The organism is Vitiosangium sp. GDMCC 1.1324 (genome assembly GCF_003044305.1).
In the GTDB taxonomy this organism is placed as follows: Bacteria; Myxococcota; Myxococcia; order Myxococcales; family Myxococcaceae; genus Archangium.
In genome coordinates, this window is sequence record NZ_PZOX01000007.1 from 287,937 (window position 1) to 344,644 (window position 56,708).

50 protein-coding genes (2 of these 50 cut by a window edge) are annotated in these 56,708 nt (G+C 69.3%); 29 read left to right on the plus strand and 21 right to left on the minus strand.

The window, feature by feature from the left end; translation table 11 throughout:
* The 3 genes from DAT35_RS22290 to DAT35_RS22300 all read right to left on the minus strand — a co-directional run.
* Nucleotides 1-598: the 5' portion of an Hsp70 family protein gene (locus DAT35_RS22290; protein WP_108069117.1), read on the minus strand. The gene continues 653 nt to the left of window position 1, outside the view; 598 of the gene's 1,251 nt are visible here — the first part of the coding sequence; its start codon is at nt 596-598; its stop codon lies beyond the left edge, outside the window.
* 95 nt (nt 599-693) lie between these two features.
* Nucleotides 694-1,584 carry a CHAD domain-containing protein gene (locus tag DAT35_RS22295; protein WP_108069118.1) on the minus strand — a complete coding sequence of 297 codons (891 nt, stop codon included), beginning with the start codon at nt 1,582-1,584 and terminating at the stop codon, nt 694-696.
* A 17-nt stretch (nt 1,585-1,601) separates the two neighbouring features.
* The gene (locus tag DAT35_RS22300) at nt 1,602-2,150 is read right to left on the minus strand and encodes an inorganic diphosphatase (protein WP_108069119.1); all 549 of its coding nucleotides are present in this window, start codon (nt 2,148-2,150) and stop codon (nt 1,602-1,604) included.
* A 284-nt stretch (nt 2,151-2,434) separates the two neighbouring features.
* Here DAT35_RS22300 and DAT35_RS22305 point away from each other — a divergent pair, with 284 nt between their 5' ends.
* Entirely contained in the window at nt 2,435-2,746 is a 312-nt protein-coding gene (locus tag DAT35_RS22305) for a hypothetical protein (protein ID WP_108069120.1), read from the plus strand.
* Between the two features lie 94 nt (nt 2,747-2,840).
* Nucleotides 2,841-4,145 carry a phytochrome sensor protein gene (locus tag DAT35_RS22310; RefSeq protein ID WP_108069121.1) on the plus strand — a complete coding sequence of 435 codons (1,305 nt, stop codon included), beginning with the start codon at nt 2,841-2,843 and terminating at the stop codon, nt 4,143-4,145.
* Here the strand turns inward: DAT35_RS22310 and DAT35_RS22315 are convergent.
* The gene (locus DAT35_RS22315) at nt 4,131-7,040 is read right to left on the minus strand and encodes an ATP-binding protein (protein ID WP_108069122.1); all 2,910 of its coding nucleotides are present in this window, start codon (nt 7,038-7,040) and stop codon (nt 4,131-4,133) included. The two genes, DAT35_RS22310 and DAT35_RS22315, sit on opposite strands and share 15 nt — an antisense overlap.
* 379 nt (nt 7,041-7,419) lie before the next feature.
* Here DAT35_RS22315 and DAT35_RS22320 point away from each other — a divergent pair, with 379 nt between their 5' ends.
* Genes DAT35_RS22320 through DAT35_RS22330 form a run of 3 tightly spaced genes read left to right on the plus strand, consistent with a single transcriptional unit; the run spans nt 7,420 to nt 11,326 of the window.
* Nucleotides 7,420-8,706, plus strand: coding sequence for a phytochrome sensor protein (locus tag DAT35_RS22320; protein ID WP_108069123.1), 1,287 nt, complete (start codon nt 7,420-7,422; stop codon nt 8,704-8,706).
* 56 nt (nt 8,707-8,762) lie between these two features.
* On the plus strand, nt 8,763-10,046 hold the full coding sequence (locus DAT35_RS22325; RefSeq protein WP_108069124.1) for a phytochrome sensor protein: 1,284 nt from the start codon (nt 8,763-8,765) through the stop codon (nt 10,044-10,046).
* A complete protein-coding gene (locus tag DAT35_RS22330) occupies nt 10,043-11,326 on the plus strand; it encodes a phytochrome sensor protein (protein ID WP_108069125.1) in 1,284 nt (427 codons plus the stop codon). The genes DAT35_RS22325 and DAT35_RS22330 overlap by 4 nt, the downstream gene beginning before the upstream one ends.
* 74 nt (nt 11,327-11,400) lie before the next feature.
* Here the strand turns inward: DAT35_RS22330 and DAT35_RS22335 are convergent, their stop codons facing one another.
* From DAT35_RS22335 to DAT35_RS22345, 3 genes are read right to left on the minus strand one after another with little or no spacing between them, the layout of a single operon-like run.
* A complete protein-coding gene (locus DAT35_RS22335; protein ID WP_108069126.1) occupies nt 11,401-12,867 on the minus strand; it encodes a YdiU family protein in 1,467 nt (488 codons plus the stop codon).
* Nucleotides 12,868-12,919: 52 nt separating this feature from the next.
* Entirely contained in the window at nt 12,920-13,546 is a 627-nt protein-coding gene (locus tag DAT35_RS22340; RefSeq protein ID WP_108069127.1) for a glutathione S-transferase N-terminal domain-containing protein, read from the minus strand.
* Entirely contained in the window at nt 13,543-14,403 is an 861-nt protein-coding gene (locus DAT35_RS22345; RefSeq protein WP_233261637.1) for an SDR family oxidoreductase, read from the minus strand. The genes DAT35_RS22340 and DAT35_RS22345 overlap by 4 nt, the downstream gene beginning before the upstream one ends.
* 188 nt (nt 14,404-14,591) lie before the next feature.
* Between DAT35_RS22345 and DAT35_RS22350 the strand changes: the two genes are divergently transcribed.
* Both DAT35_RS22350 and DAT35_RS22355 read left to right on the plus strand, forming a co-directional pair.
* Nucleotides 14,592-16,271, plus strand: a complete 1,680-nt coding sequence (locus DAT35_RS22350; RefSeq protein ID WP_108069128.1) for a hypothetical protein — start codon at nt 14,592-14,594, stop codon at nt 16,269-16,271.
* A 183-nt stretch (nt 16,272-16,454) separates the two neighbouring features.
* Entirely contained in the window at nt 16,455-17,000 is a 546-nt protein-coding gene (locus DAT35_RS22355) for a hypothetical protein (RefSeq protein WP_108069129.1), read from the plus strand.
* Nucleotides 17,001-17,012: 12 nt separating this feature from the next.
* Here the strand turns inward: DAT35_RS22355 and DAT35_RS22360 are convergent, their stop codons facing one another.
* From DAT35_RS22360 to DAT35_RS22375, 4 genes are all read right to left on the minus strand, one after another.
* Entirely contained in the window at nt 17,013-17,741 is a 729-nt protein-coding gene (locus tag DAT35_RS22360) for a triacylglycerol lipase (RefSeq protein ID WP_108069130.1), read from the minus strand.
* A gap of 36 nt (nt 17,742-17,777) precedes the next feature.
* A complete protein-coding gene (locus tag DAT35_RS22365) occupies nt 17,778-18,911 on the minus strand; it encodes a triacylglycerol lipase (RefSeq protein WP_108069131.1) in 1,134 nt (377 codons plus the stop codon).
* A 125-nt stretch (nt 18,912-19,036) separates the two neighbouring features.
* Nucleotides 19,037-19,576, minus strand: coding sequence for an OsmC family protein (locus tag DAT35_RS22370; protein ID WP_158501828.1), 540 nt, complete (start codon nt 19,574-19,576; stop codon nt 19,037-19,039).
* 109 nt (nt 19,577-19,685) lie between these two features.
* A complete protein-coding gene (locus tag DAT35_RS22375; RefSeq protein ID WP_108069133.1) occupies nt 19,686-20,081 on the minus strand; it encodes a hypothetical protein in 396 nt (131 codons plus the stop codon).
* Nucleotides 20,082-20,374: 293 nt separating this feature from the next.
* On the opposite strand from DAT35_RS22375, the gene DAT35_RS22380 reads away from it, so the two are divergent.
* On the plus strand, nt 20,375-20,983 hold the full coding sequence (locus tag DAT35_RS22380; RefSeq protein ID WP_108069134.1) for an adenylate/guanylate cyclase domain-containing protein: 609 nt from the start codon (nt 20,375-20,377) through the stop codon (nt 20,981-20,983).
* 36 nt (nt 20,984-21,019) lie between these two features.
* On the plus strand, nt 21,020-21,673 hold the full coding sequence (locus DAT35_RS22385; protein WP_108069135.1) for a glutathione S-transferase family protein: 654 nt from the start codon (nt 21,020-21,022) through the stop codon (nt 21,671-21,673).
* Nucleotides 21,674-21,679: 6 nt separating this feature from the next.
* Here DAT35_RS22385 and DAT35_RS22390 read toward each other — a convergent pair whose 3' ends face one another.
* From DAT35_RS22390 to DAT35_RS22400, 3 genes are all read right to left on the minus strand, one after another.
* Entirely contained in the window at nt 21,680-22,282 is a 603-nt protein-coding gene (locus DAT35_RS22390) for an HAD family phosphatase (RefSeq protein ID WP_108069136.1), read from the minus strand.
* An 8-nt stretch (nt 22,283-22,290) separates the two neighbouring features.
* Complete coding sequence (locus tag DAT35_RS22395; RefSeq protein WP_108069137.1) at nt 22,291-24,186, minus strand: methyl-accepting chemotaxis protein; 1,896 nt, start codon at nt 24,184-24,186, stop codon at nt 22,291-22,293.
* Between the two features lie 203 nt (nt 24,187-24,389).
* Complete coding sequence (locus DAT35_RS22400) at nt 24,390-24,824, minus strand: host attachment protein (RefSeq protein WP_108069138.1); 435 nt, start codon at nt 24,822-24,824, stop codon at nt 24,390-24,392.
* Between the two features lie 195 nt (nt 24,825-25,019).
* Between DAT35_RS22400 and DAT35_RS22405 the strand changes: the two genes are divergently transcribed.
* The 5 genes from DAT35_RS22405 (at nt 25,020) to DAT35_RS22425 (ending at nt 31,278) form a co-directional block, all read left to right on the plus strand.
* Nucleotides 25,020-26,183: a M20 family metallopeptidase gene (locus tag DAT35_RS22405; protein ID WP_108069139.1), complete on the plus strand. Its 1,164-nt coding sequence runs from the start codon at nt 25,020-25,022 to the stop codon at nt 26,181-26,183.
* Between the two features lie 48 nt (nt 26,184-26,231).
* Nucleotides 26,232-27,482, plus strand: a complete 1,251-nt coding sequence (locus DAT35_RS22410) for a PEGA domain-containing protein (protein ID WP_108069140.1) — start codon at nt 26,232-26,234, stop codon at nt 27,480-27,482.
* A 2-nt stretch (nt 27,483-27,484) separates the two neighbouring features.
* A complete protein-coding gene (locus tag DAT35_RS22415) occupies nt 27,485-28,993 on the plus strand; it encodes a MopE-related protein (protein ID WP_108069141.1) in 1,509 nt (502 codons plus the stop codon).
* A 175-nt stretch (nt 28,994-29,168) separates the two neighbouring features.
* On the plus strand, nt 29,169-30,620 hold the full coding sequence (locus DAT35_RS22420; RefSeq protein ID WP_108069142.1) for a serine/threonine-protein kinase: 1,452 nt from the start codon (nt 29,169-29,171) through the stop codon (nt 30,618-30,620).
* Complete coding sequence (locus DAT35_RS22425; RefSeq protein ID WP_233261638.1) at nt 30,592-31,278, plus strand: lipopolysaccharide assembly protein LapB; 687 nt, start codon at nt 30,592-30,594, stop codon at nt 31,276-31,278. Before DAT35_RS22420 ends, DAT35_RS22425 begins: the two co-directional genes overlap by 29 nt.
* A gap of 22 nt (nt 31,279-31,300) precedes the next feature.
* Here DAT35_RS22425 and DAT35_RS22430 read toward each other — a convergent pair whose 3' ends face one another.
* Nucleotides 31,301-31,849 carry an FHA domain-containing protein gene (locus tag DAT35_RS22430; protein WP_108069143.1) on the minus strand — a complete coding sequence of 183 codons (549 nt, stop codon included), beginning with the start codon at nt 31,847-31,849 and terminating at the stop codon, nt 31,301-31,303.
* 242 nt (nt 31,850-32,091) lie between these two features.
* Between DAT35_RS22430 and DAT35_RS22435 the strand changes: the two genes are divergently transcribed.
* Nucleotides 32,092-36,759 carry a DUF4215 domain-containing protein gene (locus DAT35_RS22435; RefSeq protein WP_199242967.1) on the plus strand — a complete coding sequence of 1,556 codons (4,668 nt, stop codon included), beginning with the start codon at nt 32,092-32,094 and terminating at the stop codon, nt 36,757-36,759.
* Between the two features lie 136 nt (nt 36,760-36,895).
* Here the strand turns inward: DAT35_RS22435 and DAT35_RS22440 are convergent, their stop codons facing one another.
* The 4 genes from DAT35_RS22440 to DAT35_RS22455 all read right to left on the minus strand — a co-directional run bounded on the left by DAT35_RS22440 (nt 36,896) and on the right by DAT35_RS22455 (nt 40,187).
* Entirely contained in the window at nt 36,896-37,534 is a 639-nt protein-coding gene (locus DAT35_RS22440; protein WP_108069319.1) for a TetR/AcrR family transcriptional regulator, read from the minus strand.
* Between the two features lie 49 nt (nt 37,535-37,583).
* On the minus strand, nt 37,584-38,777 hold the full coding sequence (locus DAT35_RS22445; RefSeq protein ID WP_108069145.1) for a metallophosphoesterase: 1,194 nt from the start codon (nt 38,775-38,777) through the stop codon (nt 37,584-37,586).
* Nucleotides 38,778-38,850: 73 nt separating this feature from the next.
* On the minus strand, nt 38,851-39,756 hold the full coding sequence (locus tag DAT35_RS22450; RefSeq protein ID WP_108069146.1) for a TIGR01777 family oxidoreductase: 906 nt from the start codon (nt 39,754-39,756) through the stop codon (nt 38,851-38,853).
* Complete coding sequence (locus DAT35_RS22455) at nt 39,753-40,187, minus strand: hypothetical protein (RefSeq protein ID WP_233261639.1); 435 nt, start codon at nt 40,185-40,187, stop codon at nt 39,753-39,755. Before DAT35_RS22455 ends, DAT35_RS22450 begins: the two co-directional genes overlap by 4 nt.
* A 197-nt stretch (nt 40,188-40,384) precedes the next feature.
* On the opposite strand from DAT35_RS22455, the gene DAT35_RS22460 reads away from it, so the two are divergent.
* The 14 genes from DAT35_RS22460 (at nt 40,385) to DAT35_RS22525 (ending at nt 53,799) form a co-directional block, all read left to right on the plus strand.
* Entirely contained in the window at nt 40,385-41,503 is a 1,119-nt protein-coding gene (locus DAT35_RS22460; protein ID WP_369945993.1) for a polyprenyl synthetase family protein, read from the plus strand.
* A 13-nt stretch (nt 41,504-41,516) separates the two neighbouring features.
* On the plus strand, nt 41,517-43,061 hold the full coding sequence (locus DAT35_RS22465; RefSeq protein ID WP_233261640.1) for an NAD(P)/FAD-dependent oxidoreductase: 1,545 nt from the start codon (nt 41,517-41,519) through the stop codon (nt 43,059-43,061).
* The gene (locus DAT35_RS22470; protein ID WP_108069149.1) at nt 43,058-44,083 is read left to right on the plus strand and encodes a phytoene/squalene synthase family protein; all 1,026 of its coding nucleotides are present in this window, start codon (nt 43,058-43,060) and stop codon (nt 44,081-44,083) included. The genes DAT35_RS22465 and DAT35_RS22470 overlap by 4 nt, the downstream gene beginning before the upstream one ends.
* A 100-nt stretch (nt 44,084-44,183) precedes the next feature.
* On the plus strand, nt 44,184-45,641 hold the full coding sequence (locus DAT35_RS22475) for an NAD(P)/FAD-dependent oxidoreductase (RefSeq protein WP_108069150.1): 1,458 nt from the start codon (nt 44,184-44,186) through the stop codon (nt 45,639-45,641).
* On the plus strand, nt 45,638-46,615 hold the full coding sequence (locus tag DAT35_RS22480) for a carotenoid 1,2-hydratase (RefSeq protein WP_233261641.1): 978 nt from the start codon (nt 45,638-45,640) through the stop codon (nt 46,613-46,615). The genes DAT35_RS22475 and DAT35_RS22480 overlap by 4 nt, the downstream gene beginning before the upstream one ends.
* Nucleotides 46,612-47,754, plus strand: coding sequence for a glycosyltransferase family 2 protein (locus tag DAT35_RS22485; protein ID WP_108069151.1), 1,143 nt, complete (start codon nt 46,612-46,614; stop codon nt 47,752-47,754). Before DAT35_RS22480 ends, DAT35_RS22485 begins: the two co-directional genes overlap by 4 nt.
* Complete coding sequence (locus DAT35_RS22490) at nt 47,751-48,137, plus strand: lycopene cyclase domain-containing protein (RefSeq protein ID WP_108069152.1); 387 nt, start codon at nt 47,751-47,753, stop codon at nt 48,135-48,137. Before DAT35_RS22485 ends, DAT35_RS22490 begins: the two co-directional genes overlap by 4 nt.
* On the plus strand, nt 48,134-48,481 hold the full coding sequence (locus DAT35_RS22495) for a lycopene cyclase domain-containing protein (RefSeq protein ID WP_108069153.1): 348 nt from the start codon (nt 48,134-48,136) through the stop codon (nt 48,479-48,481). The genes DAT35_RS22490 and DAT35_RS22495 overlap by 4 nt, the downstream gene beginning before the upstream one ends.
* Nucleotides 48,478-49,161 (plus strand): lysophospholipid acyltransferase family protein, encoded by a 684-nt coding sequence (locus DAT35_RS22500; protein ID WP_108069154.1) that lies wholly within the window; start codon nt 48,478-48,480, stop codon nt 49,159-49,161. The genes DAT35_RS22495 and DAT35_RS22500 overlap by 4 nt, the downstream gene beginning before the upstream one ends.
* Nucleotides 49,158-50,018, plus strand: a complete 861-nt coding sequence (locus DAT35_RS22505) for a MerR family transcriptional regulator (RefSeq protein WP_108069155.1) — start codon at nt 49,158-49,160, stop codon at nt 50,016-50,018. Before DAT35_RS22500 ends, DAT35_RS22505 begins: the two co-directional genes overlap by 4 nt.
* A gap of 28 nt (nt 50,019-50,046) precedes the next feature.
* The gene (locus DAT35_RS22510; RefSeq protein WP_108069156.1) at nt 50,047-50,943 is read left to right on the plus strand and encodes a MerR family transcriptional regulator; all 897 of its coding nucleotides are present in this window, start codon (nt 50,047-50,049) and stop codon (nt 50,941-50,943) included.
* An 83-nt stretch (nt 50,944-51,026) separates the two neighbouring features.
* Nucleotides 51,027-52,388 carry an amidohydrolase family protein gene (locus tag DAT35_RS22515; RefSeq protein ID WP_158501829.1) on the plus strand — a complete coding sequence of 454 codons (1,362 nt, stop codon included), beginning with the start codon at nt 51,027-51,029 and terminating at the stop codon, nt 52,386-52,388.
* A 152-nt stretch (nt 52,389-52,540) separates the two neighbouring features.
* Nucleotides 52,541-53,038, plus strand: a complete 498-nt coding sequence (locus DAT35_RS22520) for a hypothetical protein (protein WP_158501830.1) — start codon at nt 52,541-52,543, stop codon at nt 53,036-53,038.
* The gene (locus DAT35_RS22525) at nt 53,035-53,799 is read left to right on the plus strand and encodes a hypothetical protein (protein WP_108069159.1); all 765 of its coding nucleotides are present in this window, start codon (nt 53,035-53,037) and stop codon (nt 53,797-53,799) included. The genes DAT35_RS22520 and DAT35_RS22525 overlap by 4 nt, the downstream gene beginning before the upstream one ends.
* Nucleotides 53,800-53,814: 15 nt before the next feature.
* Here DAT35_RS22525 and DAT35_RS22530 read toward each other — a convergent pair whose 3' ends face one another.
* Entirely contained in the window at nt 53,815-55,380 is a 1,566-nt protein-coding gene (locus DAT35_RS22530) for a peptide MFS transporter (protein ID WP_108069160.1), read from the minus strand.
* Nucleotides 55,381-55,425: 45 nt separating this feature from the next.
* A protein-coding gene (locus DAT35_RS22535) for a thiamine pyrophosphate-binding protein (protein ID WP_233261642.1) crosses the window boundary here: on the minus strand, nt 55,426-56,708 show its 3' portion. It continues 538 nt past the right edge of the window; 1,283 of the gene's 1,821 nt are visible here — the last part of the coding sequence; its start codon lies off the right edge, out of view; the stop codon is at nt 55,426-55,428.

The following is a 56,708-nucleotide window of genomic DNA, read 5'->3' on the forward strand; positions in this document are numbered from 1 at the left end:
CCGGGTTGCCCCGGCGCGAGGGCCCCAGCCGCATCAGCGTGAGGTCCGTGGTACCGGCGCCGAAGTCCGCCACCAGCACCAGCTCGTCGCGGGTGAGCTGCGCCTCGTAGGAGAGCGCGGCGGCGATGGGCTCGATGAGGAACTGGACGTGGGTGAAGCCGGCGATCTCCGCGGCGCGGCGCAGGCGCTGCTCGGCGAGCACATCGGCCTCGGGGTCCGAGGAGAAGAGGGCGGGGCGGCCGAGCACGACGGACTCGGGGGCACCGCCGGCATGGGGGGCGGCGGCCTCGCGCACGCGGCGCAGCAGCAGGGCGACCAGGTCCTCGATGAGCCAGGTGCGGCCGCGAATCTGGGTGGCGCGGAAGGAGGCGCTGTGGAGGAAGGACTTCACCGACTGGATGAAGCGGCCGGAGTGGTCCTCGAGGTAGCGGGTGATGGCGGGGGCGCCCGTGTACACCTCGCGCTCGTCCTCGGGGAAGAAGATGACGGAGCGGTAGAGGCGCGGGTCGCTGTAGCCGGGCGAGATGGGGAGCACCGTCCCGTCCGGGAGAGCGATGGCCGTATTGCTGGTTCCGAAGTCGAGTCCGCAGGCGGGCATGGGGGGCGGACCTCTACTACATCCCCTCCGCCTCCGGGAGGGGAACGGGAGGGTGGGTCGGGTCTCATACCCGGAGTGCGGCACCCCCTGCGCGTCTAATCCAGCAACTGGCGCAGGCCACGGGTCAGTTTCTCGGCATGCCAGCGTTGCAGCTCGCGGGCTGTCCGGGCCGCGCGCTCGGCACGTTCATCGCGCACGCGCTCCAGCAGCTTGCGCGCGGCGGTGCGCTCGGGGGCGCTGCCCTCCGAGGCGAAGCCTTCGAGCAGCCCCAGCCGAACGTCCGAGTCGTGCAGCTCGCCCAGCAACTCCTGGAGCGACACCAGCGCCTCCAGCAGGGCCTCCATCCTCCGGCGCAGGGCGGGGCGGAAGAGCTCCGCCTCGTAGCGGAGCTTCTTCACCGTCTTGCGCATCTCGTGGGCGATGAGGGCGTCCGGAGCGGCTGAGTAGTCCCGCATGATCCTCTCCAACTTGCGCAGACGGCGGCGGAGCTGTCGGCGGACACGTTGACCTCCGTAACGTCCAGGGCCGTCCATTTGCTTCGCCTCGTGCAGGATCGCGGGCACCGTCCGCTTGTCCCAGCGAGCCAGCACGCGCCGCAGCTGCTTCTCCTTCGCGCCGAGCCGGGACTCCACACTCGAGCGCAGGGCCTCGAGCCCCGCGCGCTTCGAGGGCTTTTCCTCCCGGGCCACGTCTTTGAGCCAGGCTCCCTGCACGTGGACGTCGCGCACCTCACCGAGCGCGTCCTGGAGCTGCTTCACCTGACGCTCCAGCGGTGCCAGGTTGCCCAGGGCGCGGAACACCTTCAGTGCCGCGCGCAGGCGGCGGGTGGACACGCGCATGTCGTGGACGCCGTCCTCGGTGAGCTTCTGGGTGAGCGCGTCCTCCTCGTGGCGCACGTCGGCCAGGCGGCTGTTCAGCAGGCGGCGGGCGGCCTCGGCCAGCCGGCTCTCCGGGCCGAGCCCTCGGATGGGCGTGGGGCTGGGCATGACTTCTCTCTCTTTCTCTAACGCCGCGCCTTCTTCTCGTATCGCCCGGCGGCCTCGTCGATCATCCGCTCCGCCGCGTTGGGTCCCTCCCAGCCGAGCACCTTCATGTCCTTGTCCGTGAAGGCAACGGCGGCGGTGAAGAAGTGCTCCAGCTCCTCGCGCTCCCGGCGGGACAGCTCGCGGATGTTGCTCAGGTTCTCCGCGCGCGACGCGGGGGTGGGGACGACGAGTAGCCGGTCATTGTGCTCCCGGCCACGGCCTCGCGACTTCTTCTGCTCCACCTTCAGTACACCGAGCGCCCGGCAGGGCAGCACCACCCCGGGGTAGGTGGACTCGTCCCAGTACACCAGCGCGTCGAGCGGATCCCCGTCCGGCGCCTCGGTGCTGGGGACGAAGCCCCAGTCGAAGGGGTAGCGCAGCCCGTGCACCAGGGGCCGGGAGATGGTGAAGACGCCGAGCTTCGGCTCGTACTTCAGCTTCACCGTGGAGCCACGGGGTGATTCGACGACGACATGGAAGGCGCCGCCCGTGCCTCGCAGGGGCAGAGCGGTGAGGTCCGCGTGCATGGTGTCGAAGCTCGGACGGACCCTCCGCCAGTACAAGCGCCACCGGAGGCGAGTTTCACCTCGGCAACCTTCGGGGCCACGTCATCCGGTGGCGGATGCCAGGAGTGAACGCCGGGCGGCGTGCGCGGCGCCGAGGCCTCCGAGTGTGTACCAGGCCACGGTTCGGATGCCCGCCTGCCAGGTGTTGGAGTGAGCGGCTCGCTTCCCCCTTTCCAGGTCACGCGAGCAGCCGGCTCCAGTTCGTCTCCGTGGCTGGGACGGAGGTCCTTGCCCAGCTTTGCAACATGCCCGTCCTATTGGCGATCTTCTCCCTCTTCGTCCCGCGTCTGGTGCTGCTCGTCGTGTGGTTCTTCACCACCTGGTTCCGGGGCATGTTCGACACGTTGCTCTGGCCGATTCTCGGCTTCGTCTTCCTGCCCACGACACTGCTCTGGTACTCGGTCGTACAGCACTGGTTCGGCGGGCAGTGGACGCTCTGGCCAATCGTCGGGCTGGTCATCGCGTTGCTGATCGACGTGGCGCCGAGACACCGGGGAGAGCGCGGCCCGGCTCCTCCTGCTCGCGAGAGGCGCTCTCGACGCCCCGCTCACGCGTAGCCACTCAGCGCCTCCGCGAAACACCGGAGTCACTCTGTCTTGTTGAGCCCATGCCCGGCGCGTGAATCGCGCGCGGACTGGAGGACTGAAGCGGATGCCTACCCACCCCTTCGGCGCGCGAGAGCAGGCGTCGACCTCTGAATCCACCCGGCGGGCCTGGGCCCGCTATGTCTCCACGGGAATGATCACCGACTCGCTGCTTCGCGAGCCCGTGCTCCGGGCCTGGGAGCGGGCGCATGAGTTGGGGGTGAACCCCAAGGCGATGAAGGCGGAGCAGCTCTCGGCACTGGACACCGAGCGGCTCCTCGCGCAGCAGCAGGCGCTCATCACCGTTGCCCGGCCCTACATGGATGTCCTCTCCTGGGCCGTGGGGCTCGAGTCCCATTCCATCCAACTCGCCGATGCCCACGCGGTCATGCTCGTCATCCTGGGGGACGAGGAGAGCTTGCACGGACCCGAGCGGCAGCCAACTCCAGGAGCCCTCTTGTCAGAGGAGATATGTGGCACCAATGGCACGGGGACCACGCTGGTGACGGGTGGCTATACCGAGGTGGTGGGGCCCGAGCACTTCATCGGTGGCTTTCAGATCTACACCTGTCAGGGCATTCCCATCCGGGACGCGGAGGGCAAGGTGGCCGGGAACCTCTGTGCCGCAGTCCGGAGGCCGATGCCCTCGAGCCGGCTTCGCGACATGCTGCTCTGCGCGGCCCATGGCATCGAGGCGGAGTTGCTGCTGCTCCAACTCGAGAGAGACATCCGCGAGGTGATGGCGGCTCCCGGGGACGAGCAGGCGCTGCGGGTGTTGCGCGAGGATGTGGAGCGGCTGAAGAAGTCCTCGCGCGAGGGGCTTCGGATAGGTGCCCGTCAGGCTGGGGTGAACCGTTTGGAGTATGCCCTCCGGCTGCTGAGGCTCGCCGAGGACACCGCCCAGGACATCCGTCACCGGGCGCACGTCTGGCGTAGCCTGGCCTCGTTGGAGGAGGGGCAGCGCCGCCCGGTCGTGCTCACCGAGCTGGTACGGGCACTGCTCGGATTGCTCCGGGAAGAGGCGCTCCGTCAGCGGGTCGAGCTGGTGCTGGGCGAGCAGGAGCCGGTGCACGTCGAGGCCGACGTCCTCGTGCTCTCGCGCCAGTTGTTCCATGTGGCCCTGCAGGCCCTGGCTCTGGCGGGACCTGGAGGCGCGGTCCGGATCGACGTGCGCTTGGAGAGCCACGTGTTGGAAGGGAAGGCCACGTTCCTCTCCCTCCCGGCCCCAGCGTACGCCCAGGTGGCCCCGCTGCCGCGGAGCGTGACGAGCCCGGCCCTCAGGCTCGGAGAGGAGCGGGAGCCACTTCTCTGGCGCCTGCCCACCCTGGAGACGGCACCCGGCGAGGCGCGTCCGGCATCAGGTCTCGTGTGAGCGCATCCCAGCTGGGGTCAGGGCCTCGGCCGAGGCCTTGGGGCCGCAGGGGAGCTCGCGCGGCAACTCCACCGTGAAGGTGGAGCCCTCGCCGGGGTGGCTCTCCACGTGGATACGACCACCGTGCTCCTCGATGATCTGCCGGGTGACGTAGAGCCCGAGCCCGAGCCCGGCGAACTGGCGTCCGGAGACGGCCCGCTCGAAGCGGCCGAAGATGCGCTCGAGCTTGTCGGGCGGGATGCCAATCCCATGGTCGCGCACGCTCACCATCGCCAGCTGCTCGTCCTCCCACACCCGCACCTCGACGGGCTTGCCCACTCCGTACTTCAGCGCATTCGAGAGGAGGTTCGTCACCACCTGCTCGAGCCTCATCCGGTCCCAGTGGCCGGGGGCTCCTTCCGTGAGCTCCAGGTGGAGCTCGCAGCCGGCGGCGGAGAGCGCCTCCCTCATGCGCATCACGACTTCGTGCACCAGGGAGGCGAGGTTCAGCTCCTCCGGCTCGAGCTGGAGCTGACCGACCCGGATGCGGGAGATGTCCAGCAGGGTGCCGATCATCCGGGAGAGCCGGTCGGCCTGCTGGGCGATGACCTGGATGCCCTCCACGAAACGGTTGTCCTGTTCGGTGGCGGGCTGCTTGCGCAGTGAGCGTTGGAGGACCTGGGCCTTGAGGTGCAGGGCGTTGAGCGGTGTTCTCAGCTCATGGGCCGCGATGGAGAAGAGCTCGTCCCGGGCGCGGATGGCGTCCCGGGCCTGTTGATAGAGCCGGGCATTGTCGATGGCCAGCGCCGCGCGGCGGGCCAGCTCCTCCACGGTCGCCAGCTCCAACTGGCCGAAGGGGCTGTCCCGGCGGGTGGAAACGTAGCCGATGATGCCGATGATCCGGCCCCGGGCCACCAGGGGGACGACCACATAGGAGACGAGCGGGGCCTCACGGAACTGGCGCAGGCGCTCCTCGTCCGGCGCGAGGGCTCGTAGCTGCTGCTCCCCCACCTCGGGCACCAGCACCGGCCTGCCCGTCTCGAGCACCTCGTCCACCGTGTGCCGAAGGACCGCGTGGAGCAACGTGGCCCGGGCAGGGGGGACGTCCGCCGACAGCCGCTCGGGGCTCCCATCCTCAGCCAGGAGCAGGAACCCGCACCCGTCGGTGCTCTGGTGGAAGTCCAGATGCTCCAGCCGCGTCAGCGTCTCCTCGAGCTCCAGCGACTCGCCGAGGATGCGGCTGGCCTCCGCCAGGAAGCGCTGGGACTCCTCGGCCTTCTTGCGCTCGGTGACGTCGAAGAGGGTGAGCACGGCCCAGAGCGGCTGTCCCTCCGCGTCCCGTACGGGCGCGGCATTCACGAGCAGGATGCCCCAGGTCCCATCTCCCCGCTCGATGACCGCCTCCTCGTCCTTCACCACCTCGCCCGCCAGGACCGTCCGTGCCAGGGGCAGCTCGTGCGGCTCGTAGGCCTGGTCGTCCAGGCGATGGGACCGGTAGTGTTTGAGTTCCTCGAGCGAGGAGAAGGGCTGGAAGGGCCGACGCGTTATCTCCTCCATCTGCCGGTTCCAGAGCACGGTCCGCCCGCTGGGGATCTCCGCGATCAGCACACCCGCGGGAAGCTGTGTCAGGACGGCGGCCAGGCGCTCCTCCTCCGCGAGCTGCTCCAGCAGCCGCCCCCGCTCTTCTTCCGCCTGCCGGAGCGAGGTGAGGTCCTTCATCACCAGGGAGAAGCCCCGGAGGGCTCCCCCCGGGGCGTGCAACGCGGTGAGCACCATGTCCGCCCAGAAGCGCGAGCCGTCCTTGCGGACACGGTAGCCCGTCTCCTCGAAGCGCCCGTCGGCCTCCGCCATCCGCAGTGCGCGGCCCGACTTTCCCCGGGTCGCGATCTCGGCGGGATAGAAGCGGGAGATGTCCTGGCCGAGGATCTCCCCGGCCTTCCAGCCAGTGAGCCGCTCGGCTCCGGCATTCCAGTCCGTCACGTGCCCGGTGGGACTCAGCAGGCAGAGCACGTAGTCCCGGAGCTCTCCGGCGAGCAGTTGGAGCCACTCCTCGAGCTGCCGCTGCGTCTCGAGCTGCCGCTGGAGCCGGATGGCGCGCGTGAGCACCCCGGCCACTCCCTGGACGAAATGAAGCTCCGCCTGGGTGAAACTCCGCTGCCTCCGGGTGTACGCCCCGAGGACGCCGAAGGCGGAGTCCACTCCCTCGATGATGATGCAGAGCCCACTGACGGCCTCGTGGTCGCGGAGCCGTGGAGGCACCTGGAAGCGCTCATCCTCCGGGAGCGTCTCGATGAGGACCAGCTCGCGCGTGAGCAGGGCGAAACCGGCGGGTGAGCGCTTCCCTGTCTCATGGAGCGGTTGGCGCACCCCCGCCTCCTTCCAGCCTGCTCCCGCCCGGAGAAGGAGGGATTGACGATCGCTGCTCAGCTCCAGGAGCTCGACGAGCTCCACCTCGAGGGTGTTGGCCAACAGGAAGGCCGCCTCGTGAAGGAGCGAAGGCACCTCCGGACGGGCGAACAGACTCTGGCCGAGCTGCTCGATGACGGAGTGGAAGAGGGCCTGGTCCCGCTGCGCCTTGCTCCAGTCCCGCCGGAGGGACTCCCGCTCCGTGTCCAGCCGTGAGGCGAGCCGGCGCTCCGAGGGGCTTCGCACGCGCGTGCTGAAGACAGAGAGCCCCATGGCCAACAGGACGAAGAGCCCGAACAGCACCAGCTCGGGGTGGAAGGCGAACACCAGGCACACGAGCGCGAGGGTGAGAAGCGCCGGGCCGAGCCCTCCGTACGAGGCGCTGGCCGCCACCATTGCGAACGCCAGCAGGAGGAAGGCCGGCTCGAGTGGCTTGAACAACAGGCTGGCTCCGAGTGCCAGCCCGGCGGCCAGGACGGCGGCGGCCCAGCGGGAGCTGGAGAGTTTCACGGGGGCAACGTTGGAGGAAGGGAGTTCGGGCGGGCAGGGAGCGGAGGGCGCCGCGCACGATCGAGATTCCATGTCCTGATAACCCCATGCCGGACGCGTGATTCGAGTGCGGACTGGATTCAACGTCTGCCCACACCCTCTGCGAGCGAGGGTTGACACATTGATCATGGGTGCATCGGCCCAGGGTCTGGGATGGCCGGACGAGCTCATCGAGCAGTGGGTTGCTGGCGGGCGTGACGGACGCGACGGGGGCAACGCAGGATGCGGGGCTTTCGGGCGGGCAGGGAGCGGAAGGGGCGGGGCACGAGGGAGGCACTCTGTCTTGTTGAGTCCATGGCCCAGCGCGGGATTCGCGCGCGGACTGTGAGGACTGAAGCGGATGCCTACCCACCCCCTCGGTACGCGAGAGCGAACGTCGACCTCCGAATCCACCCGACGGGCCTGGGCCCGCTACGTCTCCACGGGAAGCATCGACGACTCGCTGCTTCGCGAGCCCGTACTCCGGGCCTGGGAGCGGGCGCATGAGCTGGGGGTGAACCCCAAGGCGGCGAAGGCGGAGCAGCTCTCGGCGCTGGAGACCGAGCGGCTTTTCGACCAGCAGCAGGCGCTCATCACCGTTGCCCGGCCCTACATGGAAGTCCTCTCCTGGGCCGCGGGGCTCGAGCGCCATGCGATCGACCTGTGCGACGCCCAGGCGGTCATGCTCTCCATCCTGGGGGACGAGGAGACCTTGCACGGACGCGAGCGGATACCAGGTCCAGGGTCCCTCATGTCGGAGGAGATGTGTGGCCCCAATGGCATGGGGACCCCACTGGCGACGAGCGGCTACTTCGAGGTGGTGGGGCCCGAGCACTTCATCGGTGGGTTCCATATCTACACCTGTCAGGGCATCCCCATCCGGGACGCGGAGGGCAAGGTGGCCGGGAGCCTCGGCGTCGCGGTCCGGCGGCCGGAGGCCTCGAGCCGGCTTCGCGACATGCTGCTCTGCGCGGCCCATGGCATCGAGGCGGGGTTGCTTCTGCGCCAGCTCGAGAGCAACATCCGCGAGGTGATGGCAGCTCCTGGGGACGAGCAGGCGCTGCGGGTGTTGCGCGAGGAGGTGGACCGGCTGAGGGACTCCTCGCGCGAGGGGCTCCGGATGGGCGCCCGTCAGACCACGGTGAGCCGTTTGGAGTATGCCCTCCGCCTGCTGAGGCTCGCCGAGGAGACCGCCCATCACATCCGTCACCGGGCGCACGTCTGGCGGAGCCTGGCCTTGTTGGAGGAGGGGCAGCGCCGCCCGGTGGCGCTCACCGAGCTGGTGCGGGAATTGCTCGGGCTGCTCCAGGAAGAGGCGCTCCGCCAGCGGGTCGAGCTGGTGCTCGGCGAGCAGGAGCCGGTGCACGTCGAGGCCGATGCCCTCGTGCTCTCGCGCCGACTGCTCCATGCGGCCCTGCAGGCCCTGGCGCTGGCGGGACCTGGAGGCGCGGTCCGAATCGACGTGCGCATGGAGAGCCATCTGTTGGTAGGGAAGGCCACCTTCCTCCCCCTCCCGGCCTCGGAGCACGCCCAGGTGGCCCCGCTGCCGCAGAGCGTGACGAGCCCGGCCCTCAGTCTCGGGGAGGAGCGCGAGCCACTCCTCTGGCACCTGCCCACCCTTCCTGTTGACCCCATGCCGGGCGCGTGACTCGCGTGCGGATTGGAGCCGATGCCTTCCCAACCCTCTGCAAGCGAGGATGAGCGTTGACCAGCGAATCTACCCGGCAGGTCTGGGCCCGCTACGTCTCCACGGGAATCATCAATGGCTCACTGCTTCGCGAGCCCGTGCTCCGGGCCTGGGCGCGGGCGCATGAGCTGGGGGTGAACCCCAAGGCGGCGAAGCCGGAGCGGCTTTCCGAGCGGGACACCGAGCGGCTCCTCGCGCAGCAGCAGGCGCTCATCACCGCTGCCTGGCCCTACATGGACGTCCTCTTCAGGGCCGCGGGGCTCGAGCGTCATGCAGTCATGCTCAGTGACGCCCATGCGGTCGTGCTCTCCATCCTGGGGGACGAGGCGATCGTGCACGGACGCGAGCAGGCACCAGGTCCAGGATCCCTCATGTCGGAAGAGGTGTGTGGCCCCAATGGCCTGGGGACTGCGCTGGCGACGAGTGGCTACTTCGAGGTGGTGGGGCCCGAGCACTTCATCGGGGTCTTCCATCCCTTCACCTGTCAGGGCATCCCCATCTGGGACGCGAAGGGCAAGGTGGCCGGGAGCCTCAGCGCCGTGGTCCGGCGGCCGGAGGCCTCGAGCCGGCTTCGCGACATGCTGCTCTGCGCGGCCCATGGCATCGAGGCGGAGTTACTGCTGCTTCAGCTCAAGAGCGACATCCGCGAGGTGATGGCGGCTCCCGGGGACGAGCAGGCGCTGCGGGTGCTGCGCGAGGAGGTGGACCGGCTGAGGGAGTCCTCGCGCGAGGGGCTTCGGGTGGCCGCCCGTCAGGCCACGGTGAGCCGTTTCGAGTATGCCCTCCGCCTGCTGAGGCTCGCCGAGGAGACCGTCCATGACATCCGTCACCGGGCGCTCGTCTGGCGGAGCCTGGCCTCGTTGGAGGAGGGGCTGCATCGCCCGGTGGCGCTCACCGAGCTGGTGCGAGCACTGCTCGGGTTGCTCCGGGAAGAGGCGCTCCACCAGCGGGTCGAGCTGGTGCTGGGCGAGCAGGAGCCGGTGCACGTCGAGGCCGACGTCCTCAGACTCTCACGCCAGTTGCTCCATGCGGCCCTGCGGGCCCTGGTGCTGGCGGGACCTGGAGGCGTGGTCCGGATCGACGTGCGCTTGGAGAGCCACCTGTTGGTAGGGAAGGCCACGTTCCTCCCCCTCCCGGCCCCAGCATACGCCCAGGTGGCCCCGTTACCGCAGAGTGTGACGAGCCCGGCCCTCAGGCCCGGGGAAGAGCGGGAGCCACTCCTCTGGCGCCTGCCCACCCTGGAGGCGGTACCTGGCGAGGCGCCGGAATCAGGTCTCGAGGCTTCACGGGGAAACGTATGAGAGAACGGACGTCGACCCCCGAATCCACCCGACGGGCCTGGGCCCGCTATGTCTCCACGGGAAGCATCGACGGCTCGCTGCTTCGCGAGCCCGTGCTCCGGGCCTGGGAGCGCTCACATGAGCTGGGAGTGAACCCCAAAGCGGCGAAGACGGAGCAGCTCTCGGAGCGGGACACCGAGCGGCTCGTCGAGCAGCACCAGGCGCTCATCACCGCTGCCCGGCCCTACATGGACATCCTCTTCAGAGCCGCGGGGCTCGAGCGTCATGCGGTCACGATCAGCGACGCCCACGCGGTCGTGCTCTCCATCCTGGGGGACGAGGAGAGCGTGCACGGACGCGAGCGGGCACCAGGTCCAGGGTCCCTCTTGTCGGAGGAGGTGTGTGGCCCCAATGGCTCGGGGAGCCCGCTGGCGACGGGGGGCTACTTCGAGGTGGTGGGGCCCGAGCACTTCATCGGTGGTTTCCAGATCTTCACCTGTCAGGGCATTCCCATCCGGGACGCGGAGGGCAAGGTGGCCGGGAGCCTCGGCGCCGTGGTCCGGCGGCAGGAGGTCTCGAGCCGGCTTCGAGACATGTTGCTCTGCGCGGCTCATGGCATCGAGGCGGAGTTGCTGCTGCGCCAGCTCGAGAGAGACATCCGCGAGGTACTGGCGGCTCCCGGGGATGAGCAGGCGCTGCGGGTGTTGCGCGAGGATGTGGAGCGGCTGAGGGAGTCCTCGCGCGAGGGGCTTCGGATGGCCGCCCGTCAGACCACGGTGAGCCGTTTCGAGTATGCCCTCCGCCTGCTGAGGCTCGCCGAGGAGACCGTCCAGGACATCCGTCACCGGGCGCTCGTCTGGCGGAGCCTGGCCTCGTTGGAGGAGGGGCAGCGCCGCCCGGTCGCGCTCACCGAGCTGGTGCGGGAATTGCTCGGACTGCTCCGGGAAGAGGCGCTCCGCCAGCGGGTCGAGCTGGTGCTCGGCGAGCAGGAGCCGGTGCACGTCGAGGCCGACGTCCTCGTGCTTTCGCGCCAGTTGCTCCATGCGGCCCTGCAGGCTCTGGCGCTGGCGGGACCTGGAGGCGCGGTTCGGATCGACGTGCGCTTGGAGAGCCACGTGTTGGAAGGGAAGGCCACGTTCCTCCCCCTCCCGGCCCCAGCGTACGCCCAGGTGGCCCCGTTACCGCGGAGCGTGACGAGCCCGGCCCTCAGGCCCGGGGAGGAGTGGGAGCCACTCCTCTGGCGCCTGCCCTCCCTGGAGACGGCCCCCGGCGAGGCGCGTCCGGCATCAGGCCTCGTGTGAGCGCGTCCCAGATGGGGCCAGGGCCTCGGCCGATGCCTCATCCCAGGGAGCACCTTCCGCCCGGTCCCGCTCGCTCAGGAGCTGCAGCTCACCACGAGGTGGCGGCCCCACGTGGGCGGAGGCTCGGCGGAGGCGTTGTGCTCGGGATGCTCGGAGAAGGGATCCTCGAGCAGCGCGCGCAGCCGGTTCACCTCTCTGAAGTCACCTGCCTGGGCGCGCTCGATGGCCGTCTGCGCCAGGTAGTTGCGCAGCACGTACTTGGGATTCACCCGGTCCATCCGCGCCCGCCGCTCCGCGTCCTGGCTGCCCTCGGCCGCGAGCCGTCGGCGGTAGTCCGCCGCCCACGTGTCGAAGCCCTCGCGGTCGACGAAGTGGTCGCGCAGCGCCTCGTTGCGAGCCTCGGGCGAGGAGTCGAAGCGGCCCAGCGCGCGGAAGAAGCGCGTGTAGTCCACCGGTGCCTGGGCCATGCGCGCGAAGAGGGACTCGATGAGGTTCCGGTCCTCCTCGCGCGTCTCGCGCAGGCCCAGCTTCTCGCGCAGGCGGGCGAGGAAGTGCGTGGCGAACGTGGGCTGGAAGGTGCCGAGCGCCGCGCGTGCCTCGTCCTCGGAGAGGAGGGTGAGGAGCGCCTCGCCCAGGCACGCGAGGTTCCACATCGCGATGCGAGGCTGCTGGTCGAAGGCGTAGCGGCCCCGCTCGTCCGAGTGGTTGCAGACGAAGCCCGGGTCGAAGTCGTCGAGGAAGCCGAAGGGCCCGTAGTCCAGGGTGAGCCCGAGGATGGACATGTTGTCCGTGTTCATCACCCCGTGCGCGAAGCCCACCGCCTGCCATTGGGCGATGAGACGCGCGGTGCGCTCCACCACCTCGGCGTAGAAGCGGGCGTACTTCTCCGGTGCGTCCACGAGGTGCGGGAAGTGGCGGCCGAGGACGTAGTCGGCGAGCGCCTTCACGTGCGCGTGCTGCTCGCTGTAGTGGAAGTACTCGAAGGTGCCGAAGCGCACGTGCGAGGGGGACAGGCGCACCAGCATGGCGCCGGTCTCCACCTCTTCTCGGTACACGGGCTCGCCGCCGCCGAGGACGCACAGCGCCCGCGTGGTGGGAATGCCCAGCCCGTGCATGGCCTCGCTGCACAGGTACTCGCGGATGGCGGAGCGCAGCACCGCGCGTCCGTCTCCCATGCGCGAGTAGGGCGTGGGCCCCGAGCCCTTGAGCTGCACGTCCCACCGCTCGCCCGCGGAGTTGAGCACCTCGCCCAGCAGCAGCGCGCGCCCGTCGCCCAGGCGGGGCACGTACACCCCGAACTGGTGGCCCGCGTACACCATCGCGAAGGGCTCCATGCCGGGCAGGGGCCGAGCGCCGCCGAAGGCCTGGACGAACTCGGGACGGGCGGCCTCCGAGGGCTCCAGGTCCAGCAGACGCAGGGCGCTCGGGCTGGCGCTGACCAGGTGGGCGTCCGGGAAGGGGGTGGGGCGCAGGGCCACGCCGAAGCCGGCGGGGAGGCGGGCGTACGTGTTGTCGAAACGGAGCTGCTCGAGCATAGGCATGACAGGGGAGAACAACCGGGGGCGTGGAGGATATCCACGCCCCTCGCGGGTGCTACTTGAGCTCCGGCACCTTCATGCCGCGCTGGACCGCCGGGCGTGCGCCCACGGCGTCGAGCCAACGCCGCACATGGGACACCGGCTTCATCAGGTCCGGGAAGGAGTGCGCCGTGCCCGCCACCCACGGGTACGTGGCGATGTCCGCCACCGAGTACTCCGGTGCCAGGAACTCGCGCTGCGCCAGGTGCTTGTCCAGCACGCCCAGGAGGCGCTCGGTCTCCTTGGTGTAGCGCTCGATGGCGTACGGAATCTTCTCCGGGGCGAAGCGGGCGAAGTGGTTGAGCTGCCCCATCATCGGGCCCACGCCGCCCATCTGGAACATCAGCCACTGCACCGCCTCGGAGCGTCCGCGAGGCGTCCCGGGCAGCAGCTTCACCGTCTTCTCCGCCAGGTAGAGCAGGATGGCTCCGGACTCGAAGACGGAGATCGGCTTCCCGTCCGGACCCTGTGGGTCCACGATGGCTGGAATCTTGTTGTTGGGGTTGATGGCGAGGAACTCGGGTTTGAACTGCTCGCCCTGGGTGATGTTCACGACGTGGGCCTTATAGGGCAGCCCCAGCTCCTCCAGCGCGATGGAGATCTTGCGCCCGTTGGGCGTGGTGAACGTGTAGAGCTCGATCATCGTCCGACTCCTGTCAGCTCGGCGCTCTTCTGCCACAGCTTCTCGGCGGCGGCGTCATCCTGGGCGGCCCTGGACTCCTTGGCGACCTTGCTCTTGGCGAAATACTTGCCGCTCACGCCTTCCACCTCGGGCGAGGAGGCCAGGTACACCGACGTGCGGGCGCCGCCCTCGGCCGAGAGCATGAAGGGCCCGGCCAGCTTCACGATGTGCTTGAAGATGCCCTCGGAGTTGAGGCCGAAGCCGGTGCGCACCACGCCCGGGTGCAGGCTGTTGGTGGTGACCTTCGTGCCCTCCAGCCGCCGCTTCAGGCCGCGCGTGAAGAGGATGTTGGCGAGCTTCGAGTTGCCGTAGACCTTCATGCCGCTGTAGCCGCGCTCGGCCTGGAGATCGTCGAGGAAATCGAGCGAGCCCATGCGGTGGGCGTCGGAGGCGACGTTCACCACGCGGGAGGCGCCGCTGGCCTTGAGCACGTCCAGCAGCAGGTGGGTGAGCAGGAAGTGCGAGAGGTGGTTGGTGGCGAGGGTGGCCTCGAAGCCATCCGGGGTCACCTTGCGCCGGTCGAGCATGAGGCCCGCGTTGTTGAGCAGCACGTCCAGCCGCGAGTACTTGCGCTGGAAGTCCCCGGCGAGCTTGCGGACGGAGGCCATCGAGGTGAGATCCGCGAGCAACAGGTCCAGCTTCGCGTCGGGGACGGTGCGGCGGACCTCGGCGAGCGCGGCTTCACCGCGGCCCGGGTCACGTCCCGAAAGCACCACCGTGGCGCCCTGGCGCGCGAGCGCTCGGGCGGACTCCAGCCCGATGCCCGAGGTGGCTCCAGTGATGAGGCAGACCTTCTCCTGCATGTTTCCCGGTGTCATCAGCGATGGCCCTCCAGAAACTCCAGAGATAGAGGGCCCTCTATAATCCGTGACATGGGCCGCGCGCATCCTGGCGGGCGGGATGGGAGCGGGTCATGCGTTGGGAGCGGGGGCTCGCTCCTCCCGTACAAGCCTCCTTTCTCTCTTTGTATCCTCCCGCCTCCTCGTCGTCTGGGGGAGAGGGACCCATGGGCCAGGATGCCAGCATGAGGGGGGTGTTGTTGGGTCTGGCCGTGCTGCTGCAGGCGTGCGCGGCGGGACCGATGGCCTCCGGTGGGCTGCTTCCCTCCTCGGCGCTGGTGCCCGAGGGCACGCCGGGGGTGGTGTTCCTCCGCGAGCAGCGCAAGGCGGAGCCGGAGTTGTCCGAGGCCCGGCGTGCGGAGGCCGGGTGCGCGCTGGCACAGGTGTGGGGACTCGTCCGCGGTGTGGACGAGGTGGGCGCACGGGTGGAAGTGCGCTTCTGGGCGCGGGGTGGGGCGCTGACCCTGCTTTCCCATCGCACCACGGGAGGACAGGAGCGGGCGGCGCCGGTGGACGAGACCGCCTTCTCGAAGAGGTTCCAGGGCCTTCTCGTCTCCTATGTGGGCGAGCGGACAGGGGAGGTCATCTTCACCCTGCATCGGGAGAGGTCGGCCTGGAGCGTGGACTTCCGTGCGTCCTCGGACGTACCGCAGCCGCCGGAGGCGAAGACACAACCCGTGAGGCGCGAGGGGGTCTCTGTGGAGACCTACGCGGCCGTGACCCGAGTCGCAGGGGAGATGGTGCGCCTCATGGGCGGGCCATCGGGACGCGACGCTTCATTCATCGCCACGGTGACACTGGACGATGACGGGGTATCTGGCTGGGAGGCGGGTTCTCACGAGGGCACGGGTCGCGAGGTGGGCTCGGCTGCACGGGAGCGCCTCCAGGGGGAGCTCATCCAGGCGCTGCTGCCCTTCACGCACGGGGTGGGGCCGCGTGAAGTGCGCCTGACGCTGCGGGGGAATCATCGCCCGGGTGAGTCCACTGCGATCTGGCGGGTGGCGGTAGCGGAGACACTCCATCCGGAATCACCGAGCGGCGAGGATGCGGAGCTCATCGCCGAATATCGAGCGCTGCACGAATCCATCCTGCGGGAGTGGCGCGAGGAGGTGGCGGATTCCGCGCGGCTGGCGCTGAGTATTGGTGCGGAGGAACTGGCCTTCTGGGTCATCGGCGGCGTGGTCGCGCACGGCGCGGGGATCGTCCTCGAGGTGGTAGCACCCAAGCTCGTGCAGATCCTGCTCCGGGGTGGAGCGAGGGCACGGGGATGGTTGAGTACCCTCCTCCAGCGCCTTCCCTCGGCGGAACGGAAGGCCTTCGAATCCCTCTGGAAGAAGGTGGATCTGCGAAGGGCTGGTTCGCTCTCCAAGGCCGAGGAGCGCGAGTTGAGCAGGCTCGCGAAGCGGCTCGAGGAACTGATTGGCGCGCCGCTGAGCTCAGATGAGAAGAGAGACTTCAGGGAGATGGCACGTACAAGCTTCCGACAGCTTCATCCAGAGCTCGCCGAGGCCATGAAGCTTGGGAAGAGGGGCTTATATGAAATCCATCACCGCCGCCCTCTGGAGTACGCCCACCTTCTCCTTGGAGAAGATATCAATGCTCGGAACAACCTCGTAGCAGTGTCGCAGCCAGTTCATCGTCGCATCAACATCCTCTGGACGAAGTTTCGGAACGGACGTGGTGTTTCTGAAGTGAGTGCCGAAGAGGTGAGTCAAATGGCGGAGATCGTCGACCGGCATTTCCAACGTTGGTACGACGTGCTTTACGATTCACAATCCACGTCGGCACTCGATACGGCTACCGAGATGGCTCTCAGGGATATCGAGAAGTTGCTCGCGAAAGGGTGAGAGATGCGACCTGCGATTTCGCTTCCTGGTTTCGAGCGTATGCTGCAAGTGTGCCAGATGTACGGAATAGAGCTGTATCAGGAGCCTCCGGGCTCCTTCTCACCTGTGGCTGGAGAGAGCGTGGAGGGATTGCCTTGCGATCCTCTCCTTGCCGCCGTCCATGCTCGAGTGGGAGACCTCGGATTGACGGACGAATTCTTCCTGTTCTCGAGCAAGCCGGAAGATGGGTCTGTTTTCGCGAACCAGGTCAAGGAATGGCGCCAGGAGTGGTCTGCGCCGTTCAAGGATCTGCTCGTCTTCGCGAAGGAGCAGGCGCTCGCCTATTACTACGCAACCGTCCCCAAGCTGGCGGATGAGCAGGGGATCCAACCTGTTGTAAATGTCGATACCTATGAGGACCTCTACGCACTCCCCATTGCCTCGAGTGTCGACCGGTTCTTCGACACCTACTCACGCTCCCTGGAGCGCCAGGTGGAGCTCATCCGCGAGGAAGCCGAGTTCAATGCCCGCCTCGAAGCGGAGTTCGGCCCACCGGCTCCCGGCTCGCTGCGGGAGCTCCTCTCCGCGCAGACCCCACGCATCACCTTTCCCTGGGAAGTGCCGGACCTCATCGCCCGGGACGAGCCCCTGGTGAAGCTGCTCCGGGCCGGGCGTTTCGATTTCCTGATGGAGGGCAACAAGGACGCCCAAGAGTGGGTGGGCAAGGTGCTGGCCGCGGCCAGCACCTGAATCCAGTTCGCGCTACGGGCCCGACGGCTTCGCCAGCGTCTCCACGGTCGCGGAGATGACGGCCGGGCTGCTCAGCATCAACGGGTGCGCCAGCACGAGGAAGGTTCGCTCGGTGGCACCCGGCAGGTGCGAGCTGTTGGCGGGGACGATGGTGCTATCCAGCGGCGTCCAGAAGGAGAAGACCTCGGTGTCACCGAAGGGGTTCTCCCGGCGGTTGAGCTCTCGCAGGAAGTCGCTGTCCGGGCGCATCTGCACCAGGGCCGGGTCCGACCTCAGGTTCGCCGCGCTCGTGCCGTGGTGCGGCCCCGAGATGGAGATGAAGCGGCGCACGTGTGGCTGGCCCCCCAATTCCTGCATCCAGTAGCGCGAGGACAGCGTGCCCTGGCTGAAGGCCACCACGTCGATGCGCTCGGCCCCGGTGCGCTTGCGCAGGCCCTCGGCCGCGCGGCGGATCTGGTAGGCCACCGCCTCGATGGGCACCTGGCCGTTGTTGGGGTGCAGGCGCACCGCGTGGAGCCGCTCCTTCGGCCAGCCCGCGTCCTCGAACGCATCCCTCATCGCGAAGAAGGATCCCGCCGTGTCATCGGTGCCATGCACGAACAGCACGGGCACGTGCTCGGGCGGCGGGGTTCGCGCCTCGGGGGTGGTGGCACAGCCCGTCACGACGGCGAGCAGCGCCAGCACGAGTGCCCCAGGTGCCGGGCGGACACGTGGGGCGGGTTCACGAAGAAGGGAAGGCATGGGGGACTCCGGGTGGACGGCTGGGACCGTGGTGTATCAGGTCTCCAGCAGGACGAAGTCCACCACGGTTCGCCACAGCTTCTCGAACTGGGGCCGGCGGAAACCGGAGCCCGAGATGAGCCAGTCCACGTGGGGAGGCCGGTGCGCCGGCTGGTCGAAGTGGCCGATGGCGTCCAGGTGGTCCGCGCGCACCGCCGCCAGTACCCGCCCGTACACCTGCGAGCGCGTCGGGACGATTCCATCACACGCCTGCGGGCCCGGCATCGCCCCGTAGGCCTCCACCAGCGCGTCCGTCTGCGTGGGGGTGTGCAGGGGAATGGCCGTGAGGGGCATGTTCTGGGTGCGCCCGTAGAGGAACGAGTACACGGTGTGTGTGAGCTGGGCGTACGGGTCCAGCCCCGCGCTCAGTCGCGTGCGCAGCGAGGGCGGCCGGGCCTGGGTGATGACCGAGCCGTAGCGCACTCCGGGCCGGTCCTGCGTGCCCGCGTTGAAGAGATCAATGCCCTCGGGCGTGAGCTGGGGGACGAGCGAGGCGTCGTTGCCCACGTCGCCCAGGAAGCGGACCAGCTCCTCCCGGCGCTCGGCGGAGAAGTCCCCCAACAGTTGCTCGAAGAGTTGATCCAACAGCGTGGGGCGGAAGCCGAGCTGCTCATCCCAGCGCGTCAGCAGGCTCCCGAACCGGAAGGCCACGGTCAGCGGCAGCCGTCCGAAGCGCAGCACGTACACGGTGAAGAGCGACAGCAGTTGCAGCAGTTTCTGTCCGAAGAGGCCCAGGAAGAAGGACGCCAGGGGCGTGCCCGTATGCGGGGTGGACACCGTCACCACCGTGCGCACCCGGCGGGCGAAGGGCTCCACGTCGACGCCCTCGGCCAGGGAGGCGCCCGGGCTGACGAAGAGCCGCGCGTCCAGTCCTCCGGTGGAGTGGCCGATGAGGTGGATGGGGCCGTCGTCGTCCTTCGCGCTGGACTCGATGGCCCGGAGGAGATCCGCGGCGCGCGTGCGGATGGAGCCGGTGGGGTGGGAAATCACCTGGACCACCTCGACCTCCACTCCGCGGCGGGCCATCTCCGCTACGAAGTAGTCGCGCACGTGCCCGAAGTAGAGCAGCTCTCCCAGGTTGGCGAAGCCGAAGAATCCGGGGACCAGGTAGATATGGTGCTTCGTGGCCATTCCCCCCAACCTTCCGGGGTCCGGGCCTCCAACTCAAGCCCGGCGTGCATCCTTCGGGCGTCCGGGTTGTCTCCGGGAGGGCGGGGCGTCCTCTACCCCGCCCTTTCATGGAGCGCCGAAGGAGCTCAGGCCGCCACCGTGCCGCTCAGCTTCATCACGCGGCCGGAGATGGCCGTGGGGTTGAGGATGTTGTCGAACATCGGGCTGGTCTTCTCCGCCGCCTTGCGGATCTCCTCCAGCGTGGCGGCGTCCGCGTCGGTGTCCACCTCCACGCTGTACTGGAGCTCGGAGAATCCGGGGCGCACCTTCGGGTCCAGGTTGAGGTAGCCGCGCAGGTCGAAGGGTGCGCTCACCTTGATGCGCAGGTGGCGGTAGTCCAGCCCGCGCATCCTCGCCTGCGTCACCCATCCAATCGTCAGGCACGTGCCCAGCGAAGCCAGCAGTAGCTCCATGGGGTCGATGTGCTGGTCCTTGCCGCCCAGCGCGCTGGGCTCGTCGGTCTCCAGGGTGAAGGTGCGCGCCCGCGTCACCGCCTGGGCTCCATCCCGCCACTCCGTCACCGTCTCGAAGCGGCCCTTGCCGGCCTCCGGGTGGGCGGACACGTGTGCCTTCGTCTTCTCGAAGGTGTCGAGGTCGAGCGTGCAGCAGCTGCCGGGTTTCTCCATGGGTGTCTCCACGTGTTCGAGGAGGCTCGACGGTAGGTCGGTGTTGTTTGGGGCTGCAAGGTGAGCCCCCGGCCCGAGTCCTCTCGTGACGAGAGACGGCCAACAGGTGTCACGGTGGGCGATGGTCGGGAGCCGGGCTTTTGCTCCAGGCCCAGTAGAGAAGGGTGCCGAGCACGCCCGCCCATGGCACATAGGGTGCGCTCGCGAGCACACCGTCCGTGCACAGGTGGATGCGGCACTCGGGCCGGTCCAGCGTGGAGCACGCGCCGAGCAGCAGCGGCACGTGGCTGGCGATGTAGCCCGCGCCGAGTCCGCGAATCACATCCCCTCGCACCCACTTGCGCGTCAGCACCCGCCACACCGTGGGCAGCAGCACCAGCGTGGCCAGCGCGGTGAGCGCCAGCTTCCGGTGCAGGAGCCGGGTGGCCAGCATCAGCACCGCCAGTGTCAGCAGCAGTGGGAGCCAGAGCGGTGCGTGTGGGTCTTGTTCCTCGGGCTCGGGCATGGGCGGCCTGGCGCCCAACAGTAACAGGCCAACAGTTCCGTGACGCTGTTGTCTTTTCGTCAACGGCTGCCGGAGTCCTACCTCCAGCCCTGGTTGTGCATTGCGTCAGGGATGAATTACTTTGATTGCTGTCAAAAGGTGGGATTCTGGCGCGGCTGTCGGGCGCCTCGTCCCGACTGGGCTGAAGGGCCCGGGTTTTCTCGCTCGCCCGGCTGGGGGGCGCGGGCAGAACAAGCGAGTGTCGGTGAGGTAACATTCGCCTCTGTCTGGTCGGGGGGGAAGGAGACGCGTTGATGATGGCGGAGGTACCGCAACCGGAACCCAGGAAGGTGGCGACCATCATGTTCACGGACATGGTGGGGCTCAGCCCCGAAGCCCGGCGGGACGAGGCGCTCAACAATGAGCTGCGCGAGGAGCATGGGCGGCTCGTGCGCGGACTGCTGTCGGGACACGGAGGGCGTGAAATCAAACGGCTGGAGGATGGCTTCCTCGTCGAGTTCGACGAGGCGCTGCCGGCGGTGGCATGTGCGTTGGAGCTGCAGTCGGCGTTGTGTGCACGCAACGAGTGCGTGCCGGACGAGCGCCGGGTGGAGCTGCGCATCGGCATCCACCTGGGCTCGGTGGTGCACCGGGACGGGGACGTCTTCGGTGAGGGCGTCAACCTGGCCGCGCGGCTGGAGGCGCTCGCGAGGCCCGGCTCCCTCTATGTCAGCGAGCCGGTGGTACGGGAGGTGCGCAGCCAGGTGATGGCGCCCGTGGTGCGGCTGGGCCGCGGAGACCTGAAGAACATCCGCCTGCCGGTGCCCGTCTATCGCATTGATCCGCCCGTGCGCCGCCGACGCCGCCGCTCGTGGATGTCGCGCCTGCGTGGTTGGCTGCCTGGCAGTGGCGCTCGTTCCTGAGTCCCGCGCGGAGCGGGGGCGCTAAGGTGCGCCCCCATGAAAGAGCTCACCCTCGTCGTCGCCTCGAAGAACTACTCCTCCTGGTCGCTGCGGCCCTATCTCGCGCTCGCCCACACCGGGCAGCCCTTCCGCGAGGTGGTGGTGCCGCTGGGCGAGGCGGACACCGCCGCGAACATCGCGAAGTACTCACCCAGTGGCCGGGTGCCGGCGCTGCTGCATGGGGAGCTCCTCATCTGGGACTCGCTGGCCATCTGTGAGTACCTGGCCGAGCAGTTCCCCCAGGCGAAGCTGTGGCCCCAGGATACGGCCGCCCGCGCACAGGCTCGCTCGGTCACCGCGGAGATGCACTCGGGTTTCACCCACCTGCGCAACCACATGAGCATGAACATCCGCGCCCGTCTGCCCGGAGAGGGCCGGGCCTCCGGCGTCGCCGATGACATCGCGCGCATCACCTCGCTGTGGAAGGAGTGTCGCTCGCGCTTCGGACAGGGCGGGCCGTTCCTCTTCGGCGCCTTCTCCATCGCGGACGCCTTCTACGCGCCCGTCGTCACGCGCTTCGTCACCTATGGCGTGGAGCTGGACGCGGTGTGCGCCGCCTACCGGGACGCGGTGCTGGCGCTGCCGGCCCTGAAGGCTTGGTCGGAGGCCGCTCGCAACGAGCCGCCCGTGGCTCGCTACGAGAAGAAGTAGGGACGTCTACAGCCCCAGCGCCTTGAGCTGCTCGTCGAAGGTCGCGGCGGTGGTGAAGAGGTGGCCGCGGATGCCCAGTGCGCTCGAGGCCTGGACGAACTCGCGGATGTCGTCGAAGAAGGCGGCCTCGCCCGGCTCGCAGCCCGCGCGTGCGAGCGCCTCCTTGTAGATGGCGGGCTCCGGCTTCACGTGGCCCACCTCGCAGCTGAGCACCAGGCTGTCGAAGCGCTCGAGGATCGGCAGCCGGGGTCGCAGCCAGGCCGCGTGCAGCACGTTGGTGTTGGACAGCAGCACCAGCTTCACCCGCCCCACCAGCCCCTCCACCCGTGGCAGCACCGCCTCGTGGATGGTGAAGTGGCAGCTCCACAAGGCGTTGAACTCGTCCGCGGGCAGGTCCATCCCCAGCGCGCCGCACACGTCGCGCCGGATGCCCTCGGCGCCCAGCAGGCCCCGGTTGGCGGCCGTCCAGCTGGTGCCTATCAGCCGGCGCTCGGCCTCCGCGGACGACAGTCCCGCCCGTGCCCCCAGCTTCCGGAAGAGCATGGCGTTGTCGTGGAAGACCAGGACGTTTCCGAGGTCGAGGATGAGGGCGCGCGGAGGAGTTGTCATGGCTGGCGTCATACCCGGTAGCTGCGGGCTACCTGTTGCATCTGCGTGGCCACTTCTCGCAGAGCCTCGGTGACACGTTGGGAGGCCTGCAAGCCCACCATGGTGTCATGCATCATGGTGGACAGGTCCGTCATGGCGTTGAAGATCTCCGCGATGCCCGCGTTCTGCTGGCTCACGGCATTGGCGATCTGCCGTACCGCGTTCATGTTGTCCTGAACGATGGTGCTGAGCGCGCGCATGCTGTCGCCGCTGGTGCGCGCCTGTGCCAGGCCCGCCTCCATGCGCACCTGGCCCTGCTCGCTGAGCTCCACCGTCTTCAGGATGGCCTGGGTGATGTCCTCGAGCAGGTCTCCCACCTGTGCGGTGGACTGGATGGACTGGTTGGCCAGGGTGCGGATCTCCTTGGCCACGATGGCGAAGCCCTTGCCGTGCTCGCCGGAGCGCACCGCCTCGATGGCCGCGTTGAGCGCCAGCATGTTGGAGCGATCCGCCAGCCCCTTCACCGTCTGGGTGATGCCGCCGATGCGCTGGGCGCGCTCGTTGAGCCGGCCAATCTGGTCGGCCATCTCGTCCACCTGGTCGCGCAGCGTCTGGATGCCGCTCATGCTCTCGGTGAGGGCGAGCGCTCCGCCGCGGCCCAGCTCCTCGGCGCGCGAGGCCACCTGGAGCACCGCGCCGGCCCGCTCCGCGGCCACCATGGACGTCTGTTTGATTTCCTGCGCCGTCACCTGCGTCTGCTGCAGCGCCGCGGCCTGACGGGTGATGTTGCTCTCCTGCTGCTCGGCGGCGCGCGTGAGCTCGGCCACGGTCTCGGTGAGCACCCGCGTGCCGCGCTGCAGGCTCTCGGTCGTCTCGCGCAGGTTGTCCACCATCTGGATGAAGGACTCGGCCAGCTCGCCCACCTCGTCCTTCGAGCGCACCTCGAGCTTCTGGGTGAGGTCTCCCTCCTGCACGATGCGCCGCACCACCCGGTTGAGCCGGGCGATGGGGAGGGTGATGCCTCGGGCCAGCAGGAAGGCCGCCAGGGCCGCCAGCACCACCACGGCCAGCACCCCCACCAGCGTGCCGGCGCGCAGCTTGTTGACGGTGGCGTAGACCTCCTCCGGGTCCGACAGCGCGACGAAGCGCCAGCCGTCTCCCACGTCGGCGATCTCCGGGCCGTTGATGGCCTCGGCGGCCACGGCGTTGGGGACGTGCCAGGCGTCCTGGCCGCGCGAGTCGAAGAGCAGGGTGCCCGAGGCGGTGCGCACCTCCAGGGCGAAGCTCTCGTTCTTGCGCGAGCGGGCGCGCTCCAGGGCGGCCTTCACCACCTCGCCCACCTGGCCCCAGTCGTACGCCGCGAGCAGCACGCCCAGCCTCCGCCCTCCCCGCGACTCCATCACCGGCGCCGCCAGGTGCAGCACCTGCATGCCGAAGACGGGGTCCTCCTGGGTGAGCGTCGCGCTGGTGAAGTGCCCCTCCTGGGCCGCCTTGAACCAGGGGGCGTTGCGCACCGCCTCGTCCTGGCCCAGGAAGGAGTCCCGCAGCGCGGGGGTGCTGGCGGACACGGCCCGCCCCGACTCGGTGAAGAGCACCAGCCCGGTGAAGGTGGTGTAGCGCAGCTGCAGCCGCGACAGCACCGCGTCGCTCTGCTCGTAGCTGCCCGTCAGCAGCGCCTCGCGCACCAGCGAGTCCTCCGCCCAGCTGCGCACGCTCGTCTCGCGCTCCACCAGCGAGGCCTCCACCAGATCCTTCAGGCCCTCGGCCTCGATGCGGAGCATCTCGTGCACCTGGTCCTGCATCATCTGCCGGGTGGTGTTCGCCCCCACCCAGGTGGAGATGATCAGCGGCGCGACGGCCAGCAGGGTGACGTACAGCGTCAGGCGGCCACGCAGCTTGAGGGTTCCAATCAAGGGAAGGCTCATGAATCCGTTACGCCCGCGCGAAGGCTCCGGGGAGGACCTGAGTGTCCTCCAACCGACGCCCTGCCCACCTGTACCACGGAGCGCGTCCGACGGGAGCGGTCACCTCTCCGGGTGCGTCCAGGTAGGAGCCGGGGCTACGTCACGTGAACCGGCGCCCGGAGCGGAGCAGGGGCTCCGGGCACCACGCCTGTCCGCCTCCCTACCTAGGAGAGCGGGATGCGCTCGGGCAGCTCGCGCTCGGGCACGTTCACGTAGTCGGCCCGCATGTCCAGCATCAGCCGCTGGTGGACGCGCGAGCTGATGTGCTTGCGCAGCAGGCCGAGGAAGCTCGGCGGGGCGGTGACCACCAGCCTGTCGTAGGCGCGGTCGTTGAGGCCCCGCTCCAGCCGTGCGGCGAGCTCGCGGGCGAAGCGGTCGAGTTCCAACTGCTGGCGTGCATCGGGCTCGTTCTCCGGTTGGGGTTTGTGCAGGGAGCCCGCGTTGGGGTTGTCGGGCTGATTGAGGAGCACCCGGGAGAAGGTCCGGCTCTCCTCGTGCTGGAACTCGTCGCGCAGCTCCCACCGCTCGGCCCGCTCATCCGTCCCGAAGAGCTTGGCCCGGCTCCCATTGGCCACCAGAATCCACAGCGCGTCCGCCATCGTTCATCCTCCTAGCCTTGAGGTGCGGACCCCCACACGTCCCGGCAAGCTTCCTTCCCCCGGGGGGCTTTCGCTGGAGCGCCGGGCGGGCGGGCGCCGGGGCACCTTCCCTGGAACCGGGGGCCTGGCGTATGCCCGGGTTGCAACCGGGGATGCACCCCGGGGGTGAAGCTTTTTGGTGGGAGGCCAAGGACGATGCGCGAGATGGGTGAAGCGGCGGCCAGCTGGCTGGTGGGCAGGCTGGGGGAGATGGAGGAGGCGCTCGCGGCGCTGGTGGAGGTGAACTCCTGGACGGAGAACGCGGAGGGAGGCCGCAAGGTGGGCGCCCTGCTGCGCGAGCAGTTCGCCATACCCGGGCTGTCGGCCGAGGTGGTGTCCAGCACGCGGTACGCGGACCATCTCGTCTTCCGTTCGGAGGGGAAGCCGGGGCTGAAGCCGGTGGCGCTGGTGGGCCACCTGGACACGGTGTTTCCCCCGGGCAAGTTCGAGGGCTACCGGCGGGACGGGGCGCTGCGGCGCGGCCCGGGCGTGCTGGACATGAAGGGCGGGCTCGTCGTCATCGCCTGGGCCCTCAAGGCGCTCGCGGCCTCGGGCGGGTTGGACAAGCTGCCCCCGCTGCGGCTGGTGGTGGTGTCGGACGAGGAGGTGGGCTCGCCCGAGGGCGCCGACGTCATCCGCAAGGCCATCGCCGGGGCGGAGGCCTGCCTCGTCTTCGAGTCCGGCCGGGCCGGGGACGCCATCATCACCCGGCGCAAGGGCACCGGCATGGCCACGGCGGTGGCGCACGGCAAGGCCGCCCACGCGGGCAACGCCCACCAGGAAGGAGCCAATGCCCTCTGGGCGCTCGCGCGCTTCGTGGACCGGGTACAGCAATTCACCGACTACCCCCGGGGCATCACCGTCAACGTGGGCAAGGTGACGGGCGGCCAGGGGAAGAACACCGTGCCGGACCACGCGGTGGCCGAGGTGGACCTGCGCTTCTGCACCCGCGCGGACGGGGAGGAGCTGGTGCGGCGCTTCCGCCAGGCGGCCGAGGAGTCCGCGGCCGGCGTCCCCGGCACCCGCATCGAGGTGAGTGGAGGTGTGGCACGCGAGCCCCTGGAGCGCACCGAGGCCTCCGCGGCGCTGATGGCGGCGTATGGCACTTGCGCACATGCCTCTGGACTGGGCCATGGCGAGGCGGCGCTGGTGGGAGGGGGCTCGGATGCCAGCACCTCGTCCTCCATGGGGATTGCGTCCATTGACGGGCTGGGCCCCCGGGGCAAGGGCTTCCACACGGTGGAGGAGTTCATCGAGGTGGATACCTTGATTCCCAAGACTCAAGCCCTGGTGCGCTACCTCGCCTCCCGGGCGGGATGACCGCAGGAGTGCTCCGCTGCGGGCCCTGTTCAAGGTAGAACAGGGCCCATGCGTACCCCCGTCGTGTATGTGGCCGGCCTGCTGGCGCTCGCGCTGGCCGCCGGCCCGGCCAGGGCCCAGGGTGGTCTCGGCTTGGACCTCTCCGGCGATTCGAACACCCAGAACAACGAACAGTCCCAGGACTCCGGCGAGGGAGCCTCGCAGGACTCCGGCAGCCTGGGCCTGGACCTGAGTGGAGGCACCTCCACCGGTTCGGAGCTCCAGCCGCGCTTCGCGCTGGTGGGGCTCGACACGCCCGAGCGTGCCGGGGCCGCGGTGGCGAAGCGGTGGATGGGGTGGCTGCAGGCGGTGGCGCTGCGCACCGGCAAGGTGGCGAAGGCCGCGGACCCGGCCGAGGTCCGGCAGCAGCTCTCGGGGGACTACGCGGCCGCCCTGCGCTGCGAGGAGGCCTCGTGCCTGAGCGGGCCCGCGGACACGCTGGACGCGGATCTGCTCACCACGGCGCGCCTGGCGCTCGAGGACGGGGGCTGGACGCTGCGGCTGTGGACGTACAACCGGGACCGGAGCGTGGTGGAGACGGACGTGGTGACGGGCCGCAAGCCCAACGACAGCACCTTCATCAAGGAGGCGGGCGCCGTACTGTCCAAGCGGGTGACGGATCTGGCCAGGCCGCGCTCCCTGCTGAAGGTGACCTGCAACGTGTCGCAGGCGGTGGTGCGCGTGGGCGAGCGCACGCTGGGCGTGGGCAACATCGAGGCGAAGCTGCCGCCCGGCGAGGTGCAGCTCATCGTGGAGGCCGACGATTACACCGCCTATACGAAGACGCTCACGCTCGTCCCGGGTGAGACGCAGGAAGTGGCGGTGCGGCTGGAGCTCAACGGCCCCTCGCCGGATGGGCCTCCCTCGGACGCGGTGGCGAACGTGAAGAAGTCCCGCCGCAACTCCTCCGGCGGTCCCAGCATCTTCAGCCGTCCGGCCCTCTACACGGCGGTGGTGGGGCTGGCGGCGCTGGGCGCGGGCGTGGCGCTCGGCATGGGCCTGCAGGGCAAGGCGCAGGACGCCAACGGCGACGGCGTGCTGGACATCTCCCGCAAGGAGTACCTGGCCGCCCGGCAGCAGTCGGCGATCTCCACGGCACTCATGGCGGGCGGTGGCGCGCTGGCCGGTGGCAGCGTGCTGTGGCTGCTCCTCGTTCCACAGCGCACCGCACCGGTCTCCTCCTCGGTGGCTCCGGTGTCCAACGCGGCGGGCACCAGCGGCACGACGGCCCTCCACCTCGTCATTGGCGGGAGCTTCTGAACATGAAGTCCATCTCTTCTCTCTTCTGCTGTCTGCTGCTCGCGGTGTCGGCCACGGGCTGTTGGGTGCCGGCGCTTCCGGATGACACTGTCTTCAGCTGCAACACGGCCGACGACTGCGCCGCGGACGGCGTGGTGTGCGTTCCTCGGACGGGCATGAGTGGCTTCTGCTGCAAGCCCGTCGCCGAGACGTGCAACGGCCTCGACGACAACTGCGATGGCGTGAAGGACAACCTGTCCAACCCGCCCGCCGAGACGTGCAACGGCCTCGATGACGACTGCGACGGCAAGGTGGACGAGGACTTCGACTTCCAGACCGACATGGCCAACTGCGGTGGGTGCGGCAAGGCCTGCGACGTCGAGACCCAGAAGTGCAGCGCGGGGGCCTGCAAGTCGCGCGGGGAAGTGATCTGCGACGACGGCATCGACAACGACTCCGACTCCAAGGTCGACTGCGCCGACGACGACTGCAAGAACCAGTCGTGCGGCCCTGCCTGTACCTGCGTCGACGGCAAGCCCGGCGAGGGCAACTGCAGCGACGGCCTCGACAATGACGGGGACGGCGCCAAGGACTGCGCGGACAACGACTGCAACAACAAGTCGTGCGGCACCGCCTGCGTCTGCTCCGGCGGCCAGCCCACCGAGACCGTGTGCAGCGATGGCCTGGACAACGACGGGGATACCGACGCGGACTGCCTCGACAATGACTGCAACGGCAAGTCGTGCGGCAACGGCTGTCTCTGCCAGAGCTTCTCCAAGACGGAGAACGCGTGCGGCGACGCCGCTGACAACGATGGTGACTCCAAGATCGACTGCGCGGACAGCGACTGCAGCGGCCAGTTGTGCGGCACCGGCTGCCTCTGCCAGGGCGGCGCGAAGAGCGAGATCACGTGCAGCGATGGCACCGACAACGACGGCGACTCCAAGACCGACTGCGCCGACACCGACTGCAACGGCAGGAACCTGGGCGACGGCACCTCGTGCTCGGGTGGGGTGAGGGTGGAGAGCGCCTGCGGTGACGGCGTGGACAACGACGGCGACACCAAGGTCGACTGCGCCGACTCCGACTGCAGTGGCAAGGTGCTGGACGATGGCACCATGTGCTCGGGTGGGGTGAAGGTGGAGAACGCCTGCTTCGACGGCGTGGACAACGATGGCGACACGAAGATCGACTGCGCGGACACCGCCGACTGCAGCGGCAAGTCGTGCGGCACCGGCTGCACCTGCTCGGCCGGTGGCAGCAAGACGGAGACGTTCTGCGGCGACAACGCGGACAATGACGGCGACACCCAGATTGACTGCGCCGACACCGCCGACTGCAACAACAAGTCGTGCGGCACCGGCTGCACCTGCTCGGGCGGGAACAAGACCGAGACGATCTGCAACGACACCTTGGACAACGACGGTGATGGCAAGCTGAACTGCGCCGACACCGCCGACTGCATCAACAAGAACTGCAACAAGACAGGCGGTGGGACGGGTAAGTGCCAGTCGGATGGCACCTGTGCCTAGCCGTTCCCTGTAGCGTGGGGGCGCGGGTCCGCCTTCAGGGGCGGGCCCCTCCTCACTTCTGACCACCCGCGGACGGCGGGCTGCGCTGTCCGTGGGACAGAAGAGTCGTCAGCCTGACGACATCCCTTCCCCTTCGGGTTGCCGGGGAATGAGAGGATGGAAAGGTTGCCTGCCCATGGGCGGCGACGACCTCATCTCGGGCACTGTGCTCTCTGGTGGCTTCCCATCCGCCGGAGAGTCTTCGGCCGTAGAACGCGAGCTTCAGGAAGGGGATGTCCTGGGCAGCTTCCAACTGGAGCGCCTCCTCGGGGAGGGCTCCATGGGGCAGGTGTTCCAGGCCCGCCATGTGCGGCTGGGGCGCCAGGTGGCCCTCAAGGTGCTGCGCTCCACCTACGGCCATGACGGTGGCTTCGTGCAGCGCTTCTTCCAGGAGGCGCGCGCCGTCAATCAGATCAACCACGAGCACATCGTGGAGATCTTCGACTTCGTGGAGGACGCGCACAACGGGCATGTCTACTGCGTGATGGAGCTGCTGCGGGGGCAGAACCTGTCGGCCCTGATGAAGGAGGAGCATCTTTCCGTGATGCGCATCCGCCGCATCCTGGTGCAGGTGTGCGCGGCGCTGGGAGCGGCGCATCAGCTCGGGGTGGTGCACCGGGACGTCAAGCCGGACAACCTCTTCGTCACCCACCGCAGCGGGCAGGCGGACTTCGTCAAGGTGCTCGACTTCGGGGTGGCCAAGCTCCTCACCGCCGAGGGCACCAGCGGGACGCTGGACGGCACCATCATCGGCACCCCCACGTACATGTCGCCGGAGCAGGCCGCGAGCCTGCCGGTGGACCACCGCGCGGACATCTACGCGGTGGGCACCGTCCTCTACGAGCTGCTCTGTGGGCAGCCGCCCTTTGTCGCGTCCAACTTCGGCCAGCTGATGGTGAAGGTCCTCACCGAGGCGCCGCCTCCCTTGCCCTCGCACACCCCGGGGGGAGAGCCGATATCGCAGGACCTGGCCCAGCTCGCGCTGCGCTGCATGGCCAAGGAGCCCGCGGATCGGCCGCAGCAGCTCTCCGAGGTCATCACCGCATTGCTGTTGGGCTCGGCGCCGGAGCCGCTGGTGGCAGTGGATGAGCGGCCCACCCAGCCCATGCCCGTGCCCGCGGGCCTGTCGGGTACGCGGCGCCCGTGGTTGGCGATCGCCGTGAGTGTGCTGGCGGTGATGGGGGCGGGGTTCGCCCTCTGGCGGGGCGTGGAGCGTGGCGCCTCCCCGGTCCCGGCGCGGGAGTCCCTGGCGCAAGGGGCCACGCCCTCCACCATCCTCACCGTGCACTCCGCTCCCGAGGGCGCACGGGTGGTCCGTACCGATACGGGCGAGGTGCTCGGGGTGACGCCGCTGGTGACGCGTCAGCCGCGGGCGGCCGAGCCCCTGGTCCTTCGGGTGGAGCTGGCCGGCTACGCTTCGAGTGAGCACCAGGTGCGGCTCGACGCGCCCGCGACGCTCGAGGTGCCGCTCGTGCCGGTGGCGCGGGGTCTCCAGCGAGGAGAGGGGCGGAGCCCCGTTCGTACCACCATGCACCGCAAGCAGAATGCAGGGGTCCGCGATGATGTCATCGATCCGTTCGCTCGTTGAGCACTGCGTGCTGCCGGTGTGGGTGGCGGTGGCGCTCACCCTGTCGCCCCTGTCCGTGCGCGCCGCCGGAGAGGGCCCGGCGGCCCAGGTGGAGTCGCAGGCCCGTGCGAAGTTCGCCGAGGGCAACATCGCCTATGACCTGGCCGAGTTCCAGAAGGCGCTGGACGCGTACAGCGAGGCGTACCGGCTGATGCCGTTGCCGGGCTTCCTCTTCAACATCGCGCAGTGCCACCGGCAACTGGGCCACGCCGAGCGCGCCGCCTTCTTCTATCGGCGCTACCTGTCGGTGTCGAAGGAGGAGCCGCCCAACGCCGAGCTGGTGAGGGATCTCATCGCGGAGATGGACGAGGCGGTGCGCAAGGAGCAGGAGCGGCGCCTGACGCGGGAGGAGACGGCGAGGAATCAGGCGAAGGCCGCGGCGCTGCGGGCACAGGCGGAGGAGGCGGCCTCGCGCCGGGTGCAGCGGGGCGATCGCAAGCGCACCCTGGAGCCCCGGAACCTGACGTCGACGCAGGCCGAGGTGAAGGGGAGCGACAGCCTGCTGAAGAAGTGGTGGGTGTGGGCGGGGGCGGGCGCCGTGGCGGTGATCGCCGGCGGCATCGTCTACGCGGCCACCGCGCCCCAACCGCGCCCCACGTCCCTGGGAACCATCCGTTAGTGAGGGGCCTGCGCCCGGAGGCTCAGGCCGGGTTCTGCTGCGAGCCGCGCTGGTTGGCCAGCATCAGCGCGGCGGTGTGGCCCATGCGGGTGTGGAAGCTCTCGGCGTCATGGAAGGTGAGCCGCACGTCGCCCAGTTGTAGCTGCATGCCGGACTCCAGCGGCATGGGCTGGCCGGGCCGCAGCAGCTTCCCGCTGAGCATCGCCGGCCCTCCCTGCGCCAGGGCCGACACCATCCAGCGTCCGTCCGGCTGGGCGTGCAGCACCAGGTGCTCGCGCGACACCGTGGCGTCGTTGACGACGAACACGTTGTGCGAGGCCCGTCCCAGGGTCAGCTCGTCCTTCCCCGGGGCGGCCGCCAGCTCGAAGCACATGGCGTCCCCCGAAGGCAGACAGTCGTAGAGCTCCGAGGTGGGCAGCCGCGTGGTGCCGTGGTTCTGTTCACTGGTCTCCGGAACGTTCCAGACGCCTGCTTCCCACACCAACCAACTGTGTGGGTAGCGGGCACGGAACTTCTCCTTGAGTGCGAGGTGCTGCCTCACGAGCAGCGAGAGCAGCAGAGCGCGTGCCATGGCTCAGCAGCCAATCACCTTCGGCGTCTGATCGCCACTGCTCCCACGAGCAGGAGTCACAGGGTTGTCCAAGAGTGCGCGTTTGCGGGGGCACTGGAAGGCGTCTGGCGATGGTTCCGGATTTTCCTCCGGGGTCACCTCCAGCGTAAGGTGTCGCTGAAATGTTTCACTGGGCTTCACGGTGTCGTGACAGTGACGGAGCCCACTTCGTAGGTCCAACCCTCAACCCCCCCAGGGACAGCATGCGCAATCACCTACGCCCTCTCCTGGCACTGTTCAGTACAGGATTTCTCCTGCTCACGGCGTGCCCGTCGAAACCTGAGTGCGGCAACGGCAAAGTCGAGGACAAGGAGCAATGTGACGACGGCAACAAGGTCGACACCGACAGCTGTTCCAACAGCTGTACCAAGGTCGAGCCGGCCGTCTGCGGTAACGGTGAGGTCGAAGTAGGCGAGTTGTGCGACGACGGCAACACCGCCAACGGAGATGGCTGCCAGAGCGACTGCACCGTCACTCCAGAGGGTCAGGAGATCCTCCATGTGTGCGGCAACGGCATCCGGGAGGTCGAGGAGGGGTGTGACGACGGCAACAAGGTGGACGGTGACGGGTGCGAGAGCACCTGCGTGCCCACGCCCGCGGTGGTGGATCAGTGCCCCGGGGCGGCGAGCCTGCCGCAGCCGGAGGCCGGGGCCACCTGCAAGGTGATTCCCGCCGAGGGCACCCCCAGCGGCGCGCGCCTCTACATGGGCGTGGTGCTGATGGACGGCAAGACGCTCAACGGTGGCCAGGTGCTGGTGGACGACAAGGGCATCATCACGTGCTCGGCGTGCGACTGCTCGGGCGAGGCAGCGGCCGCCGGGGCCGTGCGCATCTCCTGCCCGCAGGGTGTCATCTCCCCGGGCCTCATCAACGCGAACGACCGCATCAGCGTCCAGTTGACGCCGGAGGCCAGGACGGCCGAGCGCTACGAGCATCGTTATGACTGGGATCGGGGCAACGATGGACACAAGGCGCTGACCGCGGCTCGCGACGCGACCGAGGATGTCGTGCGCTGGGCCGAGCTGCGCCAGGTGATGGCTGGCACGACCTCGCTCGCCGGTTTTGGCGGCAAGACGGGCCTGCTGCGCGAGCTGGCCGCCTCCTCCTGGTCCACCGCTTTCAGCCAGGAGGGCCTGCACGAGCCGGCCCTGACCTTTGATCGCAATCCGCTCGGCGACAGCGGTGGCAAGGAGCTGACGAGCGGGTGCGAGTACCCGTCCTCCAACAAGACTCCGGATGACATCCCGGCGCTGTCGGCCTACATGGCGAACGTGGCCGAGGGCATCGAGGAGTCGGCGCACAACGAGTTCCGCTGTGTGACCGGCCAGGGCACCAACAGCCAGGACCTGCTGACCTCGCACACGGCCGTCCTCCACGGCATGGCCGTCACGGCGTCGGAGATCGCCAAGATGGCCGAGCGTGGGACGAGCCTCGTCTGGGCGCCTCGTTCCGAGGTTTCCCTGTACGGCGACTCGGCCATGGTCACCGCCTACAAGCAGTTGGGCGTGAACATCGCGCTGGGCACGCACCGGCTGCAGCTGGGCTCCATGAACCTCCTGCGCGAGCTGCAGTGCGCGAACTATCTGAACCAGGTGCACTTCTCGCAGGCCTTCACCGATGAAGAGCTGTGGCGGATGGTCACCGCGAATGCCGCGGATGCCACGGAGACCTGGGAGAAGGTGGGCCGCATCGCCAAGGGGAAGGTGGCGGACCTGGCCATCTACCGGCTCAACTCCTTCGCCAAATCGCCGCACCACGCCGTCATCGCCGCCAATCCGGAAGACGTGGTCCTCACCCTGCGCGGTGGCAAGCCGCTCTACGGTGACAAGGCCGTGGTGGATGCGCTGCACGCGGACGCCACGAAGCCCTGTGAAGAGGTGCCGGTGTGCGGCACCACCAAGGCGGCGTGCGTGGAGTCGGAGACGGGCAAGACCTTCTCCTCATTGAAGGAGCTCAACAAGTCTTCCTACCCGCTCTTCTTCTGCGCCGATTCGCAGCCGACGAACGAGCCCACCTGCGAGCCGAAGCGCACCGGTACCGCCCCGGCGGCCTCGGTGAATGGTTCCACTGTCTATTCCGGCACGCGCCGGCTCAACGACTTCGATGGCGACGGCGTCAACAACGCCAAGGACAATTGCCCCATCGTCTTCAACCCCATCCGCCCGATGGACAACGGCAAGCAGGCGGATACCGACAACGACGGACTCGGTGATGCGTGCGATCCCTGCCCGCTCGACGCCGGCTCCACGACCTGCAAGGCCCGCAATCCCGCGGACGAGGACGGCGATGGCATCTTCAGCCCCGCTGACAACTGCCCCGGTGTTGCCAACCCGGATCAAAAGGACTCGGACGAAGATGGTCGCGGTGACGCCTGCGACGTCTGCGCCAAGGCGGACCCGGATGACGTGCTCTGCCCGGTCACCATCTACGACATCAAGAAGCCGGTGGATGGCAAGCACCCGTTCCGGGCCTACACGATCACCATTCCCAGCGCGCTGGTGACGGCGGTGTCGACTGGCTCGAGCCCCACCTACTTCATCCAGGTCGATGATGAGACGCGGGCCATCGGCGGTGTGGACTGGTCCGGTCTCTACGTCTTCTCCTCGAACATCACGCCCAAGGTCGGTCAACGCATCCGCGTCGACAACGCCGTGCTGAAGCAATACCAGGGACAGCTCGAGCTCGTGAACGCCTCCATCACGATCCTGGACGACGAGCACATCCATGAGGTGCCGGCGCCTGTTTCCGTTACCCCGGCCGAGGTGCGCGCGGGCGGCTCGCGTGCCGAGGCGCTCGAGGGCGTGCTGGTGCAGGTCTCCGACGTCTTCGTGACGAAGCAGGACACCACCTATGGCGAGTTCATCGTCGACACCACGCCGGGCACGGATGGTGCGACCTCGGGTGTGACGGTGGATGACTACTTGTTCAAGCTCACGCCTATGCCGGACGTGGGGACGCCGTTCCACCGGGTCCGTGGCGTGTTGGCCTGGCGCAACAGCAACTCCAAGGTGCACCCGCGCGACGCGAGCGACTTCATCGGACCTACGCCGTCGCTCGACGGCTTCGGTCCCTCGGGCCTGTACACCCGCGTGGACCCTGCCTGCGCTCCCGCCGGGTGCCCCACCATTGGCGGTTCGCTCGCGGTCTCGGTGGCCAGCCCCTACGGCGAGGACCTCGAGGTCACGGTCACCTCCTCCAACCCGGACGTGTTGGAGGTCGCCAATGGCGGCACGGTCATCATCCCCAAGGGACAGCTCAGCGCCCCCGTGAAGTTCATCTCGAAGGCTCCTGCCGCCAGCGTGACGGTGACCGCCAAGCTGGGCACGGTGAGCAAGGAGAGCTCGGTGCGTGTGCTGGATACCAATGAACTGCCCACGCTCACGAAGATCGCGCCCGAGCACATCGTCACCGCGCCCGGGTTCGACGTGACGGTGACCGCCACCCTGGACATCCCCGCGCCCGCGGGCACCACGCTCGACTTCGTCGTGGAGCCGGCGGATCTCGGCACGGTGGAGCCCTCGACGGTGACTTTCGACACCAACGCGACCACGGCCACCTTCACCTTCAAGACCGCGGAGGCGCCCGCCTCCAACGCTGGCACCCTCACGGCCCGGTTGGGCTCCACGAGCCAGGCGGCCGCGACCATCGAGATCACCGCCGATCTGCCGACGCTCAGCAGCATCTCTCCGGCCTCGGCCACCGTTGTTCAGGGCACCACCCAGCAGTTCACGGTGACGCTGGACAAGCCGGCGCTGGGCGACATGACGGTGAAGCTGCTGGCCGCGCCCGAAACCGCGGGTGCAGCCTTCGGTACGGTGCCCGCCACGGTGACGGTGCCCAAGGACTCGAATTCGGCCACCTTCACCTTCACCGCGGACGCCGCGGCCGCCACGAAGGGGACCATCAAGGCCTCGCTCGGCGCGAAGGAAGCCATCGCCGCCGTGACGGTGCGCGTGCCGTACCCGAAGATCGTCAGCCTCACCCCGAACCCGACCAAGGTGGCGCCCAACGGCAAGAGGACCTTCACGGTGACGCTCGACAAGAACGCCGAGACGGACGGGTTCACCGTGGCGTTCGCCCTGAACCCCGCATCGCTGGGCGCGCTCAGCGTGGCGACCACGAACATCGCCTCGGGTGCCAAGGCGGCCACCGTGACGCTCACCGCTGGCCCGACGGAGATGTCCGGTACGCTCACGGCCTCCAACACCCTGGGCTCGGGCAGCTCGGCTTCGGCGGGCATCACGGTGGAGACGCCGCCTCCGCACCTGGTCATCAGCGAGTTCGCCTCGAAGAACTTCAAGGACGGGACGACCACCATCGTCCATGAGGATGAGTTCATCGAGCTCTACAACCCGACCAGCAGCCCCATCGACCTCACGGGTTGGAAGGTCCAGTACAAGACCGCGTCCGCCACGTCGAGCTTCTCCGACCTGGGAGGGCTCACCCTGTCCGGAACCGTGGCACCGAAGGGCTTCTTCCTGCTCGGGTACAGGAATGCGACGACCTTGGTTGGGTACACCGGTACGGTGCAGCCGGATGCCTGGTACAACTCCCTGACGGCTCACGGCGGTGCCAGCCTGCGCATTGTCGACAAGACTGGGGCCGAGGTGGACAAGCTGGCCTGGGGCTCCAACTCCACGGTGGGGCTCGATGCGGAAGGCACCTTCGCGCAGTTCGTCGACAACACCATCGCGGGTGGCAGCCTCGAGCGGAAGGCGTACGCCTCCTCCACCGCCGCCTCGATGAGCACGGGCGGTGCCGATGCGACGAAGGGCAACGGCTACGACTCCGACGACAACTCGGCCGACTTCGTGACGCGCACCACGCGCGACCCGCAGAACGCGTCGTCGGGCACGACTGAGTCTCCGTAACCCCTACCGGACCTGCCCGCCTCCACCGTGAGGCGGGCGGGATGGTGCGGTGCTCACCGCCCTCCGTGTCACGCTGTTCGGGTGACTCGGGGGGCGTTGTCGTTTCTGGAGGAAGGGAAGTGGAAGCGCTCGCTGCTCAGCGCTTCAGGGTGAGGCCGTCCGCCGTCACCAGCTGCAGCGTCGCGAAGGTGGGGTCGTACGCCACCGACTCGCGGAACAGGTTCTGGTGCAGCAGTGCTCCTATGAGCCCGCCCAGGATGCTGTGCGCGGTGACGTTCGCTTCCACCTCCGCGCGGAACTCCTTCGTCTTGTTCTGCCCGTAGCGGATGATCTTCTCCAGCACCGTCACGTACATCCCCAGCTTCTCCCGGATGGACTCGGCCACCCGGTCGTTCGTGTACGCCGACTCCATCGCCACCATCCCGAAGAAGATGCCGTACTCCCGGTGGTAGCGCAGGAACTGCTGGGTCCTCCCGATGAACGCCTCGAACTGCTGCCGCGCCGTCAACTGGCGCTGCTCGAGCAGGAGCTCCTGGAATTCCTTGAGGAAGCGCTCGTGCAACTCGTCGATGGCCGCCAGCAGCAGGTCCTCCTTCGTCGGGAAGTGCCAGTAGAGCGCTCCGGGGGTCATCCGGATGGCCTTGGCCAGCTCCGCCATCGTCGTCGCCAGGATTCCCCGGCGCGCGAACAGCGTGATGGCCGCCTCCATGATCTCCACCCGCGTCCGAGCCGCGCGCTCCTGCTTGATCTCCCTCTTCGCTGCTGCTTTGCGCATCTGGGAATTCATCCTAGCCACCCCGGGTGAGCAGCGTCACCTCCCCGCCTCAGGCCAGCAGCGTCACCTTGACGATCTCCGGCGGCGCGGCCACGCGCAGCGGCGGGCCCCAGAAGCCCGTGCCCCGGCTCACGTAGATGGAGCGATCTCCCTCCCGATACAGCCCCGCCGGGTGCTCCCAGATGGCCGATACCACCAGGTTGAATGGGAAGAATTGTCCGCCGTGAGTGTGTCCGGAGAGCTGGAGTCCCATGCCCGCCTTCAGCGCCTGCTCGCGCCAGCCCGCAGGCTGATGTGCCAGCAGCACCGAGGCTCTCTCCGGGTCCCTCCCCGCCGTGGCCTTCGCCAGGTCATAGCCCCGGCTCGCCGGGTAGCCCGAGCGCTGCGCTCCCCAGTCGTCCACGCCCACCAGGTCGAACGAGGCTCCCGGCTCGCCGATGCGCACATGCCGGTTGCGCAGCACCGTCACCCCCATGCGCGTGAGCGCGTCGCTCCACTCCTCGTCTCCCGAGTAGTACTCGTGGTTGCCCGTGACGAAGTACGTGCCGTGGCGCGAGCGCAGGTCCCTCAGTGCGCCCGCCGCGAAGCCGAGCTCCTCCACGCTGCCGTCCACCAAGTCCCCCGTGATGCACACCAGGTCGCCTTTCAGTGCGTTCGTCTGCGCCACCAGTGCGTCCATGAAGCGGCGCTGGATGAGCGGGCCCACGTGGATGTCGCTGAGCTGCACGAGGGTGAAGCCGTCCAGCGCCTTGGGCAGCCCCGGCAGCTTCACCGTCACCTCGTTCACCACCGGTGGGTGGTACGCGCGCCACACGCCGTAGCTGGCCATGCCTCCGGTGGCCACCAGCGCCGCCCCCGCCGTCGCCCGGGCGAGGAACTCGCGCCGCTCCTCGGACACGGGGGCCGGAACCGCCTCCACCGCGCGCCGGCGCTTCAGCCACCCGGAGAGCTTGCGCACGCCCCCCAGCGACAGCACCGCCAGCAGCAGGTAGGTGGCCGCGCCCATCCAGAACCAGCTCAGCTGCGCGACGGCGGCCGTCGTCTCCGAGGGCATCAAGCGCGTCAGCAGCCGATTGCCGAGCAGCAGCGCGCCCAGCAGCCCCATCACCCCCACGCCCGCCTTGCGCCAGGTGGGGTGCTTCGCCGTGTCCCGGAAGAGGCGCCGGTACAGGTAGATGTGGCCGGACACCACCAACAGCGTCAGGAGGCCGAAAAAGATGACGAGTCGCAGCGCAGGTGTCATGGGGCCTTCAATACTTACCGGCGCGCCGTGCGCCGCAACCCCATCGTATGTGAAGAAGCGTGAAGCCGCCCCCTCACTCCAGGAGCGCCCGCAGGGCCCCCGGCAGCTCGGGATACTGGAAGTGGTAGCCGGCCTCCTGCGCCTGTCTGGGCAGCACCCGCTGGCCTCCCAGTACCACCTCGGACATCTCCCCCAGCACCGCCTTCAGTGCGAGCGAGGGCACCGGCAGCACCGCCGGCCGCTTCAGTGCCGCTCCCAGCGCCCGCGAGAAGTCCGCGTTCGTCACCGGCTCCGGCGCCGTCACGTTGATGGGCCCGCGCAGCTCCGGCCGCTCCAGCGCGAAGAGCAGCAGCCCCACGGTGTCGTCGCGGTGCACCCAGCTCATGTACTGCTTGCCCGAGCCCATGCGCCCGCCCACGCCCCACCGGAAGGCGGGCAGCATCTGCTTCAGCGCGCCTCCCTCCGGGTGCAGCACCACGCCGATGCGCGGCACCACCGTGCGGATGCCCTCCGCGGCCGCCTCGAGCGCCTCGGCCTCCCAGGCCCGGCACACCTGCGCGAGGAAATCCTCCCCGGGCGAGCTGTTCTCCGTCAGCGGCTCCGCGCCCCGGTCACTGCCGTAGATGCCAATGGCCGACGCGGACACGAAGTGCTTCACCGTCCCCGCCGCCCGCATGGCCTCCACCAGCAGCCGCGTGCCCACCACCCGGCTGTCGCGGATGCGCTGGCGCGCACGCTCCGTCCACCGCTGCGCCACCGGCTCGCCCGCGAGGTGCACCACCGCCTCCGCTCCTCCCAATGCGTCCGGCGACAGCGGCGTGGCCGCGTCGAAGAAGGAGCCCGTCACTCCCGGGGGCAGCCCCTTCAGCGCGCGCTCCACGTTGCGCGCCAGCACGTGCACCTCATGGCCCCGCTCCAGCAGCCGCTGCACGAGCGCGGGGCCCAGGAAGCCGCTTGCTCCCGTCATCGCCACCTTCATGGAGGCGCTCCCGGCGGCAGGTCCCGGCCGAGCAGGGCGCCGAGCGTGTGGAAGAAGGTCTCCATGTCCTGTTCCTCCATGCGTCCCGAGTAGCGGTAGACGATCATCCCATTGCCATCCAACAGCAAGACCGAGGACGTCTTCGTGGGCAGGTTCCACGGCGCCTTCCCCAGGGTGCCCTTCAGGTCCACCAGGATGGGGATGCCCCACTTCTTCTCCTCGTCGCGCACGTGCGAGAGCGCGATGCCCCGGGCGGGAAAGAAGTCGAACGACTCCAGATTGGCCACCGCCACCACCCACGCCGCGTCGAGCAGTCCCAGCTCCTCGCCCCGGGCGAACAAGGCCTCCTTGAAGGCCGAGTTGAGTGTCGTCGAGTGACGATCCTCGTAGAAGAGAATGACGGGTTTCCCCCGCCATCGGGACAGTGCCACTTCCTTTCCATCTGAACCCCGCAAGGTTGCGTCCATCGGTCCTCCCCGCGGTTCGGTGGTGAGCGCCGGGCTCGTGGCCAACAGGGCGACCGTCAGCACGCCTGCAATCCATGTGGTCATTGGGGACTCCCGTGGACGAAGCTTGTACGAACATTGAACAGAGTCTTGACAGAGGCTGGACGCAAAGGTTACCTCCAGTGTCGAAGGTACCCACCGCCCTGGAGGACAGCTGCATGGGCCCCGCGCCGTTCATCGCTGCACCCCCCATGCCGGCGCCCTCGGTGGAGCAGGCGTGGCTGACGTTGGTGCAAGCACAGGTGGAGGGGTCGCTCGCGGAGCTGCTGGAGCTGCCGGACGAGGCCGGGTTGGACATTCGTTGGACAGAAGCGCTGGGCCACGTCCGGGAGTACGTGTTGCGCCCCACGCGGAGGCTGCGCCCGGCGCTGCTGCTGGCCGGCTACTGCCTGGCGAGGGGCTCGGCGGTGGTGCCGGCCGGACTGTGGCGCTTCGCCGCGGGGCTGGAGCTGTTGCACACCTTCCAAGGCATCCATGACGACGTGACGGAGCAGACGGTGCTGCGGCGGGGCGGGCTGGCCCTGCACCACCTGCTGGCGCCGGGCCTGCCGGGGCAGCACCTGGCCGTGGTGGTGGGGGACCATCTCTTCGCCCGCGCCATGGAGACGCTGGTGGGCTCGGAGCTGCCGGGCGCCGCGCGGGTCGGTCAGCACTACCTGCGGCTGTGCCGCTACACCGCGGTGGGGCAGTGCGTGACGGAGCAGGGCGGCGCGGCGCTGGAGCCGGGTGGGGTGCGGCGGGCTTTGAGTCTGGCGAAGCTGCGGATGCTGCGCGAGGGGTTCTGCCCGGCCCTGGTGTGCGGGGCGATGCTGGCCGGAGCGGACGACCGCCTGCGGCTGCGGCTGGCCCGGGTGGGCTGCAACATGGGCCTGGCCTCCGAGCTCCGGGAGCAGTTGTTCGGCCTCTTCGGAGAGCGGCGGGGAGACGGCATGGCCTCGCACCGCGACTTCACGCTGGGCCGGCGCACCTTCCCGATGGTGGCGGCCTGGTCGCGCGCCCTTCCCGAGGTGCGCCGGGAGCTGGAGGCGCTGTGGGCGCTGCCTCCCGAGCGCAAGGACGAGGCCGCGCTTGCGCGGGCGCGCTGGCTGGTGGAGGCGGCCGGAGGCCAGGGCGCCACCGAGCGTGTGGTGGCTCGGGCCTCGAGCAGTGCCCTGCGTGCGCTGGCGGCGCTGCCCAACCCCCATGGCCTGCGCGACCTGTTGCAGGCGCTCATCGGCCAGCTGGCCCACCGGCTGGCGTGAGAGGAGACGCACCGTGAGGAGTGGCAAGCGACAGGCGGTGGTGGTGGGCGCGGGCGTGGGCGGGCTCGCCGCGGCGGCGCGGCTGGCGCACCAGGGCTTCGACCTCCACCTCTTCGAGAAGACGGACGGCCCCGGCGGGCGCTGCAACCGTCTCCAGGTGGACGGCTTCACCTGGGACATCGGCCCCACCATCGTGCTGATGCCCGAGGTGTTCCAGGAGACGTTCGCCGCGCTCGGCCGGCGCCTCGAGGACTACCTCACGCTGCTGCGGTGTGATCCGAACTATCGCATCCACTTCCGCGACGGCTCGGCCATCACCTTCACCTCCGAGCTGTGCGCCATGGGACGCGAGCTGGAGCGCGTGGAGCCCGGCAGCTACGCGCGCTACCTGGCCTTCCTCGCGCAGGGCCGCACCCAGTACCGCACCAGCCTGGACCACCTGGTGGGCCGCAACTACGCGGGCATCTCCGACTACTTCGCGCCCTCGGTGCTCAAGAAGATCTTCCAGGTGCGCGCCCACCGCCGCATGTACGCGGACGTCAGCCGCTTCTTCCAGGACGAGCGTCTGCGCGCGGCGATGACCTTCCAGACGATGTACCTGGGCGTGTCGCCCTTCGCCTCGCCAGCGGTGTACGGGCTGCTGCCCTTCACCGAGCTGGGCGTGGGGGTGTGGTTCCCCCAGGGCGGCCTGTATGCCATTCCGCTCGCGCTGGAGAAGGTGGCCCGCGAGGAGGGCGTGCACCTGCACTACCGCACGCCGGTGAAGCGCATCCTCACCGAGGGGGCTCGCGCCACGGGCGTGGAGCTGGAGGATGGGCAGGTGGTGCGGGCGGACGTGGTGCTGTGCAACGCGGACCTGCCCTATGCGTATGAGAAGCTGTTGGACCCAGGCGTCACCCGGCTCAAGCGCGCGGAGAAGCTCCGCTACACCTCCAGCGGCTACATGCTCTACCTGGGGCTGCGCCGCCGCTACGAGGGGTTGAACCACCACACCGTCGTCTTCGGGCGCGACTACAAGGGCTCGTTCGACGACATCTTCGAGCGCTTCCGCGTCCCCGAGGACCCGAGCTTCTACGTCAACGCTCCGGCGCATACGGACCCGAGCCTCGCGCCGCCGGGCAAGGACGCGCTCTACATCCTCGTGCCGGTGCCCCATCAGCACCCGGGCCTGGACTGGAAGGTGGAGGGCCCGAAGGTGCGCGCCAAGGTGTTCCGGCGTCTGGCCGAGCTGGGCTACCCGGAGCTGGAGCGGGACATCGAAGTGGAGCGCGTGTTCACGCCGGACGACTGGGCGTCCACCTTCAACCTCGCCCGGGGCAGCGCCTTCGGGCTGGCGCAGAACTTCTTCCAGATCGGCCCCTTCCGCCCCGCCAACCAGGATGCACGGGTGCGGAACCTGTTCTTCGTGGGGGCCTCCACCCAGCCGGGCACAGGACTCCCCACGGTGCTCATCTCGGCGCGGCTGGTGGTGGAGCGCATCCTGGCGTGGTCGGCAGCAGCGGACGTGGTGACGGAATCCCGGGCAGCCGGGCGCGGTGCACTCGAGGAGGCGGCATGAAGTCGCACGACAACACCCTGGTGACACGTGGTTACGAGATGGCGGAGCGTGTGACGCGGTACCACGCCAAGAGCTTCTTCTTCGCCTCGTTCATGCTCGTCGGCATGCGGCGCAAGGCGGCCTTCGCCCTCTATGCGTACTGCCGGCGCCTGGACGACATGGTGGACGTGGCGGACGGGGCGGACCAGGGCGCGGTGCCCGAGGGTCTGGCCGAGCGGCTGGTGCGCGCTCGTCGCGCGGTGGCCGAGCTCTTCCTGGAGACGCCGGAGCTGGGGGACCCGCGCATGCTGCCGCCAGTGACTCGCTCGAGTGGGGGAGATGGCCCGTGGGACCCGGCGGAGCTCGCCGCCCTGAGGGACTGCATCCGCCGCTACCGCGTCCCCGAGCAGCCCATGCAGGACCTCATCTCCGGCATGGAGATGGACCTGACCCGGCGCCGCTACGCGAGCTGGGCCGAGCTGGACCTGTACTGCTTCCGGGTGGCCGGCGTGGTGGGGCTGATGATGGCGCCCATGCTGGGGTGCTCGGAGGAGTGGGCGCTCGGGCCCGCGGCGGACCTGGGCCGCGCCATGCAGCTCACCAACATCCTGCGCGATGTGAAGGAGGATCTGGACCGCGACCGCGTCTACCTGCCCCTGGACGAGCTGGCGGCCTTCGGGCTCACCGTGGACGACCTGCGCGCGGGCGTGGTGGATGACCGCTGGCGCGGCTTCATGCGCTACCAGATTGCCCGGGCGCGCGCCTATTACGCGAGGGCGGCGGCCGGCATCCCCGCGCTCTCCGGCTTCGGCTGCCAGCGCATGGTGAAGCTGATGGGCTCCATCTACGGGGACATCCTGCGCGTCATCGAGCGGAACGACTTCGACGTCTTCCAGGGGCGGCTCTCGGTGCCTGGCTCGCGCAAGCTGGCGCTGGCCACCGCCATCCTGGTGCGCCCCTCGGCGGTGCTCCCCGCGCCGTCGGCGCCCGAGGTGTCGGTGCCTCTGCTGCCCACGGGCTTCACCACGGGGGTCGGCTCATGAGCGACGGCAACGTCCGGACGTTGAAGGTGAAGCGCTCCTCGCGCCGGCCGCGGCGGGTGGAGATGGTCGCCAGGGAGGTCCGGCGCGAGGAGGCCGCGCGATGAAGTCCATGCGTGTCGCGGTGGTGGGCGGCGGAATCGGAGGGCTGACGGCCGCCGGGCTCCTGGCGAAGGAGGGCCACGACGTCACGCTCTTCGAGGGAGGCCCCACGCTCGGCGGAAAGGCGCAGAGCGTGCGGGTGGACGGGCTCCGGCTGGACACCGGGCCCACACTGCTCACGCTGCCGGACGTGGTGAAGGGACTCTTCGAGCGGCTGGGCGCGGCGGAGCTGCTGCCGCCCATCACCGAACTGGAGCCCCAGTGCACCTACCGCTTCGCGGATGGGAGCGGCTTCGTGGCGTACAAGGACCTCGAGCGCACGGCGGAGAGCGCGGGAGCGCTGCAGTCCAGTGAGCGGCGCGGGGTGCACGGCTTCTACGCCGAGGCCGAGGCCATCTGGCGCGCCGCGGGCGAGCCCTACCTGGAGGCGCCCTTCGAGGGCATGGCCGGCTTCATGGCGCGTGTGGCGAAGCGCGGCGTGGTGGCGATGGCCCGGGGCATGAAACTGGCCACGCTGGACGAGCTGGCACGCGCCCACTTCCAGACGAGCCACCTGCAACAGTTCGTGGGCCGCTTCGCCACGTACGCGGGGGCCTCGCCCTACGAGGCGAGTGCGGCCTACGCCCTCATCCCGCATATCGAACGGGCGTACGGCGTGCACCACGTGCGGGGCGGCATCGGCGCGCTGGTGGACGCGCTCGGGGACGCGGTGAAGCGCCAGGGGGTGAAGGTGCACCTCAACGCCCGGGCCCACTACACGCGCGACGCACGGGGCTACCGGGTGGGTCCTCGGGATGGCGAGGAGCGTTTCGACTCGGTGGTGGTGAACGCGGACCCGCTGGACTCGCTGGGACGGGGGCGCGAGCCGCTGTCGCTGTCGGGTTTCGTGCTGCTGCTGGAAGTGAACGGTCGTTCGATTCTGCCGCACCACTCCGTCCTCTTCGGCCGGGACTACCCCCGCGAGTTCAAGGAGCTCTTCGGCGGGCAGCTCGCCGAGGACCCGACGGTGTACGTCTGCAACCCCTCGGCGACGGACCCGACGGTGGCTCCGCCCGGCAAGACGGGCCTCTTCGTCATGGTGAACGCCCCGGCGCTGCCTCGCGAGCCGGGTGCGTCCGAGCGGGCAGCGGCGGCGTGGGAGTCGCAGGCCGAGCGGGTGAAGTCGCAGATGTTCGACAAGCTGCTCGCGTACGACCCGGAGCTGCGAGGGCGCATGCGGGTGATGGGACAGCGCACGCCGGTGGACCTGGCGGCCCTGGGCGCGCCGGGCGGCTCCATCTATGGCTTCCTGCCGCACGGGAAGTTCGGTCCCTTCCGCCGGCCGCGCATCCGGGGAGGCACGCCGGGGCTCTTCTTCGCGGGGGGAGGCACGCACCCGGGAGGTGGGGTGCCGCTGGTGATGCTCTCGGGCCGCTTCGCCGCGGAGATGGCGTCCAAGCACCTGCGGAGGAGCGCATGAGGAGCCTGGACGCCTCACCCGCCCGGCCAGCCCACCCCAAAGGGTCTTCGTGGCTGAACGCGCTGCCCGTGTTGCCAGACAGCCCGGGGGCCTACCGCTGGTTCTACGCGGACGTGACGGCGGGCGAGTACAGCGCGGTGTGCATCTTCATGGTGGGCTCGCTCTTCTCTCCGCGCTACTCGGCGAGGGCGCGGCGTGGGGCGCTTCCGCTCGAGCACTGCGCGGTGAACTTCGCGCTGTACCACCGGGGCGTGCGCCGGCGCTGGGTGCTGAGCGAATACCCTCGGGGGGCGGTGCAGAGACAGGGCCGTGCGCTGTGCATCGGCCGCTCGCTGCTGGAGTACACGCCGGACGGCACGGTGCGCATGGAGGTGGACGAGCGGTGTGCGCCCTTCGGCGGAGAGGTGCGCGCCCGGCTGCTGCTGGAGCCCCAGGTGCAGGCCGCGGAGGAGGTGCAGCTCGTTCCGGGACTGCCGCACTTCTGGCGGGCGCTGGCGCCCCGGGCGAAGGCGCGGCTGGAGGTGTTCACGGAGGGCGTGGTGTCCGACGGCATGGGCTACCACGACAGCAACCATGGCGCGGAGCTGCTGGGCGCACGGCTGCCGGGGTGGCACTGGGCGCGCGTGCACGGGCTCGAGGAGACGGTGGTGGACTACCACCTGCCGGGCGGAGTGGCGCCTCTGCGGGTGACGGCGGGCGCGCTGGGAACGAAGTCCGAGCGGCGGCCCCTGCTGTCGGAGGCTCGGCGGACGAGCCTCACGGGCTGGGGCCTGCGGATACCGGCGCGGCTGTACTCGGGCAACACGGTGGTGGGCGAGCCACGGTTGCTGGAGTCCTCGCCCTTCTATGCGCGGGTGGAGGCCCGGCGGGAAGGGCTGGACGTGATGGGCGAGGTGGCGGACTTCCGCCGTTTCCACTCGCCCTTCATCCGCTGGATGGCGCACTTCCGCACGCGCGTGGAGCGTGTGCCATGAGCGTGCTGGTGGCCATGGGACTCGGCTGGGCGGTATTGGCCGGCGGCTTCAGCGCGGTGGCCCTGGTCCGCCTGTTGGCTCGTCGCCGTCCGGTCGCGCCCACGCGTGTGCCCGTGCTGCTGCTGAGACCGATGGACGCGCCCACGGAGCGGGAGCTGGAGAACCTGGCCCGGACCATCGACTACGCGGGGCCGCTGGAGCACGTGGTGTTGGCCCCGTCGAGGCCTCGGCTACCAGAGGGCGTGCACTGGCTGCTCAGCGATCCGGTGACTCCCAACCGCAAGGTGGGGCACGTGCTGCACGGGCTGGAGACGCTCTCGACGGACGGGTGCGTGGTGTTGGTGGTGGACGCGGACGTGGCGGTGACGGGGGCGTTGGTGGAGGGGCTGGCGTCGCCGGTGGCCACGGGAGCGGCGCTGAGCACGGCGGTTCCGACGCCGGTGGGCGAGCGGGTGCTGGCGGACCGGGCGATGGCCGGGCTGCTGCGCCGCACGCACCACAGCTTCCGGGCGCTGCATGTGATGAGCGCGGGGGCGAAGGCGGTGTGCGGCAAGGCGCTGGGGCTGAGCCCCCGGGCGGTGGACGAGCTGCGGGAACTGGCGGACCACATCGGCGAGGACCTCGAGCTGTCCAAGCGGTTGCACGCGAGGGGCCTGGACGTGGCGCTGTGCGAAGCGCCGGCGGAGGTGCCGCTGGCTCCGGGCTCGTGGTGCGTGGCGCTGGCCCGCTTCACCCGGTGGATGCAGGTGTTGGAGAGCCACCGGCCCGGGCTGTACCCCACGGTTCCGCTGCTCTTCACGCCGACGTGGCCGCTGCTGGTGCTGTGCCTCGGGGTGGGCTCGACGTGGCTGGCGGCGGGGGTCGCGGGTCTCCTGGCCGTGCGGACCCTGCTGTCCTGGCGCCTGACCGTGCTCAGTACGCCTCTCTCCTCGGGAGAGGGCCGGATGGACGGCCGCTGGAGCACTTCGGTGCGCCATGTGGCACTGGACTGGCTGCTGGGCGAGGCCCTGCTGCTGGCCGCGTTTCTTTCTTCCCTCGTGCGGCCACCGCGGGTGACGTGGCGGGGGCGTACCTACGCGTTGCACTCCGGAGGCCGCATGTCGCCCATCTGGACGGAGCTGAGTGGAGGCCGGGGATGACGTACGCACGCTTCCTGGGACTGTTCGTCGTGCTGCCCATCCTCTTCCTGGTGGTGCGCTACCGGCGCACGCTGACGTTGCGGGGACTGGCGCCCATGGGACTGCTGCTGGGGGTGGTCTACGCGGCGACGTCGCCGTGGGACAACCTGGCGGTGAAGTGGGGGCTGTGGGGGTTCGACCCCGAGCGCATCTGGGGCCTCAAGCTGGGCTACCTGCCGCTGGAGGAATACCTCTTCTTCGGGCTGCAGACGCTGCTGGTGGGCCTGTGGGCGCGTGAGCGGTTGCGCCGCGTATTGGAGGCTCCCGCGCCGGAGACGCGCCAGGCCGCTTCGAGCACCGCGAGCCGTGAGCCCCGGTTGGATGGCGAGGAGGTGGCGTCATGATGGACTCGCGCTGGGCGTACCTCATCCACCTGTTGTCCTGGGCGGTGCCCTTCATCGTGTTGCAGCTCGGGGTGCTGGCGCACCACTTCCGGGGCCGGACGTGGGCGGTGCTGCGAGCCGTGCTGCCTCCGGCGCTGGTGGTGGGCACGTACCTCGCGGTGGCGGACCATCTGGCCATCCGGGCGGGCATCTGGAACTTCGGCGAGGGCAAGCACCTGGGCCTCTACCTGGCCGGGGTGCCGCTCGAGGAGATCCTCTTCTTCCTGCTGACGAGCGTCATGGTGTCGCTGGGACTGACGCTCTTCACGGTGATGCTGTCGCGGCGGGAGGCGCGGGTGCCGTGATACGCGCGGCCAAGGGCGGACTGCTCGGGTGGTTGGCCGACGGGTACGTGGGCTGGAAGTTCCGCTCGTCGTTCCGTGGGCTGTGGGTCCGCGGGACACTGCCCGCGGGGACCGACGCGCGCCTCGTGTACGCCAACCACACCAACTGGTGGGACGGCTTCGTGTTGCACCAGCTCTGCCAGGCGGCGGGCTGGGACATCTACTGCGTGATGGAGGAGCAGAACCTGGAGCGCTACCGCTTCCTGGCGAGGCTGGGGGCGTTCAGCATCCGGCGGGGCGAGGGGTCCTCGTCACTGGAGACGCTGCGCTACGCGGGCCAGTTGCTGAAGAAGCCCCGGGCGGCGGTGTGCATCTTCCCGGAGGGCGAGCTGCGCCCCTTCGGGGTGCTGCCCATGCGGCTGGAGCGCGGGGTGGAGCTGCTGGCGCGGGTGGGGAAGGCGGAGTGCGTGCCGATCGCCATCCGCTATGCCTTCTTCGAGCACGAGCGTCCGGACGTGCTGGTGGAAATCGGGACGCCGCACCGGGCGGGGCCGCTGCCGCGCTTCCAGTCGGAGCTGGAGTCGGCGGTGCGCAGGCTGGCGGAGACGACGAGCCTGGAGGACTTCACGCGGGTGGTGTCGGGAGGCCGGGGGGTGGCCGAGCGCTGGGACGCGGTGCGAGGGAAGGCGCCTTCGGCATGACGCTGCGCATCCGCACCATCGCCCGGCTGACGGGCATCCGCGAGGCCACGCTGCGCGCCTGGGAGCGGCGCTATGGCTTTCCGCGCCCGCACCGCAACGAGAGCAACTACCGCGTCTACACCCGCGACGAGGTGGAGGACATCCGCCGGGTGGCGAGGCTCATCTCCGAGGGGCTGACGGTGAGCGAGGCCATTGCCCAGGTGCGGACCCTGCCGGTGGGCGAGCTGCCGGTGCACGAGCGGCTCGAGGAGCGCTTCTGGTCCGCGGTGAGGGGGCTGGACGGAGACGCGGCGGACCGGGTGCTGGGCGAGGCCCAGGCCTCCATGGATGCACTGGCCTCCTGTGACGACTTCCTCCTGCCGCTGTTGCGGGAGATGGGGCAGCGGCTGGACATCGCTCAAGAGCACCTGGGCTCGGCGCTCATCCGCCAGCGGCTGCGAGCCCTGCTGCTGGCGGAGGACTCGAGCCCGGACGGGCCCCGGGTGGTGCTGGCCTGTCCGGAGCGGGACATGCACGAGGGGGGATTGCTGGCTCTGGGACTGCACCTCAAGCGCAAGGGTTGGCGGGTGACGTTGTTGGGGGCGGACACTCCGACGGAGGCGCTGCGGGCGGCCTGTCAGCAGGTGAACCCGGAGCTGGTGGCGCTCTCGTGCGTGCGTCGGCGGGAGGCAGAAGAGCTGCGGCAGGTGTTGCAGGCGTCGGTGGAGGCGTGTGCTCCGGCGCTGGTAGTGGTAGGAGGCCCGGGCGCTCGCGAGCACCTGAAGGCCATCTTCAGCGCGGGGGCGCAGTACGCCGAATCCACGGAGGAGCTCCTGTCGCTCTGGCAGCAGGCGCGCGGCGAGTCGAACCGCACCTGAGGAGGGTGGGGAGAGGGGTAGGGCAGTCATGGCCGAGCGCACCTACAGAATCCACGTGGCCGCGGAGCTCTCCGGGGTGAGGGTGGAGCTGATCCGCGCCTGGGAGCGGCGGTACGGCGTGCTGGCGCCGAGGCGCACACCCTCGGGCTACCGGGTGTACACGGACCGGGACGTGGAGGTGCTGAAGCGGCTCAAGAAGCTCACCGAGGAAGGGGTCTCCATCAGCGAGGCGGCGGAGATGCTGCCGCAATTGCTGGCGGAGCTCGAGGCGTCGCGGCCGGCCCTGGCCCAGGAGCCCACGCCCACGCGCCTGGCGGACTGGAGGGAGGACCTCCTGGAGGCGGCGGAGGCCCTGGACCAGAGGCGGGTGGCGCGGGTGCTGGACGAGGTGCTCGCGGCGCTCTCACCGCTGAAGGCCTACGAGGAAGTGCTGGTGCCCCTGCAGTGCGAGGTGGGGGCGCGCTGGCACGCGGGAGCCTTCTCGGTGGTGCAGGAGCACCTGGTGACGCAGGAGGTGCGCGCGAGGCTCATCAGCCTGCTGCACGTATCACCGGACAAGGGGCACCGGCGCGTGGTGCTGGCGTGCTTTCCGGACGAGCAGCACGAGATTGGCCTGCTGGGCGCGGCGCTGCGGATGAGGCACGAGGGGTGGTCGGTGACGCTGTTGGGCCAGCGGGTGCCGGCGGTGGAGGTGGGGACGCTGGCGCGCGAGCTGAAGGCGGACCTGGTGGGGCTGTCGGCGGTGATGGACCCCGGGGCGAGGGACTTCGAGGCATCGCTCTCGAGCATCCTGGAGGGAGTGCCCAAGGGGATACCCATCTGGGTGGGAGGCCAGGCGGCGCGGCTGCACCACGGCGCGTGCGAACGGCTGGGCGTGCACGTGTTCGAGAGCGGAGACGACTGGACGCGGCTGCTGGGCGGGTGAGCCCGCGGGCCCGGGGGGGATACGTCAGGGACGCTGTCCCTCTATAATCAGTTGCGGACATGCAACTCATGAGGGGGATCACCATGATGACCTCGCGGGCCTGGGCATTCCTGGGCGCCGGCCTTCTGTCAGTCGCTGGAGCGCTGCTTCCCGGTTGTACGCACCCGGCGCAGCTTCTTCCGGGTGTCTCGGAGCGGGCGGTCGCGTTCGTCGGTGTGAACGTCGTTCCCATGGACACCGAGCGGGTACTGACGGACCAGACGGTCATCGTGCGCAACGGGCTCATCACCTCGCTCGGCCCCTCGGCGGAGATCACCGTCCCGAAGGACGCCGAGCGCATCGACGGCCATGGCCGCTACCTGATGCCGGGGCTGGTGGACTTCCACGTGCACCTGCACTCGGAGGAGCAGCTCCTGTCGTACCTGGCCCACGGCGTTACCACCCTCTTCGAGCTGGATGGCTCACCCCGGCATGTCGAGCTCCGGGCGGAGCTCGCGGCGAACCAGCGCTTTGGCCCCAGGCTCTACACGAGCAGCCCGCTGCTGGATGGAGGCCCTCCGGGAGGCCGGGTGGTGTCGGTGACCACGCCCGAGCAGGCGCGCGTGGCGGTCGTCCGTCAGAAGCTCGCGGGCTATGACGCCGTGAAGGTCTACGACAACATCACCCCCGAGGTGTACGCCATCCTGGTGGCGATGGCCCGGCAGCAGCGCATTCCGGTGGTGGGGCACGTGCCGCGCACGGTGGGCGTGGAGACGGTGCTGCGCTCGCATCAGGCGCTCATCTCGCACGGGGAGGAGTACTTCCTGGCCGCATCGCGAGACGAGTCGAGGCTCGCTGACCTGGCGCGTGCGACGAAGGAGGCGGGCACGTCGGTGGTGCCGGACCTGGTGCACATCCACACCTCGCTGCGGATGTTGAAGGACCTGGAGGGCGTGTTCGCGGACCCCGAGTCCCGCTACCTGTCGCCGGAGGTGATGCGCAACTGGCGCTACTCCAACCCCACGCGCCGGGTGGACGTGGCAGAGTTCGGCGAGCGCGAGCGGGCGGCGTACCCCTTCGTGCAGCACCTCACCCTGGCGTTGCAGAAGGAGGGCGTGCGGCTGGTGCTGGGCACGAATGCCTCGGACGCGGGGCTGTTCCCCGGGAAGTCGACGCACCTGGAGCTCGCGGAGTTGGTGGAGGCGGGCCTGACGCCCTACGAGGCGCTGGCCACCGGTACGCGCAATGCGGTGGCCTTCATCAAGGACCACGTGGACCCGGCGGCGCGCTTCGGCACGGTGGCGGTCGGACAGCAGGCGGACCTGCTGCTGTTGCCCGGCAACCCGCTGGAGGACGTGGGCCAGGCGGACCGGGCGCTCGGGGTGATGGTGCGCGGCCAGTGGCTCAAGCGCGAGACGCTCCACAAGATGCGTGAGACGAGCGCCCGGTCCTTCTCCGAGCGCTGAGCCGGCACGGGCGACTTTGTCGTCCCAGGGTGTTGGAGGCCTGTATGAGTCAGAGAGTGAGGTGGGTCCTCAGGAGGAGCTGGCCTGCTGTCCTGGTGGTGCTGCTCTTCTGCCGGGTGGCTGGGGCTCATGGCGGGAGTCCGGCCTCTCATGTGCCCGCGCTGGTCTCGAGCTCCTCGCCGGGGCCTCAAGACGATACGATTCTCGGCCGACTCAAGGCGTGCCTGCTCATGGGGGACATGCAGTGCGTGGTCACCCAGTACATGGCGCTCAACGACCTCGGCAGGATGCCGGGCTGGCTGGTCGCATTCCAGAACGCCTTCGCCATTGCGAACCGCCGTGCCGGTGAATGCGAGAGGGTGGCCAGGGCCATCCATCAGGGTCTGCTCGAATTCGCGCAGAAGCCGGCGTTCATCCGGTTCTCAGTGCAAGGTGAAACCCAATTGCTGGGATTTGATGTGGTCGAGAACGGGATTCTCGTCAAGAATCTCCAAGTCTCAACGACGGGCTATCATGTTGCGGTGAAGCTGGGTGACAGGGTCATCGATGCCTATACAGGGCTGGCCGGTCTTCCCTTGCATGAGTACATGGCCCGGCTCACTACCGACGGGAAAAGCCAGGTCATCCAGCAGGTGGTAGAGGCGTTATGAGCGAAGGATACGTTCGCAAGAAGGACCCATTCCCGGAGCAATGGCGTGGGCGACGGGTCGGGCTGCTCGATGCGTTGATGTGGGGCCGTTACCAGATACGAGAGCGGCATGCGTTCTGGTTCGTCACGGGCCTCGAGACCGTGGAGTCACTCTTTCCCTTCATCCATGGCTGGAACGCCCATACCCATTTCAATGGAGGGTACGAACTGGCGTGGCAGGAGTTCCTGGATTGGTACCAGGAGACGCGAGGAGAGCCATTGACTCAGGGCTGGTACGTCGAGCCTCTGCGGGATTGCCAGGGCGACCATGAGAAAGCCGCGTTGGTGCTCCTCGATCTCGTCGCTGAGTATGTAGAGCGGTTCGGAGTGGCTCCACGGGGCAAGGCTGGGAGCATGGACGAGAAGATCGCCGCAGCCTACGGCCCTCTGCCCAGGGAGTGGGGCGGGCGTCAGGTGGAGACGCTGGATGCGCTGCTCTGGGTCCGGCAGCGGATGTACGAAGGGCGGGAGCTGTCTTTCATTACCGGAGAGGACACCGTTGACTCCCTCTATTCCTTCTTTCTGGGGTGGCTTCGGAACACCCTCTTCAACGACCGTGAAGACCTGACGGTGGAGCCCTTCCAGGTGTGGCTCCGGGACGTCAAGAAGGAGTTCCCCGGTGAGGGCTGGCATGTCAAATACCTTCACGACTTCCAGGGCGACCACCGGAAGGCTGCCCTGAAGTTCCTCGACTTCGCCGCCGAGTTCATGGCTTCGCGCTGAGCCTCCCGGGCGGGGTCAGTGCACCCCGCCCATCATCCGCCGCAGCGGGCGCACGGCGATGGCCAGGAGCAGGCCCGCGCCGATGGCCACGGCGGCCACCGCGCCGAAGATGGGCGTGGGGTTCGTCCCGAGCAGACCCGCGAGCTGCCCGGCGATGAGGTTGCCCAGCGACATGGACATGAACCACACGCCCATCATCTGCCCCACCACCCGCTGCGGGGCGAGCTTCGTCACCGTGCTCAGTCCCACGGGGCTGAGGCTCAACTCGCCCAGGGTGTGCAGCAGGTAGGTGAGCACCAGCCACGCGGGGCTCACCTTGTGGCCTCCCGCGGCCGCCAGCGACGCCACCACCATCACCGCGAATCCCGCGCCCATCAGTACCAGTCCGAGCGAGAACTTGGCCGGGCTCGACGGCTCGCGGCCCTGCTTGTTGAGCCTCACCCACATCCAGGCGAACACGGGCGCCAGGGCGATGATGAAGAGCGCGTTGACGGCCTGGAGGGTGCTCGCGGGGACCTCCCAGCCGAACACCACGCGGTCCGTGGCGTCGCGGGCGAAGAGGTTGAGCGAGGAGCCCGCCTGCTCGAAGCCGGCCCAGAAGAGCGTCGAGGCGATGAAGAACACGCCGATGACGGCCAGCCGCCGCTTCTCCGTGGCGTCCAGCCCGCCGGCCGTGAACTGGTAGGCGAAGAAGGCGAGCGCCAGCGTCACGATGATGAAGCCGCCCGCCCGGGCCAGGCCCACCGCGCTCGTCAGGTCCACCACCCCGAGCAGCTGCAACACCACCAGCAGTCCCACCAGCACCCCCACCACCGTGAAGCCCGCCATGCGCGAGCCGCCGCTCTTCTCCAGTTGCCCGGGCGCCTCGGGGCGGAGGTCCGCGCTCCGGGCCTTCTTCCCCACCTCGCCCAGGTGCTTGCCGCCCAGCAGGTACTGGATGACGCCGAACACCATGCCCACGCCCGCGGCGCCGAACCCGACGTGCCAGTTCACCCGCTCGCCCAGCAGGCCCACCACGATGGGCGCGGTGAAGGCCCCGATGTTGATGCCCATGTAGAAGATGGAGAAGCCCGCGTCCCGCCGCGCGCCGCCCTCGGGGTAGAGCCCACCCACCATGGCGCTGATGTTGGGCTTGAGCAGCCCCGTGCCCAGCACGATGAGCAGCAGGCCCAGGAAGAAGAAGAACGTCCCGGGCAGCGCCATGCTGAAGTGGCCCAGGGCGATGATGCAGCCGCCGAAGAGCACCGCGCGCCGCTGGCCGAGGATTCTGTCCGCCAGCCACCCGCCCGGCATGGCGGTGAGGTACACGCCCGCGCCGTAGAGCCCATAGATGGCGCCCGCCTTCTCCCCGCTGAAGCCCAGGCCGCCCTTCTCCGCGGTCGCCGTCATGAAGAGGATGAGCAGCGCCCGCATGCCGTAGAAGCTGAAGCGCTCCCACATCTCCGTGAAGAAGAGCGTGGCGAGCCCGCGCGGATGGCCGAAGAAGCCCTTCTGCTCTGGAGCGGGTGAGGACGGGCCTCCCGTCGGGGGGACGGGGGCGGGTGAGTCGCTGGCGAACTCGGCGGCGGGGGTCTTGGTCATTCCGGGCTCCTCACCCGGACTCTAACCCCAGAGTGGCCTACGGGCTCAGCCCTCCTTCGGGGCCGAGGCCACGGCGGCGAACCGGTCCCCGTACGGCGGTACCTCGCGGTAGTCGATGCGGCACACGAGCACCTGCGGCCGGCGCTCCTCGTCCGCGCGCCGCAGCACCTCCGGCAGCAGCTCCGAGAGCTGGCCGGGCCGCGTCACCTCGTAGGCCCGGGCGCCCAGGGATTCGGCGAACTTCACCAGGTCCGGGTTTCCCAGGCTGAAGTACGGATCGTCCAGCGGGTACTCGCCCGCCGACTGGGCGTGCTCGCCGTGGTTCACCATCCCCAGGTAGTTGTCATTGAGGACGACATAGACGGCGCCCACCCGGTAGCGCACCGCGGTGACGAGCTCCGTGCCGTTCATCAGGAACGAGCCATCCCCGGTGAGCGCGATGGCCGTGTTCTCCGGCCGGCCAATCTTCCCGCCGATGACCGCGCCCATGGACCAGCCCATGGAGGACAGGCCGCAGGGGTAGAAGACGCGGGTGGGCGGGGTGATGCGCAGACAGTGCGTGGCCCAGCCGGTGCAGTTGCCCATGTCCACGTACAGGTCCGTGTTGCCGCGCAGGTGCGGGTTGAGCTCCTGCATGACATGCTGCGGCTTGAGCGGCCCCTCCTCGGGCAGCACGGCGGCGGCCGAGCGGTGGGCAAGGTTCAGCGCGTTGAGGTGCTGCCGGCGCTCGCGCACCTGCGCCTCGTGGGCCGGCGCCGAGTCGTGGCCGAACTCCACCAGGCCCGCCACCACCGAGCTCACGTCCGCCACGATGGGCAGGTTCACCTGGAGGAACTGGCCGATGACGGACGGGGTGGCGTCCACCTGGATGACGGTGCTCGCTGCCTGGAAGAGCGAGGAGAAGCTCTTGCTGGCCCACTCGCCCAGGCGGCTGCCCAGCACCATGAGCACGTCCACGCCCTCACCCAGGTACTGCTCGGCGCGCTTGCTGCCGGCGATGCCCAGCACGCCCAGCGACAGGAAGTCCTCCTCGGAGAACAGCCCCTTGCCGCGCAGGCTGGTGACCACGGGGATGCAGAAGCGGCGCACGAAGGTGGCGAACTCCGCGCCCCGGCTCTCCAGCGCCTCGCGCGCCCCCGAGCCCAGGTAGATGAGGGGCCGCTTCGCATGCCGCAGCAGCTCGAAGGCCGTGAACACCTCGGAGGCCGGCGCCGCGGGCAGGGTGCTCTTCCACGCGCCCGGCGCCGTGGGCACGCTCACCTTCGCCAGCTTCTGCCGGGCGATGTTGGTGGGCAGGCTCAGGTGCACCGCCCCGCGAGGCACCCCGT

Coding starts and splice junctions, on each gene's coding strand:
- DAT35_RS22345 (WP_233261637.1), bottom strand. CDS start 14,403: ATGACACCGGGAAACATGCAGGAGAAGGTCTGCCTCATCACTGGAGCC.
- DAT35_RS22365 (WP_108069131.1), bottom strand. CDS start 18,911: ATGGCCACGAAGCACCATATCTACCTGGTCCCCGGATTCTTCGGCTTC.
- DAT35_RS22305 (WP_108069120.1), top strand. CDS start 2,435: ATGCCCGTCCTATTGGCGATCTTCTCCCTCTTCGTCCCGCGTCTGGTG.
- DAT35_RS22435 (WP_199242967.1), top strand. CDS start 32,092: ATGCGCAATCACCTACGCCCTCTCCTGGCACTGTTCAGTACAGGATTT.
- DAT35_RS22300 (WP_108069119.1), bottom strand. CDS start 2,150: ATGCACGCGGACCTCACCGCTCTGCCCCTGCGAGGCACGGGCGGCGCC.
- DAT35_RS22400 (WP_108069138.1), bottom strand. CDS start 24,824: ATGGCGGACGCGCTGTGGATTCTGGTGGCCAATGGGAGCCGGGCCAAG.
- DAT35_RS22320 (WP_108069123.1), top strand. CDS start 7,420: ATGCCTACCCACCCCCTCGGTACGCGAGAGCGAACGTCGACCTCCGAA.
- DAT35_RS22445 (WP_108069145.1), bottom strand. CDS start 38,777: ATGACACCTGCGCTGCGACTCGTCATCTTTTTCGGCCTCCTGACGCTG.
- DAT35_RS22395 (WP_108069137.1), bottom strand. CDS start 24,186: ATGAGCCTTCCCTTGATTGGAACCCTCAAGCTGCGTGGCCGCCTGACG.
- DAT35_RS22360 (WP_108069130.1), bottom strand. CDS start 17,741: ATGCCTTCCCTTCTTCGTGAACCCGCCCCACGTGTCCGCCCGGCACCT.
- DAT35_RS22415 (WP_108069141.1), top strand. CDS start 27,485: ATGAAGTCCATCTCTTCTCTCTTCTGCTGTCTGCTGCTCGCGGTGTCG.
- DAT35_RS22380 (WP_108069134.1), top strand. CDS start 20,375: ATGATGGCGGAGGTACCGCAACCGGAACCCAGGAAGGTGGCGACCATC.
- DAT35_RS22335 (WP_108069126.1), bottom strand. CDS start 12,867: ATGCCTATGCTCGAGCAGCTCCGTTTCGACAACACGTACGCCCGCCTC.
- DAT35_RS22505 (WP_108069155.1), top strand. CDS start 49,158: ATGACGCTGCGCATCCGCACCATCGCCCGGCTGACGGGCATCCGCGAG.
- DAT35_RS22510 (WP_108069156.1), top strand. CDS start 50,047: ATGGCCGAGCGCACCTACAGAATCCACGTGGCCGCGGAGCTCTCCGGG.
- DAT35_RS22410 (WP_108069140.1), top strand. CDS start 26,232: ATGCGTACCCCCGTCGTGTATGTGGCCGGCCTGCTGGCGCTCGCGCTG.
- DAT35_RS22480 (WP_233261641.1), top strand. CDS start 45,638: ATGAGGAGCCTGGACGCCTCACCCGCCCGGCCAGCCCACCCCAAAGGG.
- DAT35_RS22530 (WP_108069160.1), bottom strand. CDS start 55,380: ATGACCAAGACCCCCGCCGCCGAGTTCGCCAGCGACTCACCCGCCCCC.
- DAT35_RS22475 (WP_108069150.1), top strand. CDS start 44,184: ATGAAGTCCATGCGTGTCGCGGTGGTGGGCGGCGGAATCGGAGGGCTG.
- DAT35_RS22310 (WP_108069121.1), top strand. CDS start 2,841: ATGCCTACCCACCCCTTCGGCGCGCGAGAGCAGGCGTCGACCTCTGAA.
- DAT35_RS22420 (WP_108069142.1), top strand. CDS start 29,169: ATGGGCGGCGACGACCTCATCTCGGGCACTGTGCTCTCTGGTGGCTTC.
- DAT35_RS22330 (WP_108069125.1), top strand. CDS start 10,043: ATGAGAGAACGGACGTCGACCCCCGAATCCACCCGACGGGCCTGGGCC.
- DAT35_RS22525 (WP_108069159.1), top strand. CDS start 53,035: ATGAGCGAAGGATACGTTCGCAAGAAGGACCCATTCCCGGAGCAATGG.
- DAT35_RS22340 (WP_108069127.1), bottom strand. CDS start 13,546: ATGATCGAGCTCTACACGTTCACCACGCCCAACGGGCGCAAGATCTCC.
- DAT35_RS22295 (WP_108069118.1), bottom strand. CDS start 1,584: ATGCCCAGCCCCACGCCCATCCGAGGGCTCGGCCCGGAGAGCCGGCTG.
- DAT35_RS22450 (WP_108069146.1), bottom strand. CDS start 39,756: ATGAAGGTGGCGATGACGGGAGCAAGCGGCTTCCTGGGCCCCGCGCTC.
- DAT35_RS22495 (WP_108069153.1), top strand. CDS start 48,134: ATGATGGACTCGCGCTGGGCGTACCTCATCCACCTGTTGTCCTGGGCG.
- DAT35_RS22490 (WP_108069152.1), top strand. CDS start 47,751: ATGACGTACGCACGCTTCCTGGGACTGTTCGTCGTGCTGCCCATCCTC.
- DAT35_RS22375 (WP_108069133.1), bottom strand. CDS start 20,081: ATGCCCGAGCCCGAGGAACAAGACCCACACGCACCGCTCTGGCTCCCA.
- DAT35_RS22485 (WP_108069151.1), top strand. CDS start 46,612: ATGAGCGTGCTGGTGGCCATGGGACTCGGCTGGGCGGTATTGGCCGGC.
- DAT35_RS22405 (WP_108069139.1), top strand. CDS start 25,020: ATGCGCGAGATGGGTGAAGCGGCGGCCAGCTGGCTGGTGGGCAGGCTG.
- DAT35_RS22440 (WP_108069319.1), bottom strand. CDS start 37,534: ATGCGCAAAGCAGCAGCGAAGAGGGAGATCAAGCAGGAGCGCGCGGCT.
- DAT35_RS22430 (WP_108069143.1), bottom strand. CDS start 31,849: ATGGCACGCGCTCTGCTGCTCTCGCTGCTCGTGAGGCAGCACCTCGCA.
- DAT35_RS22515 (WP_158501829.1), top strand. CDS start 51,027: ATGATGACCTCGCGGGCCTGGGCATTCCTGGGCGCCGGCCTTCTGTCA.
- DAT35_RS22385 (WP_108069135.1), top strand. CDS start 21,020: ATGAAAGAGCTCACCCTCGTCGTCGCCTCGAAGAACTACTCCTCCTGG.
- DAT35_RS22370 (WP_158501828.1), bottom strand. CDS start 19,576: ATGGAGAAACCCGGCAGCTGCTGCACGCTCGACCTCGACACCTTCGAG.
- DAT35_RS22470 (WP_108069149.1), top strand. CDS start 43,058: ATGAAGTCGCACGACAACACCCTGGTGACACGTGGTTACGAGATGGCG.
- DAT35_RS22350 (WP_108069128.1), top strand. CDS start 14,592: ATGGGCCAGGATGCCAGCATGAGGGGGGTGTTGTTGGGTCTGGCCGTG.
- DAT35_RS22390 (WP_108069136.1), bottom strand. CDS start 22,282: ATGACAACTCCTCCGCGCGCCCTCATCCTCGACCTCGGAAACGTCCTG.
- DAT35_RS22425 (WP_233261638.1), top strand. CDS start 30,592: ATGATGTCATCGATCCGTTCGCTCGTTGAGCACTGCGTGCTGCCGGTG.